General features: G+C 58.8%; 61 protein-coding genes, 1 tRNA gene and 1 pseudogene (2 of these 63 running past the window's edge). 35 read left to right on the forward strand and 28 right to left on the reverse strand.

From position 1 onward, the window contains the following. The 7 genes from V8689_RS25600 to V8689_RS25630 all read left to right on the forward strand — a co-directional run. A protein-coding gene (locus V8689_RS25600; protein ID WP_056791913.1) for a zinc-dependent peptidase crosses the window boundary here: on the forward strand, positions 1 to 5 show its end. It extends 811 nt beyond the left edge of the window; only the last 5 of its 816 coding nucleotides appear in the window; its start codon lies beyond the left edge, outside the window; the stop codon is at positions 3 to 5. A gap of 109 nt (positions 6 to 114) precedes the next feature. Next, positions 115 to 642 carry an inorganic diphosphatase gene (gene ppa / locus V8689_RS25605; RefSeq protein WP_003176323.1) on the forward strand — a complete coding sequence of 176 codons (528 nt, stop codon included), beginning with the start codon at positions 115 to 117 and terminating at the stop codon, positions 640 to 642. Between the two features lie 211 nt (positions 643 to 853). Next, positions 854 to 1,624, forward strand: coding sequence for a LexA family transcriptional regulator (locus V8689_RS25610; RefSeq protein ID WP_056791911.1), 771 nt, complete (start codon positions 854 to 856; stop codon positions 1,622 to 1,624). A gap of 569 nt (positions 1,625 to 2,193) precedes the next feature. Further along, positions 2,194 to 4,716 carry an ATP-binding protein gene (locus V8689_RS25615; protein ID WP_156408307.1) on the forward strand — a complete coding sequence of 841 codons (2,523 nt, stop codon included), beginning with the start codon at positions 2,194 to 2,196 and terminating at the stop codon, positions 4,714 to 4,716. Next, a complete protein-coding gene (locus V8689_RS25620) occupies positions 4,713 to 5,351 on the forward strand; it encodes a response regulator (protein ID WP_056785198.1) in 639 nt (212 codons plus the stop codon). The genes V8689_RS25615 and V8689_RS25620 overlap by 4 nt, the downstream gene beginning before the upstream one ends. Continuing rightward, complete coding sequence (locus V8689_RS25625; RefSeq protein WP_434520646.1) at positions 5,348 to 5,872, forward strand: HNH endonuclease; 525 nt, start codon at positions 5,348 to 5,350, stop codon at positions 5,870 to 5,872. Before V8689_RS25620 ends, V8689_RS25625 begins: the two co-directional genes overlap by 4 nt. 61 nt (positions 5,873 to 5,933) lie before the next feature. Further along, entirely contained in the window at positions 5,934 to 7,364 is a 1,431-nt protein-coding gene (locus tag V8689_RS25630; protein ID WP_162259479.1) for an HsdM family class I SAM-dependent methyltransferase, read from the forward strand. 92 nt (positions 7,365 to 7,456) lie between these two features. Here V8689_RS25630 and V8689_RS25635 read toward each other — a convergent pair whose 3' ends face one another. Beyond that, positions 7,457 to 7,690: a hypothetical protein gene (locus tag V8689_RS25635; protein WP_056785203.1), complete on the reverse strand. Its 234-nt coding sequence runs from the start codon at positions 7,688 to 7,690 to the stop codon at positions 7,457 to 7,459. Positions 7,691 to 8,201: 511 nt separating this feature from the next. Here V8689_RS25635 and ycaC point away from each other — a divergent pair. Beyond that, a complete protein-coding gene (gene ycaC, locus V8689_RS25640; RefSeq protein WP_056785206.1) occupies positions 8,202 to 8,834 on the forward strand; it encodes an isochorismate family cysteine hydrolase YcaC in 633 nt (210 codons plus the stop codon). Between the two features lie 192 nt (positions 8,835 to 9,026). On the opposite strand, the gene V8689_RS25645 is transcribed toward ycaC, so the two are convergent. From V8689_RS25645 to V8689_RS25685, 9 genes are all read right to left on the reverse strand, one after another. After that, the gene (locus tag V8689_RS25645; protein ID WP_056785208.1) at positions 9,027 to 9,791 is read right to left on the reverse strand and encodes a type IV toxin-antitoxin system AbiEi family antitoxin; all 765 of its coding nucleotides are present in this window, start codon (positions 9,789 to 9,791) and stop codon (positions 9,027 to 9,029) included. A gap of 180 nt (positions 9,792 to 9,971) precedes the next feature. Further along, complete coding sequence (locus V8689_RS25650) at positions 9,972 to 11,129, reverse strand: glutathionylspermidine synthase family protein (protein ID WP_056785210.1); 1,158 nt, start codon at positions 11,127 to 11,129, stop codon at positions 9,972 to 9,974. A gap of 11 nt (positions 11,130 to 11,140) precedes the next feature. Beyond that, entirely contained in the window at positions 11,141 to 11,851 is a 711-nt protein-coding gene (locus V8689_RS25655) for a DUF1190 domain-containing protein (protein ID WP_034126869.1), read from the reverse strand. Positions 11,852 to 11,869: 18 nt separating this feature from the next. After that, entirely contained in the window at positions 11,870 to 12,298 is a 429-nt protein-coding gene (locus V8689_RS25660; protein ID WP_003194539.1) for a DUF350 domain-containing protein, read from the reverse strand. Between the two features lie 15 nt (positions 12,299 to 12,313). Then, positions 12,314 to 12,988, reverse strand: coding sequence for a DUF2491 family protein (locus V8689_RS25665; RefSeq protein ID WP_056785213.1), 675 nt, complete (start codon positions 12,986 to 12,988; stop codon positions 12,314 to 12,316). Continuing rightward, the gene (locus V8689_RS25670; RefSeq protein WP_434520647.1) at positions 12,975 to 14,009 is read right to left on the reverse strand and encodes an ion channel; all 1,035 of its coding nucleotides are present in this window, start codon (positions 14,007 to 14,009) and stop codon (positions 12,975 to 12,977) included. The genes V8689_RS25665 and V8689_RS25670 overlap by 14 nt, the downstream gene beginning before the upstream one ends. A gap of 72 nt (positions 14,010 to 14,081) precedes the next feature. Further along, entirely contained in the window at positions 14,082 to 14,642 is a 561-nt protein-coding gene (locus V8689_RS25675; protein WP_056785218.1) for a rhomboid family intramembrane serine protease, read from the reverse strand. Between the two features lie 170 nt (positions 14,643 to 14,812). Then, a complete protein-coding gene (locus V8689_RS25680; RefSeq protein ID WP_014720114.1) occupies positions 14,813 to 15,511 on the reverse strand; it encodes a PspA/IM30 family protein in 699 nt (232 codons plus the stop codon). Between the two features lie 17 nt (positions 15,512 to 15,528). Next, positions 15,529 to 16,110, reverse strand: coding sequence for a YjfI family protein (locus V8689_RS25685; RefSeq protein WP_032895109.1), 582 nt, complete (start codon positions 16,108 to 16,110; stop codon positions 15,529 to 15,531). 555 nt (positions 16,111 to 16,665) lie between these two features. Between V8689_RS25685 and V8689_RS25690 the strand changes: the two genes are divergently transcribed. The 6 genes from V8689_RS25690 to V8689_RS25715 all read left to right on the forward strand — a co-directional run bounded on the left by V8689_RS25690 (position 16,666) and on the right by V8689_RS25715 (position 22,930). After that, positions 16,666 to 17,310, forward strand: a complete 645-nt coding sequence (locus V8689_RS25690; protein WP_056785221.1) for an NAD(P)H-dependent oxidoreductase — start codon at positions 16,666 to 16,668, stop codon at positions 17,308 to 17,310. Beyond that, positions 17,249 to 17,626, forward strand: a complete 378-nt coding sequence (locus V8689_RS25695) for a MerR family transcriptional regulator (RefSeq protein WP_078467689.1) — start codon at positions 17,249 to 17,251, stop codon at positions 17,624 to 17,626. Before V8689_RS25690 ends, V8689_RS25695 begins: the two co-directional genes overlap by 62 nt. A gap of 156 nt (positions 17,627 to 17,782) precedes the next feature. Then, the gene (locus V8689_RS25700; RefSeq protein ID WP_003194556.1) at positions 17,783 to 18,025 is read left to right on the forward strand and encodes an exodeoxyribonuclease VII small subunit; all 243 of its coding nucleotides are present in this window, start codon (positions 17,783 to 17,785) and stop codon (positions 18,023 to 18,025) included. Beyond that, positions 18,022 to 18,909 (forward strand): (2E,6E)-farnesyl diphosphate synthase, encoded by an 888-nt coding sequence (gene ispA, locus V8689_RS25705; RefSeq protein WP_056785226.1) that lies wholly within the window; start codon positions 18,022 to 18,024, stop codon positions 18,907 to 18,909. The genes V8689_RS25700 and ispA overlap by 4 nt, the downstream gene beginning before the upstream one ends. A gap of 110 nt (positions 18,910 to 19,019) precedes the next feature. Then, positions 19,020 to 20,918 (forward strand): 1-deoxy-D-xylulose-5-phosphate synthase, encoded by a 1,899-nt coding sequence (gene dxs / locus V8689_RS25710; protein WP_056785229.1) that lies wholly within the window; start codon positions 19,020 to 19,022, stop codon positions 20,916 to 20,918. Positions 20,919 to 21,055: 137 nt separating this feature from the next. Further along, the gene (locus V8689_RS25715) at positions 21,056 to 22,930 is read left to right on the forward strand and encodes a TonB-dependent receptor domain-containing protein (RefSeq protein ID WP_056785231.1); all 1,875 of its coding nucleotides are present in this window, start codon (positions 21,056 to 21,058) and stop codon (positions 22,928 to 22,930) included. A 90-nt stretch (positions 22,931 to 23,020) separates the two neighbouring features. Here V8689_RS25715 and V8689_RS25720 read toward each other — a convergent pair whose 3' ends face one another. The 11 genes from V8689_RS25720 to nrdR all read right to left on the reverse strand — a co-directional run bounded on the left by V8689_RS25720 (position 23,021) and on the right by nrdR (position 31,284). After that, a complete protein-coding gene (locus V8689_RS25720) occupies positions 23,021 to 23,806 on the reverse strand; it encodes a cobalamin-binding protein (RefSeq protein WP_056785235.1) in 786 nt (261 codons plus the stop codon). Next, the gene (locus tag V8689_RS25725) at positions 23,803 to 24,222 is read right to left on the reverse strand and encodes a hypothetical protein (RefSeq protein ID WP_056785238.1); all 420 of its coding nucleotides are present in this window, start codon (positions 24,220 to 24,222) and stop codon (positions 23,803 to 23,805) included. Before V8689_RS25725 ends, V8689_RS25720 begins: the two co-directional genes overlap by 4 nt. Then, positions 24,219 to 24,836 carry a GTP cyclohydrolase II gene (ribA, locus tag V8689_RS25730; RefSeq protein WP_003194569.1) on the reverse strand — a complete coding sequence of 206 codons (618 nt, stop codon included), beginning with the start codon at positions 24,834 to 24,836 and terminating at the stop codon, positions 24,219 to 24,221. Before ribA ends, V8689_RS25725 begins: the two co-directional genes overlap by 4 nt. A gap of 217 nt (positions 24,837 to 25,053) precedes the next feature. Beyond that, on the reverse strand, positions 25,054 to 25,776 hold the full coding sequence (locus V8689_RS25735) for a substrate-binding periplasmic protein (protein WP_056785241.1): 723 nt from the start codon (positions 25,774 to 25,776) through the stop codon (positions 25,054 to 25,056). A 54-nt stretch (positions 25,777 to 25,830) separates the two neighbouring features. After that, positions 25,831 to 26,796 carry a thiamine-phosphate kinase gene (thiL, locus tag V8689_RS25740; RefSeq protein ID WP_056785244.1) on the reverse strand — a complete coding sequence of 322 codons (966 nt, stop codon included), beginning with the start codon at positions 26,794 to 26,796 and terminating at the stop codon, positions 25,831 to 25,833. 18 nt (positions 26,797 to 26,814) lie between these two features. Further along, positions 26,815 to 27,315, reverse strand: coding sequence for a transcription antitermination factor NusB (nusB, locus tag V8689_RS25745; protein ID WP_014720126.1), 501 nt, complete (start codon positions 27,313 to 27,315; stop codon positions 26,815 to 26,817). Beyond that, entirely contained in the window at positions 27,312 to 27,788 is a 477-nt protein-coding gene (ribH, locus tag V8689_RS25750) for a 6,7-dimethyl-8-ribityllumazine synthase (RefSeq protein WP_003194576.1), read from the reverse strand. Before ribH ends, nusB begins: the two co-directional genes overlap by 4 nt. Positions 27,789 to 27,876: 88 nt before the next feature. Further along, complete coding sequence (gene ribBA / locus V8689_RS25755) at positions 27,877 to 28,968, reverse strand: bifunctional 3,4-dihydroxy-2-butanone-4-phosphate synthase/GTP cyclohydrolase II (protein ID WP_003194579.1); 1,092 nt, start codon at positions 28,966 to 28,968, stop codon at positions 27,877 to 27,879. Positions 28,969 to 28,983: 15 nt separating this feature from the next. After that, a complete protein-coding gene (locus V8689_RS25760) occupies positions 28,984 to 29,646 on the reverse strand; it encodes a riboflavin synthase (RefSeq protein WP_003194580.1) in 663 nt (220 codons plus the stop codon). Between the two features lie 49 nt (positions 29,647 to 29,695). Beyond that, a complete protein-coding gene (gene ribD / locus V8689_RS25765) occupies positions 29,696 to 30,823 on the reverse strand; it encodes a bifunctional diaminohydroxyphosphoribosylaminopyrimidine deaminase/5-amino-6-(5-phosphoribosylamino)uracil reductase RibD (protein WP_056785247.1) in 1,128 nt (375 codons plus the stop codon). Continuing rightward, a complete protein-coding gene (gene nrdR, locus V8689_RS25770) occupies positions 30,820 to 31,284 on the reverse strand; it encodes a transcriptional regulator NrdR (protein WP_019818855.1) in 465 nt (154 codons plus the stop codon). The genes ribD and nrdR overlap by 4 nt, the downstream gene beginning before the upstream one ends. Positions 31,285 to 31,423: 139 nt before the next feature. Between nrdR and V8689_RS25775 the strand changes: the two genes are divergently transcribed. The 3 genes from V8689_RS25775 to trxA all read left to right on the forward strand — a co-directional run bounded on the left by V8689_RS25775 (position 31,424) and on the right by trxA (position 34,052). Next, a complete protein-coding gene (locus V8689_RS25775) occupies positions 31,424 to 31,879 on the forward strand; it encodes a YbaY family lipoprotein (RefSeq protein WP_056785249.1) in 456 nt (151 codons plus the stop codon). Next, positions 31,876 to 32,532 carry a class I SAM-dependent methyltransferase gene (locus V8689_RS25780; RefSeq protein ID WP_044269058.1) on the forward strand — a complete coding sequence of 219 codons (657 nt, stop codon included), beginning with the start codon at positions 31,876 to 31,878 and terminating at the stop codon, positions 32,530 to 32,532. The genes V8689_RS25775 and V8689_RS25780 overlap by 4 nt, the downstream gene beginning before the upstream one ends. 647 nt (positions 32,533 to 33,179) lie before the next feature. Then, on the forward strand, positions 33,180 to 34,052 hold the full coding sequence (trxA, locus tag V8689_RS25785) for a thioredoxin (RefSeq protein WP_056785251.1): 873 nt from the start codon (positions 33,180 to 33,182) through the stop codon (positions 34,050 to 34,052). Positions 34,053 to 34,141: 89 nt separating this feature from the next. Here trxA and V8689_RS25790 read toward each other — a convergent pair whose 3' ends face one another. Further along, positions 34,142 to 34,486, reverse strand: coding sequence for a hypothetical protein (locus tag V8689_RS25790; RefSeq protein WP_056785253.1), 345 nt, complete (start codon positions 34,484 to 34,486; stop codon positions 34,142 to 34,144). Between the two features lie 130 nt (positions 34,487 to 34,616). On the opposite strand from V8689_RS25790, the gene V8689_RS25795 reads away from it, so the two are divergent. From V8689_RS25795 to V8689_RS25855, 13 genes and pseudogenes are all read left to right on the forward strand, one after another. Further along, positions 34,617 to 35,216 (forward strand): DUF2796 domain-containing protein, encoded by a 600-nt coding sequence (locus V8689_RS25795; RefSeq protein WP_056785257.1) that lies wholly within the window; start codon positions 34,617 to 34,619, stop codon positions 35,214 to 35,216. Positions 35,217 to 35,364: 148 nt separating this feature from the next. Continuing rightward, a complete protein-coding gene (locus V8689_RS25800; protein ID WP_044269070.1) occupies positions 35,365 to 36,075 on the forward strand; it encodes an ABC transporter ATP-binding protein in 711 nt (236 codons plus the stop codon). 1 nt (position 36,076) lies between these two features. Continuing rightward, on the forward strand, positions 36,077 to 37,342 hold the full coding sequence (locus V8689_RS25805; RefSeq protein WP_056785259.1) for an ABC transporter permease: 1,266 nt from the start codon (positions 36,077 to 36,079) through the stop codon (positions 37,340 to 37,342). An 11-nt stretch (positions 37,343 to 37,353) separates the two neighbouring features. Beyond that, positions 37,354 to 37,764, forward strand: a pseudogene (locus tag V8689_RS25810) (DUF3299 domain-containing protein); the annotation flags it as partial. Then, on the forward strand, positions 37,751 to 38,674 hold the full coding sequence (locus tag V8689_RS25815; protein WP_434520648.1) for a MerR family transcriptional regulator: 924 nt from the start codon (positions 37,751 to 37,753) through the stop codon (positions 38,672 to 38,674). The pseudogene V8689_RS25810 and the gene V8689_RS25815, both read left to right, overlap by 14 nt. Next, positions 38,675 to 40,117, forward strand: coding sequence for a deoxyribodipyrimidine photo-lyase (gene phrB / locus V8689_RS25820; RefSeq protein WP_056785356.1), 1,443 nt, complete (start codon positions 38,675 to 38,677; stop codon positions 40,115 to 40,117). It abuts the gene before it with no gap. Continuing rightward, on the forward strand, positions 40,110 to 40,532 hold the full coding sequence (locus tag V8689_RS25825) for a nuclear transport factor 2 family protein (RefSeq protein WP_056785357.1): 423 nt from the start codon (positions 40,110 to 40,112) through the stop codon (positions 40,530 to 40,532). The genes phrB and V8689_RS25825 overlap by 8 nt, the downstream gene beginning before the upstream one ends. After that, positions 40,529 to 41,311: an SDR family NAD(P)-dependent oxidoreductase gene (locus V8689_RS25830; protein ID WP_056785359.1), complete on the forward strand. Its 783-nt coding sequence runs from the start codon at positions 40,529 to 40,531 to the stop codon at positions 41,309 to 41,311. The genes V8689_RS25825 and V8689_RS25830 overlap by 4 nt, the downstream gene beginning before the upstream one ends. Beyond that, positions 41,308 to 42,555, forward strand: coding sequence for an NAD(P)/FAD-dependent oxidoreductase (locus V8689_RS25835; RefSeq protein WP_056785361.1), 1,248 nt, complete (start codon positions 41,308 to 41,310; stop codon positions 42,553 to 42,555). Before V8689_RS25830 ends, V8689_RS25835 begins: the two co-directional genes overlap by 4 nt. After that, on the forward strand, positions 42,552 to 43,361 hold the full coding sequence (locus V8689_RS25840) for a DUF1365 domain-containing protein (protein ID WP_056785364.1): 810 nt from the start codon (positions 42,552 to 42,554) through the stop codon (positions 43,359 to 43,361). The genes V8689_RS25835 and V8689_RS25840 overlap by 4 nt, the downstream gene beginning before the upstream one ends. Beyond that, positions 43,348 to 44,619, forward strand: coding sequence for an SAM-dependent methyltransferase (locus V8689_RS25845; RefSeq protein WP_056785367.1), 1,272 nt, complete (start codon positions 43,348 to 43,350; stop codon positions 44,617 to 44,619). The genes V8689_RS25840 and V8689_RS25845 overlap by 14 nt, the downstream gene beginning before the upstream one ends. Beyond that, positions 44,612 to 45,103, forward strand: a complete 492-nt coding sequence (locus tag V8689_RS25850) for a DUF2878 domain-containing protein (protein ID WP_056785371.1) — start codon at positions 44,612 to 44,614, stop codon at positions 45,101 to 45,103. The genes V8689_RS25845 and V8689_RS25850 overlap by 8 nt, the downstream gene beginning before the upstream one ends. 54 nt (positions 45,104 to 45,157) lie before the next feature. Further along, a complete protein-coding gene (locus V8689_RS25855; RefSeq protein WP_003188364.1) occupies positions 45,158 to 45,460 on the forward strand; it encodes a YkgJ family cysteine cluster protein in 303 nt (100 codons plus the stop codon). Between the two features lie 108 nt (positions 45,461 to 45,568). On the opposite strand, the gene V8689_RS25860 is transcribed toward V8689_RS25855, so the two are convergent. From V8689_RS25860 to hemA, 6 genes are all read right to left on the reverse strand, one after another. Continuing rightward, positions 45,569 to 46,087: an acyloxyacyl hydrolase gene (locus tag V8689_RS25860; RefSeq protein WP_014716838.1), complete on the reverse strand. Its 519-nt coding sequence runs from the start codon at positions 46,085 to 46,087 to the stop codon at positions 45,569 to 45,571. Between the two features lie 111 nt (positions 46,088 to 46,198). Continuing rightward, positions 46,199 to 46,993 (reverse strand): glutamate racemase, encoded by a 795-nt coding sequence (gene murI, locus V8689_RS25865; RefSeq protein WP_056785374.1) that lies wholly within the window; start codon positions 46,991 to 46,993, stop codon positions 46,199 to 46,201. Continuing rightward, positions 46,986 to 47,741: a molybdopterin-synthase adenylyltransferase MoeB gene (locus V8689_RS25870; RefSeq protein ID WP_056785378.1), complete on the reverse strand. Its 756-nt coding sequence runs from the start codon at positions 47,739 to 47,741 to the stop codon at positions 46,986 to 46,988. The genes murI and V8689_RS25870 overlap by 8 nt, the downstream gene beginning before the upstream one ends. Further along, positions 47,735 to 48,565: a peptide chain release factor N(5)-glutamine methyltransferase gene (gene prmC / locus V8689_RS25875; protein ID WP_003188360.1), complete on the reverse strand. Its 831-nt coding sequence runs from the start codon at positions 48,563 to 48,565 to the stop codon at positions 47,735 to 47,737. The genes V8689_RS25870 and prmC overlap by 7 nt, the downstream gene beginning before the upstream one ends. Further along, positions 48,566 to 49,648 (reverse strand): peptide chain release factor 1, encoded by a 1,083-nt coding sequence (gene prfA, locus V8689_RS25880; protein ID WP_003188358.1) that lies wholly within the window; start codon positions 49,646 to 49,648, stop codon positions 48,566 to 48,568. Then, entirely contained in the window at positions 49,645 to 50,934 is a 1,290-nt protein-coding gene (hemA, locus tag V8689_RS25885) for a glutamyl-tRNA reductase (protein WP_056785381.1), read from the reverse strand. Before hemA ends, prfA begins: the two co-directional genes overlap by 4 nt. A 316-nt stretch (positions 50,935 to 51,250) precedes the next feature. On the opposite strand from hemA, the gene V8689_RS25890 reads away from it, so the two are divergent. The 5 genes from V8689_RS25890 to V8689_RS25910 form a co-directional block, all read left to right on the forward strand. Continuing rightward, positions 51,251 to 52,975: a tetratricopeptide repeat protein gene (locus tag V8689_RS25890; protein WP_003188355.1), complete on the forward strand. Its 1,725-nt coding sequence runs from the start codon at positions 51,251 to 51,253 to the stop codon at positions 52,973 to 52,975. 4 nt (positions 52,976 to 52,979) lie between these two features. Further along, positions 52,980 to 53,597 (forward strand): lipoprotein insertase outer membrane protein LolB, encoded by a 618-nt coding sequence (gene lolB / locus V8689_RS25895; RefSeq protein WP_032893661.1) that lies wholly within the window; start codon positions 52,980 to 52,982, stop codon positions 53,595 to 53,597. A gap of 49 nt (positions 53,598 to 53,646) precedes the next feature. Further along, positions 53,647 to 54,450, forward strand: a complete 804-nt coding sequence (gene ispE, locus V8689_RS25900; RefSeq protein WP_153475606.1) for a 4-(cytidine 5'-diphospho)-2-C-methyl-D-erythritol kinase — start codon at positions 53,647 to 53,649, stop codon at positions 54,448 to 54,450. A 37-nt stretch (positions 54,451 to 54,487) separates the two neighbouring features. Continuing rightward, positions 54,488 to 54,562, forward strand: a tRNA-Gln gene (locus tag V8689_RS25905). 46 nt (positions 54,563 to 54,608) lie between these two features. Beyond that, positions 54,609 to 55,517, forward strand: partial view of a ribose-phosphate pyrophosphokinase gene (locus V8689_RS25910; RefSeq protein WP_003171603.1) — the 5' portion only. Its footprint extends 33 nt past the window's final position; only the first 909 of its 942 coding nucleotides appear in the window; its start codon is at positions 54,609 to 54,611; the stop codon falls past the right edge of the window.

Genomic DNA, 55,517 nt, shown 5'->3' on the forward strand with positions numbered 1-55,517 from the left:
AATGACCGTACGACGCTTGGCGCATGGCATCGGCGTCAGAATATGCCTATAATCGCCGCCACTTTTAGGCCAATCCGGCCATGTCATATGGCCAACTAACGGGGGCAACGCCCAATGAGCTACAGCAAGATTCCGGCTGGCAAAGACCTGCCGAACGACATCTACGTCGCCATCGAAATTCCGGCCAACCACGCGCCGATCAAATACGAAATCGACAAAGACAGCGACTGCCTGTTCGTTGACCGTTTCATGGCCACCCCGATGTTTTACCCGGCCAACTACGGTTTTATCCCCAACACCCTGGCTGACGACGGTGACCCCCTCGACGTGCTGGTGGTGACCCCTTACCCGGTCACCCCAGGCTCGGTTATCCGCGCGCGCCCAGTCGGCATCCTGAACATGACCGACGACGGCGGCGGCGATGCCAAAGTCATCGCAGTACCACACGACAAGCTGTCCCAGCTGTACGTGGACGTGAAGGAATACACCGACCTGCCGCCACTGCTGCTGGAACAGATCAAGCACTTCTTCGAGAACTACAAAGACCTCGAAAAAGGCAAATGGGTGAAGATCGACGGTTGGGGCAACGCAGACGCCGCCCGCGCCGAGATCATGAAGTCGGTTGCCGCCTACAAAGGCTGATACCCGCGCCTCATTGCCACGGCAATTAAAAAGCCCCGTTAATTCGGGGCTTTTTTATGGGCCGGATTAAACATCAAGTTCAATGTTTATTTGCAGCGTTTAACTAAGTTGCACACCTGAAAGATCCAGCCACAACTAAGCCAAATCCTACAACAGCAAATCAACGCATGGTTTATTTGATTAGACTTTCCGGCCAGTAAACTCTGCGTTTATGAATACATCAGGTGATCGTTTAAAAGCGCTACTACGGGAAGTTCATCTTTCCGCCTCCGACTTCGCCAAGAACCGCGGCGTCACGCCTCAGCACGTGAACAACTGGTTCAAACGCGGCGTCCCCATGGGCCGACTCAACGAGATCGCAGAGTTGCTGTGCGTCTCAAGTCGCTGGTTAAGCGACGGCAAAGGCCCCAAACACCCGCCCGCCAACTACCTGTTGGAAGGCCCCACCGCAAGGATTGCAACCGCCCGCGAAGACACAGGCAAATACCTCACAGGCCCCGCCTGCCGCCCGGAAAAAACCGACGTGGAGATCCCCCTCCACCCCACCTTCACCTCAACCGAACGCATCCGCGTCTCCCTGCACAGCCTGGAAACACTCAACGTCAACCCCGAGCGCGCCGTAGGCGCCTACATGGTCGACAACAGCATGATCGACATCATCCAACAAGGCGCCACCCTCGCCATCGACCGAGGCCGCACCCAAATCATCGACGGCGAAATCTACGCCGTCGAACACGACGGCATGCTGCGCATCAAATACCTCTACAACCGCCCTGGCGGCGGCCTGCGCATGCGCAGCCACAACGCCAGCGAACACCCGGACGAATACCTCAACCACGAGGAACGCTTCGAACAAAGCTTCAAAATCGTCGGCTGGGTATTCTGGTGGTCCACCCTAAACAACCGCCGCCCACCGGTGCCCCTGGATGAACACCTACTGGGCTGGGAAGGCTCTAAATCGGAACCGGAGGTGGGCAACTGAAGTGAATGTGGGTATCATGCGCCGCACATTTGGCAGGGGTCGCTTTTAGCTGATTCCCTGCCGGCGAAGCGGAGGAGTTCCCGCGGATGCCCCTACTATTCAGCCTGACGCAATGTGGGCTGAGCGATTTGAAGGCTGGTGAGGTTTGTCAAAAACAAGCTGAGGCAGTCCCCGAGAAGCCGGCCACAAGCCGGCTTTTTAATGACCGCAGTAAGTGTCAGCAATCCCTACGCTAAGCTAAGGATTAAATGTATGGGCTGCCTTAGCAAATTCAGGCTTAGCCAGTTAGGCCGCACCAAAAGGCCTTTGAGAAAGGGCAAGCAACAAAATTTGACTTCAAACGACCAATGGATGGTCGCTAAAAATCCCGCAGAAACTCTCTTTCATGACAGATCCGTAGCTGCTAAATTACGTGCTAATGTTTCATAGCCAATAGCCAATAGCCAGTACCTAGCTAACGATCTACGATCCCCATTTGCTGGTGCGGAGACGAGGATTTTCATCGTAATTCCTCTTCAAAGCGCCTAATTTCGTATCGTAGCCAATGGATTTTTCATTAGGAGGGATCCGTGAAAAAGGTTCCGTTTAACGTATCCGCCAGAACCGCACGACTTATAGGTCGAGAGAACGTCTCCTCAGCTGAAGGAGCATTAATAGAGTTAGTAAAAAATAGCTATGATGCTGATGCGAAAATTTGCGTTGTATATTTCGATGACTCTTTTGCCGAACTACCTAAATCAGCTAGTCAACATCAAATAGATAGCCTCGTTAAAATTACAGGCGCTAAAAGCATATTCCAATGTTATGAAAAAAATCTATTCGATGATAAATGGGCTTTCTCCGACCGCCTGTACAACACACACTTTAACAGAGAGCAACGCCATGCTATCGAAGCTTGCTTGCTAAAGACAGTAGGTCTTCATATATTTGATGACGGTCATGGAATGCTTGAGGAGGTGATTGAAAGCTCTTGGATGACTATTGGCACGGACAACAAACATCAAAATTTTTTATCTGAAAAAACCGGACGAATCAAATCTGGGGCAAAAGGAATAGGACGCTTTGCGCTTGATCGATTAGGAGAAAAATGCCAACTTTTAACAAAAACAGCTGATTCAGATACAACATTAGCATGGCGTGTTGACTGGAGCGACTTCGACAAGCAAGGGGCAACAATTGATAAGATCAATGCAGAGCTTGGAGCATCTCCTGTATCTCTCTGCGAAAACCTGTTAAGTATTGAGAGCCCAAGCTTGAGCGCTCTAGATATATCACAGAGTCGAAAAGGAACTCATATCTTTGTTTCTTCCCTACGAGATGCGTGGACGAAGGATAGTATTGAAAGAATTTATAAGGAGCTTGAGACATTAGTTCCTCCAACTGAAGGTGGCAGCTTTTCTATACATCTCTTTAGCAAGGCACATCCAGAATCATTTGGGATAGTAGAACCCACAATCTGCGACGACTACGACTGCAAAGTTCATGTAGAACTCAACGAAGATGGAGTTATCTCCTTTACCTTCAATCGTCATGAAGCAGACCCAAACAAACTTACTCCGGAACTATTAAGTAGGAGTTACTTCCAAGAAAACGATATATCCAAAGAGTATTTATGCAATAAGCCACACACTTACTCAAAGTACTTAACGGAACTGATCCCTGGAATAACTGAACACCGTGAAAATGTTCATAAAACCATTGGTACATTTGAATTTACATTTTACTTTCTAAAAAGACAGAGTGAAAAGAACGATATAGCCACTTTCCTGCATAGAAACTATGATTCTAGTGCAAGAAAAAAGTGGCTCGACAATAATAGCGGAATTCGTATATATCGCGACAACTTTAGAGTTCGCCCGTATGGCGAGGTAGGAAAGCCGTCATGGGATTGGGTTGGTCTTTCTGCTCGACAAGCAGGCGATCCATCCGCACTTAGAACAGGACGCTGGCGGGTCAGTCCAAATAATATATCTGGTTCAATTAATATTTCAAGAGTTAAGAACCTCGAACTTGAAGATAAATCAAGTCGGGAAGGTATGCGGGAGAACGATAGCTTTGCTATCTTTACAAATATTATCGAGTCGATAATCAAAGAATTTGAACAAGATCGCAGCAATATTTACAGTGAAATCTTCAAGTATTCTGACTCACTAAAAGACACACCTACAGACGAACATCTGAATTTAGCCCAAGAAGCCGATGCAGAAACATTGGCTCAAAAAATATTTGCAAATATAAAAACTGAACCTCTAAAAGTAAAAAATGATTCGGATAAATTAGCTGTAGCTTTACTGAAAGCAAAAGCTCGTTCTAGAGAAGCAGATGAGCGACTCGATGAAATGAAACGAGAAAACTCATTACTCCGAGTATTTGCATCAAGCGGCCTAACAATCGCAGCATTTACACACGAACTGGATGGCTTGAATGCAAAGCTAGGCGGTCGCTTTGACCAGCTACGAGAGCTTTTAAACTCATACTTAGAATTATCAATTTCAGAACGCCTTCACGTTCAAAACTACCAAGATCCATTTAAGCGTATAGAGACGCTGCGTCGTGATGACGAAAAAATAAAAAACTGGATCAAATACTCTCTTAGAACCATTAGAAAAGATAAGAGAAGCCGAAAAAAGATTCTTCTTCTTGACTATTTTGAGAATTTGCGCGACGAATGGAATAGCACACTAATAGACCGTCAAATAGATATTAAAATCACTGTAAATGATAATGACGCCTCTCTTAAAGCCTACGAAATAGACCTAGACTGTATATTTAACAATTTAATTATAAACTCGACTGAAGCTTTTAAAAGAAGTGGATTTAGCGGAGAACGCCAAATCACCATAGAGATTAGAGATCACGAAAACACAATCTTATTTATTTATAAAGATAGTGGGCCCGGCTTGTCCCCAGACATCAAAGATCCTGATGAAATATTCATCGCAAACTATTCAACTAAAATAAACAAACAAGGCCAGCAAGTGGGCACAGGCCTTGGAATGTGGTTAGTTAAAAAAACAATTGAAGAATACTCCGGCAGCGTAAAAATCAAAAAGACCCAAGGATTTGTTCTGGAAATGGAGATAAAAAAATGAGCAAAGGACGATTAATCTACGTAGATGAAGACTCTGATGACATCGAACTTTTTCAGCAATTTATTAACGAAAAATTTGACCTAAAAATTATTAAAATTGAAAATGACGATGACCTCGAAGCTATAGTTGATGAAATTTTAGGATCGCAAACGGATGCTCTAATCACTGACTACCTGCTTACAGAAAAGGCAAGGGTTAAATTTGATGGGCAAGCTCTAATTGAAGCCATACAGGAGCGAAATAAACACCTGCCGTGTTTTCTACTAACTTCTCACGCTCCAGATGCTTTGAACGCAACGCACGATGCTCGATTGGTTCAATCGAAAAGTATTCCATTTGGCGGCAATGATCTAAATGAATACAAATCTCTTTTCATCACTCAGATTGAAAAAGTCATAAAAACCTTCAGAGACACACATCAAAAATTAGTTAGTGAATTTGAAAATCTCAGTGCGTTGGATGTTGAGAAGCTTACAGCTCCTCAAAAACAGCGTCTACTTGAACTTGATGACTCTCTTGACTCGTACGGTTTTACATCGAGCCCGATCCCAACGAAATTAAAAGAAGATACCCATATAGCGCTACTATCTAAACTAGTTGAAGATATAGATACGCTCATAGGCATGAAAAAATGAATCTCCTTATCCCTATTCATGCGACGCAACCTGTTCGCCGTACAGATATTTCTATAAAAAGCAAATACACCGCGTACAAAGTTGACTTGCGGACGGATTTTTTAAAAAAATGTGGCTACTGTGGAACCGCTGACTACTACTCCGGAGGACAACGCGGGTTTCACATAGACCACTTTGCACCTAAAATAAAATTTGCACACTTAATCAATGAATATAAAAACTTAGTTTACTGCTGCCCCATTTGTAACCTTGGGAAAAGCGACGACTGGCCCGGAGATGATCCTAAAACATCATTTTTAAATGATATCGGCTACGTCGATCCTTGCCTGCCTTTATATCTCGATCATATTGCCAGGGATAAATCTGGTCAAATTGTCGCACTAACAAACCTGGGGAAATATATACACACAAAATTGAAGCTAAATCTCAAACGTAGACAAATTTGCTGGCTTCTAGATAAAATGGAAAGTCAGCTACAGATTTTAGATAAAATCATTGCAGAAGATGAGGAAAATCTGTAGCTGCTAAAGGCTTTCCGCTTAGTCACAAAACAATATCTTGAACACATTGGAATACTTAAGAGTGAGTGATGATTTATTATCGATTGTCGAGAAGTCTAGGGTTTTTGCTCGCGATCAAATCTCTGAAAAAATAAAAAAACTAGAAGAACAATATTTCACTCCTCCCCGCATTGCGCAAATCATGACCAATCTTTTTACAGCTGGCCCTGAAAAAAGCATGACTGTACTGGATCCTTGTGCGGGAGTAGGTAACTTAGCTGCTGCGCTCTATGAGTTCGGACTGAAAAATAAAGAACTTCAGCACCTTACTCTAATCGAGCGAGATCCATTTCTATATAACTCATGCGTAAAAAATTTTTCTGCTGTAAAAGCGGCACAAATATTCAACGCCGATTTCTTTCAATCTTTATCGACTTTGAAAAAGTTCGACAGAATCATACTAAACCCTCCATATGCGAAATTAAATTCAGCATCAGATATCTCAAAGCAGTGCGTAAAGACACTTGGATATGCCGAGTCAAACTTATACTCCGCATTTATCTCACACTGCTTAAAGTTACTTGCTCCTGAAGGAGAGCTTGTAGCCATTGTTCCACGTAGCTTTTGCAATGGAGCAATGTTTAAAAATTTTAGAAAGAACTTAAACAACAATTTTCATCTTCAAGCTTTTTACTTATTTGAGTCTCGTAAGATTTTTTCTGACTCGAAGATACTCCAAGAAGTAATAATTATCAAAGTGGGTACAAGAAAACCACGAACCGTCAAGATCTATCACGAAAACAATGCAGGCGATTCCAGTTCAGCAAGTTTTTCTGCTAAGACTATAGTATTCCCTACCGACCCAGCAAAAGTCATTCATATACCAATGGCAGAGGGAGACAGAGAGTTATTATCTAAGATTTCAAAATTTTCTAGCACATTAAAAAGCCAAGGATTTAGAGCATCAACAGGGAAGGTTGTCGATTTTCGCTGTGTTAGCCTTCTTAGCATCAAGAGCGGACCGTCTACTGTAAACTTAATCTATCAGGACAGTGTAAGCTATGGTGCAGAAGCAAACCTTCTCACAACAGGCAACAAGCCCCGCCACATAATCAATAACACGAAGAGCAAAGCTTTACTTATAACCAAAAATAATTATATTCTAATTCGCAGAATCTCATTCAAAGAGGCTCCTACGCGAATTATCGCATCTCCATTATTAGAACGGCACTTTATCAAAGATTCAATTGGTGTAGAAAACCATTTAAATTACATATGGGGAGAGCGCGCTGAAATTACAGAAGAAATATGCCTAGCGTTATCAGCTTATCTATCTTGCCAAACAGTAGATCGATATGTTCGTCGTTTTTCAGGGCACACCCAAATTAACGCAACAGATTTAAATTCGCTACCTATCCCCGACGCCGATGAATTAGCACGCTTTTCCAAGCTTAATAAAAATCTAACACTTCCCCAGCTAATAACTTCTGCAGATAAGTACTTCTTCAATTAATATTTAAAGCGCTAAAATCACCAAAAATTGAATTAATTTTTCTACACTATCCATAGCTGCCCACTCCGAAAGTAGAGTAGGCAGCTAAATTTCTACTGGTTCAAGCACTCCACAGCCCGATCCGCCACCATCTTCGCCATCTCCACCAAATGCATCACCGCTCTCTGCGGCGCAGCCACTGACTCGCCGATCACCTGCGACGTAGCCAGCGCACAATGCAGCAACTCAGCCACCTGCACCCAGGCATCCTCGAAGCTCAGTTCTTCATTGACCTTAAATGGGTTAGTCGCGTGTGACGACAGCGTATCTGAACGAACGTTATCCATAGCAAAACTCCTAGCAGTAAGTGACTACCACCGTCCTTTCGCGACTAAACGAGCAGAGGTGGCGGCTGTACGCAGGTTAGTCGACCGGCCGCTAGGCACCGGCGCACCCGAGGGTGCCCTGCGCACAGCCACCATAAAGTGCAGGCGAGAAGACACCTGTCTTTGGGATGGCGCGTGCGCCTAGCGAGGTCCGGGCGACTAAACCCGATCACTGAATTAGCAGTGACGGTCAGCAGCCTAGTCACCCAATTCCGCTGGCGCAAGCGGTTGGGATTCTCTAGGAAACGTCGTGCAAATGAAAGGGATTGGACCTGCTGGCTAATCAAAATCAGGTAATTCATTTCTGTTCTGCACAGCAACCCGGAGGCCTGAAATCGGGCGCCAAGCATTGTCCACTTTAAGTTGACAGTAAGACTCCTCCCACCCGATTTATCCCTCATCACCCACCCATTAATCTGTGCCCATGTTGAACGCAACGCCCAACCAACCTAAACAAAAAAAGGATTCAACCATGAGCGCTCCAACCTACAACCGCTTGAACAAAGACGACGCCATTGTTCTGCTGGTCGACCACCAGACCGGCCTGATCTCCCTGGTGCAGGACTTCTCCCCCAACGAGTTCAAGAACAACGTGCTGGCCCTGGCTGACCTGGCCAAGTTCTTCAACTTGCCGACCATCCTCACCACCAGTTTCGAGCAAGGCCCTAACGGCCCGCTGGTTCCAGAACTGAAGGAGATGTTTCCGGACGCGCCGTATATCGCTCGCCCTGGTCAGATCAACGCCTGGGACAACGAGGATTTCGTCAAGGCGATCAAGGCCACCGGGCGTAAGCAGATCATCATTGCCGGTGTGGTGACGGATGTGTGTGTGGCGTTCCCGACCTTGTCGGCGCTGGCGGAAGGCTTTGAGGTGTTTGTGGTGACGGATGCGTCGGGCACGTTCAACACCACGGTGCAGCAGGCGGCGTGGAGCCGGATGACGCAGGCCGGTGCGCAGTTGATGAACTGGTTCTCGGTGGCGTGTGAGTTGCACCGCGACTGGCGCAACGATATCGAAGGGCTGGGGAATCTGTTGTCCCAGCGGATTCCTAACTATCGCAATTTGATGAATGGGTATGCAGCGCTGACTGCCCAGCCTAAGTAAGTCACCACGCTGTATGAAAGGCCTGCTTTGAAAAGCAGGCTTTCTCATTTCACGGCTTACCCGGCCAGCAATTGCCCAACCTCCGCCTTGAATTTGGTCAGAGCGCCTATCTCCTTAACAACAGATATCTACCTGATGGTATGCAGCTTCCATCGCACGGCATATAAACAAGCCTGAGCGGCATAACGTGGATCAAGTGGCATTGGCAAAACGCTCCGGAACGGTAATGAGGAACTCTTTATCGAGTCGACCGCCCCGGATGATTTGCCGCTTGCCCTTACCCATGTCGATGCTGGAACGATCTATTCGCCCATACCACGCATGGTTCGCGTTACGTGCCAGCAACAGGAACACGCGTTTGACGCGGATCGAGTTGCACGCTTCAAGCAGTTTTTGCAGGCGTTTGGGGCTGAGTGTGGCCAGACCGCTCAATACATCAGCCACACCGCTGAACAGCATTTCATCGTCGCTTTGATGGATAAGCTCAAGCACCGCACGCTCCGGGGTGGAGATTTTTAGCGCAAATTGGCGGTACGGCACTTGGAAAAGTTGTAACGCCATATCTTCCAGTTCCGCAAAGAGCGCGCCTCGGTAGAAATTTACCTGGGCCTTCCATTCGTGCTTGCGAAACCAGCCTGGCAGAAGAGCTTCGGATGTGCCGAATAGATCGACTGCCTGCGTTCCGAAGGCCAGATAGTGGCTGTAACCGGCCAGGCTCAACGCCGTCGCACCTCCCGGCCAAATCTGCACCGTTGCGTCTTGTTGCAGTGCGACGACACCGCCGTGCCAGTCAAGATCGTCGCCGCTGCGTTTCCACGCACCATGCCCCACACGCTCTACCCAGCCCGTGTGCTGATACTTTTGAATGAGGCTCGGCCCAACGCCGTGCTCGTGCAGCCACGCTTGAGTGGCTATAGAGCCCGGTGGCCATTTAGCGAGAAGATGGTTTATTTTCATGACAGATATCACCCTATAAGGGTATTTATATGAAAAATATTAAACCATGAGAATACTGGGCATGACTATTCTTTCGAAGCTTTGATGGCAGCCGTGAATGGGTACGTCAATACCAGGGCGCGGTGACGCGGAGCGTCACTGGATGCGTTACCACGCGGAGCGTGGGAACGATCAACTTCCTTAATCCAGGATCAAGTGCGGCAGAAACCGGCTTGAGTCCTTGGTGATCAAGCTATTGTCCTCGCGCACGCCGATGCCGGCGGCCTGGTCGCCAATGACCCAAGAGCCGATCAGCGTGTAGCTGTCACCAAATTTTGGCAGCGGTGCGAACTCTTGAAGGATGAATGGCGCATCCGTGTAGGGGCCGTCTTCTTTTACGATGAGGCCGTCGGCGGTTTGCAGTTCGATGTTGGCGCCTTCCCGGGAGAAGAACGGTTTGCGCACCCAGCCTTTTGGCACGGCTTTGCCTGGGTCGGTGTCCAGATGGGACGCGAGCAGGTTGGGGTGGCCTTGGTTGAATTCCCACAGCAGCGGCAGGATGCCTTTGTTGGAAATAATGGATTTCCACGCGGGCTCGAAGAACTGTGTGTCGCTCTGGGCAATCGCGGTACCAAAGGGTTCGTGGAAGATGAACTCCCAGGCGTGCAGTTTGAACAGGTGGGGGATCCAGCGATCTTCAAGGTCGACGAAGCGGCCCTCGCTGGTCAGGCCGATGTCTTCGATGTCGATGTGGCGCGATTCGATGCCGACCTTTTCGGCGACAAGGCGCAGGTAGTCGGTGGTGCCTTTGTCTTCGACCGAGTCTTTCATCGAGGCGAAGTAGAACGGCTGGTTGACCTGCAGTTGCGCGAAGGCCTGGTGCAGTTTGGTGTCGATGCTGTTGAACTGGTCGGCGTGCTTGGGCAGCAGGCCGCGTTCGATGCATTGTTCCAGCCAGCCCCACTGAAATGCCGCGGCTTCGTAGAGGCTGGTGGGGGTGTCGTAGTTGAGTTCCAGCAACTTGGCGGGCCCAGTGCCGTTGTAGGAGAAGTCCATGCGCCCGTACAGGTGCGGGTGACCTTCGAGCCATGAGGTGCGGATCATGTCGTAGAAGGGCGCGGGGATGCTCAGGCGTTCAAGCAATTCTTCGCTGTGGACCACGCGGGCGACGAGGTCCATGCACATGTCATGGAGCTCAGTGGTCGGGTCTTCGAGGTCGTGCTCGATTTGCTTGAGCGTGAACTGGTAGTACGCGCTTTCGTCCCAGTAGGGTTCGCCGTCGATGGTATGGAACAGGAAGCCGAGACTCTCGGCGGTGTGTTTCCAGTCATGACGTTCTGCGCACTGGATCTTCTTCATGGCCGGTTTCCTTAGCTGCTCGACCCGCCGCCCCAGCCGCTGCGTGCGCTGGCTTTGCTGCCGAAGCCCCCGCGGGAGGTGGCCGATGACACCGAGCTCGACTTAGGCGACGAGCGCAGCGTGTTGGTGTAATTGCTGCTGCCGTATCGGGCCTGGTTCGAGCGGCCAAAGGTCGCGCCATTGGACACGCGTTGGTTGAGCGTCGAGTTGCCGTAATTGCCGCGATCATCACGATAGCGGTACACCGGTTCCGAGCGGTAGCTGTTGCGGTTGTTGCTCAGCATGTTGCCGATCAGCAGGCCGGTCAGCAGGCTGCTGGTAGAGAAGCCTGAGCCGCCGCCGCTGGCCTGAGCGTTGGCCGCTTGCGCATTGGCAGCGTCGACCTGGGATTGGGTCACCTGGCCTTCGGCGGTCAGTTCGAAGCCGCCCAGGCGCGGGATGAATTTGCCGGTGGAGTCTTGCTGGCACCAGTCGGCAACAAAGTCGGCGTCGCAATCGGCCTGGCTGTCGTACACCGGCGCTATGCGGCGATGCTCGGCCATGGCGGTCATGTAGGCGTCCGAGCAGACGTCCACCGGAAGTTTTTCATCGGCGCATTGCTGTACCGATTGGAAGTTGTATTTCTTTTGCAGGTCGTAGGTTTTTTCCGTTGGGCCGCAGCCGGATATCGCCATGGCGACCGACGCTGCCAGCGAAAGCTGGACGTACTTGCTTCGTTTCATCGGGAGCTCCGTGGGCAATCAGTTCGAGGTGGGCGTCATGCACGCGGCATTCAGCATGCCGACGCTGATGGCCACCGCGGCCACGTAGATACCGGCTGCCAGTTCGCCCTTCTTGATGCGCTCGGACGTGCCTTTGAGCACCAGGCTGGTCAGCAGGAACGCCAGCAGTTGGACGACGGCGGCGATCACGGCCCAGACGATGAAGTCGAGAACGTTGATCGAGTAGGCGATCACGTTGCTGGCCGGAATGGCGAAACCGACGATGGCACCGCCCAGGGCGACCGCTGCGGAGGTGTTGCCCGCACGGATCAGTTCGAATTCCTTGTGCGGGGTGATGCGGGTGTAGATGAACTGGAACAGCGCGAACAGTACCGCAGCCCCCAGGATGTAGAGGACAAAGCCGAGCACCGCAGCTTTGTTGAGGGAGATGGAGAGTGCTTCTAGCATGGACGGCTTCCTTTTTTAGAGCGTAGTCAGGTCGGTGGTGTACAGCGAAATGCCCAGGGATGTGCTCAGGCTGATGGTGCCTTCGGCATCTTCTTCGACGGAGAACAGCAAAAACTCTCGACGGTCGGTCAGGCCGGTGTCGCGGGCGTATAGCATCGAACGGTGCTCGACGTTGTAGGTGGCTTCTGGGCTGGTGACCTGCTCGCTCATCGCCACCAATTCGGTCTGGCCGTCCTCGCTGCCCCACTCCCGAAAGAACTCGACGCCGTCGTGGGTGTAGGTCGGCAGCCCGATCAGGCTCTGTGGGCCCGCCAGCCTGCGCAGTTCCGCTTCGCTGCTGATGGTGACGTAACTGAGGTAGTTGAACAGAATCACCGACTCGACCTGGCCTGCGATCTGGCCGGTGGTGTGCACCTGCAGCCAATAATCTTCGTCGTTCATGTAATAGCGCGACAGCCAGGTGGACTGGCCGAGGTCGATGGTGCCGTTGCTCCAGATTTCCTGGGAGCCAGGGATCACCACGTTGGTTTTTTCATCGAGCAGCAATTTCAGGGTGGTGTCGAACATCACCCCCTTGCCCGGTGCCAGGCCCAGCGGGCCGGTGGCTGGCAGGCTTGGGCTGACGGTCCGGTTCGAGTCGGTAGTGGCTTTTGGGGCCTCAAGCCCCATCAACTGTTTAAGCCATCCCATGGGAGATTTCCTTAAGTCGAGTGGAAGCGATGTAGAAGAGTTCGCCGCCTTTGACCTGTGTGGCATTCGGCGGGTTGATCGACGCCTGCTGAACACCTTGGGCGCGATAGCCGATGAGGGTGGCGTTGTGGCGCTCCTTCATCTGCGTGTACAGCTCGCCGAAGGTTGCCTCAAAGGCATCAGGCAATTTCATCAGATACTGGGTGGCGCCCTGCCCCACGCATAACAGGTCATTGGTGACCACGGACGAACCCGGATCCTGAGAGGCGCGCACCAGCATTTCGATCGCCATGCTGGACGTGCACTCCAGGCGCGGCGCGTAGGAGCTGGCGAGTGCGGCGATTTCACTTTCGTTGAAGTGGGCGACCACATGCCCGACGGGGCTCAGTTGGTTCACCGCCAGCACGGTGGCCAGGGTCAGGTCGTCAGACGGGGTTCGCACCAGCACACGCTCGGCACCGGGCACACCGGCACGCAGCAACAGCGCGGTGGAAGACAAGCTTTCGCCGCGGATGAACGCTGCTTTGCCCGGCATCGGGTTTTCTTCAAGGCTGCAATCGCAGATCACGATCAGGTTGTCGTTCGAGGTTTCGTCTTGCAGCAACAACTCAATCACCCGCTCGCTGGACGCGCCCTCCCAGCCGATCAGCACGGTATGGCCGACCTTGCCGGTGAAATCACCTTTGCCCTTCATGCCTTTTCTCCATGCATCGATAACACTGCTGGTGGTTTTGCCGATGGCTGCCGTGAGCAGCGCAATGCCCCCGAGCATGACCCAGGCCGCCACGAAAATTCGCCCCGCCGAGGTCTGCGGTGCGAGGTCGCCATAGCCGACGGTAAGTGTGGTGGTGAGATAGAAGTAGATAAACGTGGCGGGAGCGGTGAGGTGTTGTTCGCCCAGCAACACCAGGCCCAGGTAAGCCGTGCTCAGGTGCACACCCAAGGCAACGATCAGCCCTGCCCAACCGAAGCGGTGAAAGAGCGACGAGGCGTACATGCGTAACAAAAGGAAAATCGACATTTAGCCCCTGGCTCCCTGGGTACTTGAATCCTGACGACAGCATCGCCTCGGCGTCTGGATGCTCAAGTGCGTTCACCCGGCATTAAACCTGCTGCGCGGCGTGGATAGAAGTACCTTGGCTGCAATAAATCCGGCGAGCGCACCAAAGAGGTGACCTTCGAAGGAAATGCCCTGCCGGGGAAGGAAGCCCACGATCAGCCCGCCATAGAGCAAAGCCACCACAGCGGCGGTTAGCAGGTTGCCCCAGCTTCTGTGAAACCAGGCGCGAGACAACAGGTAGGCCCATAGCCCGAACACCCAACCGCTGGCGCCGACGTGTACGCCTGAAAAACCAAACAGCCAGACCAACAAGCCGCCCAGCAGAATGACGATGGCACTGACAGCAATGAACCGGTTGACCCCTTCGATCATGACCAGAGAGCCCAAGACCAAAAAGGCAATCAGGTTGGCGCTCAGATGGGCGAAGGAGGCGTGCAAAAACGGTGAGGTGAGGATGCCGAACAGGCCTTGCACCGTTCTGGGGATTAGCCCGAACGACATGAGGCTGTAACCGGTGGCCACATTGAGCAGTTGCAGCACGACCATGAAGAGGGCCAGGCCTGCGATTGTCTTGAAACCGTTCAAGGCGTTCATCCCGACCTCAACATACAAAGAAGTGCCCAATGCCGCCCAGTGAAACACCGCCCCCCTGTGGGAGCGGGCTTGCTCGCGAAGGCGCCAGCTCAGTCAACATTGACAGCGACTGCCCCACCGCTTTCGCGAGCAAGCCCCACTTTGGTCTGCGCTGCTTGGACTTGCCTTTATTACTCAGCCGACTTTTGCTTCAAACGCTCCAGAATCGCATTGGCACTGCCTTCGTTCGGCGTAATGCCGGCATCGCGCAGTTTGCGTTCCAGGTCTGTCCCCGTCGACGCTTCAGCCAGTTCATCCTGGGCTTGCAGCTCAGCGGCACGTTGCTGCTGCTTGGCCTGCAAGCGATTGAGCGTACCAACCGCGGTTTCCAGCTTGCCGTTGGCACCGCCGCTGGCAATGGAGGCGCTGACCTGGGCCTTTTGCACGCTGTCGCGAGCCTTGGCCATGTCCACTTGCTGACGCAGGCTTTTGATGCGGCTCTCGGCCTTGGTGATGTCTTTGCGCATGCTCTCAGCGTACCCACCGAACTCGGTGGTCTGCTTTTGCTCCACGTCCCGCTCGTTGGTCAGGGTCGAAATGGCTTCGGCCACTTCCAGGGCGAGGTCTTCACGGTTGGCCTGGATAGCGGCCATTGCCTTGGATTCCAGGTCTTTGATCTTGGCGTCGTACTCGCCAACACGATCAGCCGCCAGTTTGTGCTTGGCCATGATGCTCACCAGCTCACGCTTGGCGTTGGCCAAGGCGCTGTCTGCATCGCGAATTTCCTGGTCAAGGATGCGCAGGGCCTGTTGGTCGACGATCGATTCGCCGACTTCGCTGGCACCGCCACGCAGCGCGGTGAACAATTTGCTCCAGATGGACTGAGTCATTGGATTTTCCCGAATAATTAAATGAAGAAACGTTCGAAGGCTTCGCTGGCGCGCTGCACGTTATCAACCAGGGTTTTCACCTCGGTCACGATGTTGGTCAGGCTGGAGTCGGAGCTGAGCGCACCGAACATGTTGTAAACCACCTGCCCGTTCGGCATGGACTCGATGCCGATGGACGACAACGGGAACATCTCCCGGCTGCGCAGCACGGCGTCGTTGAAGGCCGGCACGTCGTTGATCGACTCAGCGTCGACCAGGACGGTATCCACGATAATTTGCTCGCCCACCACCGCGATATAAATCGGCAAGCCACCAAAGTCGTTCATCTCAAGCTTGATGCTGGACTCGGAGCCTTGGACGAGAGAAAGCGTAATGTCATTGGACGTCACGTCATCCAGGGCCTGAAGAGCACTGAAGAGGCGATCGATATTCCAGTTGGTACCTGCGCTCATGAAATTCTCCGACATGAATGAGCCAGCCAGGATCGGTTGGCGTAGCTGTTTCTCCATTTGCTTGAGCAGGCTTCGGTTTTCGGGAAGCACCCAAGTCTCGTGTTTCACATAACCGGCCGCCGCCAGCCCCGCACGCATCTGCTTCATGTAAAAGCTCGACGGCTTTTTTGCGGACGGCTTCAAGCGCTCTCCCTTGAGGCTTGCTGAATCGGTATCGGGCCCTGCTGATGGGCTCGATGGAGAGCTGCTGTTCATGGTACTGACCTCGCTGCGAAAAACTCACGCGTGAGAAAATCTACAGGCAATCGGCAAGGGACTCAATAGCTCACGCGTGAGATTTTTCCTTACGTTTTTCAGCCACCGAAAAGACCCAGCCTACCCCGCCAACTCTCGCTCGATTTGCTCGTCTGCCGGGAAGTTTGTCCAAAAGCGCGACTTGATGGCGCCAAAACAATTGTGCAGCAGCCTGTTGCACAATTTTCCGAATCCGGAGCCTTAGCAAAAGCACGCCTGTACTTGAAATCGCGCGGCGAAGAACCCTGATGTCAGGGAAGGCAGGCTAGCCAGCCCACAGTACCGTCACAAGCGTTCATGAGCACTTCAGGAAGGGTCCTGCGCACCTCACAGAAAGGTCCTGCTGGCCCTTGACTCTCCCCTATACGGCAACCCCTAGCCTGAATGCCCTTTTCAGGACCTATCACCATGAGTCAGCGCATCCTGGTCATTCTCGGCCACCCGTCCGCCGATAGTTTTTGTTCCGCTCTCGCGCACACTTATATCCACGCCGCTAAAACGGCCGGCCACGAAGTCCGCGTCCTGCGCCTGGGTGATCTCAGCTTCGACCCGATTCTTCATCATGCTTACACTCAGGTTCAAGCGCTGGAACCCGACTTGCTCAACGCCCAAGCCGACATCCTTTGGGCCGAGCACCTGGCGTGGGTTTTCCCTGTTTGGTGGGGCGGTGTCCCGGCTCTGATGAAGGGCTTTATCGAGCGCGTTTTCCTCCCCGGCTTTGCCTTCAAATATCGCGCAGGCAAGGCATTCCCAGACAAGCTGTTAAAGGGCAGAACCGCGCACTTGTTAGTGACCCTCGACACGCCGCCGTGGTATTACCGCTGGGTTTATCGCATGCCGGCTATCCACCAGATGCGTCGTACCACACTGGCGCTTTGTGGCATCACGACGAGCAAGACGCTGCTGTTGGGGCCGGTGCTGGGCTCTACGCTGACGCAGCGGGCCAAGTGGCTGAAACAGACCGGCGCACTATTTGAAAAAGGGAGTTTTCATGTACATCGGCAAAGCCGCGCAGTTGTCCGGCACGACCATCAAGGCAATTCGTCACTATGAGGCGATCGGGCTGATGCCCGCGCCTGCGCGTCAGGGCGGTTATCGCGTTTATACCGAGCAGAGTGTCGAGCGGCTGATGTTTATAAAGTGCGCGCAACAGCTGGGGTTCAAGCTCAAGGAATTGCAGGAGATTTTGCTGGGGTACGAGGGTAATGCGCTTCCTTGGGACAAGGCTGATCAAGCCATCGCCAATAAGAAGCAAGCGTTAGCCATGCAAATTGTGGCATTGCAGAATATGCATCGGGGTTTGTTGGCCTTCGAGGCCCAATTGAAAGCGGCGCAGGGGGAGTGCTCGGTCGCCATGAAAGCAAGCTGAGACTCGGTGAGCCGAATAAGGTCGCTAATCGGCTCATTGGGTGAGCCGAATAAACCCATCAATCGGCTCACATCCCCTTGTGTGCGCCACTCATTTGCCCCAATCCCCCATGTCTGCTAGTGTCGCGCCGGTTTACCGTCTACCGGAATTGCCGCCATGGCCCGCAAAAAAGTTGCACTCGATTTCGAACAATCCCTCGCCGACCTGCAAGCTTTGGTCGAGCGTCTGGAGAACGGCGAGTTGTCGCTGGAAGACTCGTTGACGGCGTTTGAGCAAGGCATCGGCCTGACCCGCGACTGTCAGAGCGCGTTGGCGCAGGCGGAGCAGAAGGTCCAGGTGTTGCTCGAGCGTGACGGGGAGTTGGCCGAAGAGCCTTTCGATGCGGAACAGCCGGAATGATCAGCGCGTATCAGGCCAGTAGCCAAGCCCGGGTGAATGCGGCGCTGGAGCCCCTGTTTGTTGCGCCAAGCCCGGAAATGACGCGCCTCTATGCAGCCATGCGCTACAGCGTGATGAATGGTGGCAAGCGTGTGCGCCCGTTGCTGGCCTATGCGGCCTGCGAAGCCCTGGGTGCGCCGGCGGCCGAGGCCAATGGTGCGGCGTGCGCGGTGGAGTTGATCCACGCTTACTCCCTGGTGCATGACGATTTGCCAGCCATGGACGACGACGACTTGCGCCGCGGCCAGCCCACCACCCACAAAGCCTTCGACGAGGCTTACGCGATCCTGGCGGGCGATGGTTTGCAGAGCCTAGCGTTCAGCGCATTGCTGGACCCGCGCTTGAGCAGCGTCAACGCCGAGATCCGCCTGCGCATGGTCACCGCCTTGGCCCACGCCGCAGGCCCGGCCGGCATGGTCGGCGGGCAAGCCATCGACATGGGCTCGGTCAGCCTCAAGCTGGATCAAAAAGCCCTGGAACACATGCATCGCCACAAGACCGGCGCGCTGATTGAGGCGGCCGTGCAGTTGGGCGCCCTGGCCAGTGGCCGCGCCGACGCCGAGCACTTGGCGGCCCTGCAGACCTACTCCCGCGCTATCGGCCTGGCCTTCCAAGTGCAGGACGATATTCTCGACGTGGAAAGTGATACCGCCACCCTGGGCAAACGCCAAGGCGCCGATATCGCACGGGACAAGCCGACTTATCCTGCATTGCTCGGGCTGCAAGCCGCCAAGGCGTATGCCATCGAGCTGCGCGACCAGGCCCTGGACGCCCTGCGACGTTTCGACGCGGCGGCCGAGCCACTGCGTGACCTGGCGCGGTATATCGTCGAACGTCGCCACTGACAGCCGCGGCCATTTGCGCCGCATATCGGCCAAGTTCGGCGCTCTGCGTGGGCAGTTTGCACGGCTTGAGGTAAACTGCCGCCTCTTCTATACCTATAACGATTCGCCTGATGCCCACGACGTTTCAAGAGATTCCCCGCAAACGCCCGTCCACGCCCCTGCTCGACCGTGCTGCCACGCCGGACGGCCTGCGTCGACTGGGTGAAGCCGAGCTGGAAACCCTGGCCGATGAGCTGCGCCTGGAATTGCTCTACACGGTCGGCCAGACCGGTGGGCATTTTGGCGCCGGGCTGGGCGTGATCGAGCTGACCATCGCCTTGCATTACGTGTTCGACACCCCGGACGACCGGCTGGTGTGGGACGTGGGCCACCAGGCGTATCCGCATAAAATCCTCACCGGCCGTCGCGAGCGCATGGCCAGCCTGCGCCAGAAGGACGGCCTGGCCGCCTTCCCGCGCCGTGCCGAGAGCGAGTACGACACCTTTGGCGTCGGCCACTCCAGCACCTCCATCAGTGCAGCGCTGGGCATGGCGATTGCCGCCCGCCTGCAAGGCAGTGAGCGCAAGGCGATTGCGGTGATTGGTGATGGCGCGCTGACCGCCGGCATGGCCTTCGAAGCGCTGAACCATGCGCCGGAAGTGGACGCCAACATGTTGGTGATCCTCAACGACAACGACATGTCGATTTCGCGCAACGTGGGTGGCCTGTCCAATTACCTGGCGAAGATCCTCTCCAGCCGTACCTACGCCAGCATGCGCGAAGGCAGCAAGAAAGTGCTGTCGCGTCTGCCTGGCGCTTGGGAAATTGCGCGTCGCACCGAAGAATATGCCAAGGGCATGCTGGTACCCGGCACGCTGTTCGAAGAGCTGGGCTGGAACTACATCGGCCCTATCGACGGCCACGACCTGCCCACCCTGATCGCCACGTTGCGCAACATGCGCGACCTCAAGGGCCCGCAGTTCCTGCATATCGTCACCAAAAAAGGCAAAGGCTTCGCTCCGGCGGAAGTCGACCCGATTGGTTACCACGCGATCACCAAACTCGAACCCCTCGATGCCCCCGCCGCCGCGCCGAAAAAGGCCAGCGGGCCGAAGTATTCCGGGGTGTTTGGCGAATGGCTGTGCGACATGGCCGCCGCCGACCCGCGCCTGGTGGGTGTTACCCCGGCGATGAAGGAAGGCTCCGACCTGGTGGCGTTCAGCGAGCGTTTCCCGCTGCGTTACTTCGATGTGGCGATTGCCGAGCAACACGCCGTGACCTTCGCGGCCGGCATGGCCTGCGAAGGCGCCAAGCCGGTGGTGGCGATCTACTCCACCTTCCTGCAACGCGGTTATGACCAGCTGGTTCACGATGTGGCGGTGCAGAACCTCGATGTGCTGTTCGCCATCGATCGCGCCGGCCTGGTAGGCGAAGACGGCCCGACCCATGCCGGCAGTTTCGACCTGTCGTACCTGCGTTGCATCCCCGGCATGCTGGTGATGACACCGAGCGACGAAAACGAACTGCGCAAGATGCTCAGCACCGGCCATCTGTACAACGGCCCGGCCGCCGTGCGGTACCCACGCGGCACCGGCCCCAACGCCGTGATCGAAAAAGACCTGGAGCCGATTGAAATCGGTAAAGGCATTGTGCGTCGCCAAGGCAGCAAAACCGCGTTCCTGGTGTTTGGCGTGCAACTGGCCGAAGCCTTGAAAGTCGCTGAGAAGATCGACGCCACCGTGGTCGACATGCGGTTCGTCAAGCCACTGGACGAAGCACTGGTACGCGAAATTGCCGCCAGCCATGAGCTGCTGGTGACCGTCGAAGAAAACGCCATCATGGGCGGCGCCGGTGCGGCGGTCAGCGAGTTCCTGGCGCGGGAGAACATCCTCAAGTCAGTGCTGCACCTGGGCTTGCCGGATGTATACGTCGAACACGCCAAGCCGGCGCAGATGCTGGCTGAATGCGGGCTGGATGAGGCGGGTATCGAGGCGTCCGTTCGCGAGCGTCTGGCGCTACTGACTCTGTAATCAGCCCCAACTGTGGGAGCTGGCTTGCCTGCGATGACGGCGGCACATTCGCTAACAATGTGTCAGATACACCGTTATCGCAGGCAAGCCAGCTCCCACAGTGGTTTTGCATGATCTTAAAATGCCATGGACAGCCCATGAAACGCCTGTGCCTTGCCCTGCTACTGCTTCCCTGCGCCGACCTGCTCGCCGACACCCGCGACCAGGCCCTGAAGCTCTCCGACGTGGTTATCAGCGCCAACCGCCAAGTCCAGGCGCGTAATGACAGCAGCGCCGCCAACACTGTATTCACCCGCGCCGACATCGACCGCCTGCAACCCACCAGCGTCACCGACCTGCTCAGCCGCGTGCCCGGCGTGCAAGTTGCGCCAACCGGTGGGCGTGGCAGTTTGCCGGGGGTTTTCATTCGTGGCACCAAGTCGGCGCAGAGCCTGGTGCTGGTGGACGGCCAACGCATCGCCAACACCACCTCCGGCGACAGCGGCTTGCAATACCTCAACGTCGATCAGATTGAACGGGTGGAAGTGCTGCGCGGTTCACGTTCGGTGATTTACGGCAGCGATGCGATTGGCGGGGTGATTCAGGTGTTCACCCGGCGCAATGCCGAGCAAGGCTTGCAGCCACGCTTGAAACTGGGGTTTGGCAGCAACCAGACCTGGGAGCGCAGCCTGGGCCTGTCGGGCGGCGATGAACACACGCGTTTCAACCTGGGCGCGAGCCTGGATGAAACTGCCGGTATCAACGCAAGCCACGCGTCGTTCCCAAGTGACGGCGACCATGATGCCTACCGCAACCAGTCGATCAGCCTGAACCTCAGCCATTCGTTCAGCGATGAGCTGGAGGCGGGGTTCAACCTGTTGGATAACCGTGGCAAGTCGGAGTACGACAACAGTTATGGCCGCTACGACGGCGCCACCGGGCAGAGCTTCGGTCAGAAACCCTACACGGACTACACCGTGAGCAGCGCTAGCGGCTATGTCGATGCCAAGCTCAATGACCACTGGCAGTCGCGCCTGGAACTGGGCCACAGTGAAAACCGCGACACCAAGCACGATACCCTCAGCAATGATTACAGTGCATTCAACACCTACCGCGACTCGGTCAATTGGCAGAACGACCTGACCCTGGATGAGCAAAACAGCCTGATTGTCGGCGGCGACTGGTACGAAGATCGTTTCCACGGTTCCACCACCTTTACCGAGAACAGCCGCTGGAACCGGGCGGCCTTTGTGCAGCACCGCTTCAAGAGCCAGTGGTTTTCCACCGAGCTGGGCGTGCGCCGCGACCAGAACCAGCAGTTCGGCGGCCAGAACAGTTGGAGCGGCACCCTGACCGTGCCGGTCAACCCTGACAATGACCTGCTCCTGAGCTACAGCGAAGGCTTCCGCGCGCCGACCTTCAACGACCTCTATTACCCCGACACGCAGTACAGCAACCCCAACCTGCAACCCGAGACCTCAAAGAGCTACGAGCTGCAATGGCGCAGCCAACTGACCGACAGCGCACGCCTGGAAGCCTCGCTGTATCGCACCGACCTGAGCGACGCGATCATCCTTGACGCCGGCAAGCCGCAAAACGTGGCGTCGGCGCGGATCAACGGCTTTGAAGCGGCGCTCAAGCAGGAATTGTTTGGCTGGCAGGGCAACCTGGGCCTGTCGCTTATCGACCCGCGTGACCGTGACAGCGGCCACACCCTGGCACGTCGCGCACGGCGCACGGTGAACCTGGATCTGGACCGACAATTTGATCAGCTCGGTCTCGGCGCCAGCTGGCAGGCGATCAGCAGCAGCTACGACGATGAAGCCAACCGCAACCGTCTGGGCGGTTATGCCTTGTTGGGGCTGCGCGGTAGCTGGGCGTTGAACCGGGAGGTGTCGTTGTCGCTGAAAGTGGATAACGTGCTGGACAAGTCTTATGCACGGGCGAAGTACAGCTACCTCGGGGAAGCTCAGAATTATCGTGAGGAAGGTCGGGTGTGGATGTTCGGGGTGACGTGGACGCCTGAGATCTAAGTAACCTGAACCGGCGTCATCGCAGGCAAGCCAGCTCCCACAATTGAAATGCATTCCCCTGTGGGAGCTGGCTTGCCTGCGATAGCGGTGTCACAGGTTCGGCGCAATCACCTGACACAACCGCGCTACCGCCTCAAGCATCTGCCCACTCGGCCGTTCCAGGCCCTTGTCCGGCACCAACCGCACCCGCGGCGCCATCATTGGCCATGCCTTCCAGGCTTCCTTCTGAGCCTGATCCCCCACCAGGATCACCTCGGGATCACGCGCCAGCACCGACTCGATATTCACCTGCGGCGCCGGCAACTTCAGGTCATCAAACACATTGCGCGCCCCGCACACGCTGAGGGCATCGCTGATGATCTGCCCGCCGCCCACGGTGTACAGCGGTTGGTTCCACACCTGGTAGAACACCCGCAGCGGCTCGGCCCGCCGGTAGCGCTGGCGCAACTCGGCCAAGCGCTGGTGCAATTGTGCGGCACGCTCACGCCCCGCCTCAGCGCGGCCCAATTGCTCGGCAATGGCCTGCACCTGGGTGGTCAGTTGTTCAAGGCTGTGGGGTTCGGCGACGTACACCGGGATGTTCAACCGCTGGAGCTGCTCGCGCTGGGCCGGGCCGACGCTGCCAGGCCACAGCAGGATCAGGTCGGGCTTGAGGCTGAGCAGGCGCTCCATGTCCAACTGGCCGTAATGCCCGACCGAGGGCACCTTCGCCAACGCCGCCGGGCGATCGCCACCGTCAAGCACGCCGACCAGCAAGTCGTCGGCCCCCAGTTCAAGCACGATTTCAGACAGTGATGGCGCCAGGCTGACGACGCGTTCGACCGCCAACGCCTGGGCACTGAATACCAGCAGCAGCGCCAGCCAGTAGCGCTTCATCCCAACTGACGCGGTATGCGATAGAGGTAGAACAGCACCAGCGTCGACAGCGCCAACAGAAACAGCGGCACCGCCTCCAGGCCGACGAACACCGCCAGCGCGCCGATCCAGGCAGGCAGCGCGGCCACCAGCAAGGCCGTGCGCCGACGCGCCGCCAGGGTGATCCAGGCTGCGGGTTCTTCAGCAGTATCAAGGGCTTTGGAGGTGGCGATCAGCGCGTGTTTATAGGCATGAAAATAACGCAGGCTGAGAAACATCGAGGCCACGCCAGCGATGAAGAACGGCATGGCCAAGACGGGCAACAAGGATTCAGCGCGGCCAAACAGCAGGTTGATCACGAACAAGGGCAGCAATGCCAGGGCCAGGTACTGCCACCAACTGAAGGACAGTCGCCGTTTCACCTGGCCACGGGTCACGCGCGGTCGACCTCGCCCTGATGCTCGTTGCCCATCATGTGGTCGAGCTTGCTGGCTTTGGTGGCCAGGTAGAGTTTGTTGTGCGGGTTGTGCCCGGTGTGCAGCGGCACACGCTCGGCCACGGTGATGCCCATCTCGGTCAAGGCTTTGACCTTGCGGGGGTTGTTGGTCATCAGGCGCAGGGATTTGACCCCCAGGTGCTCGAGCATCGGCAGGCAGATGGCGTAGTCGCGCTGGTCGGCGGCGAAGCCCAGGCGCTCGTTGGCCTCCACGGTATCGGCACCGCCGTCTTGCAGCTCGTAGGCGCGGATCTTGTTCAACAGGCCAATGCCGCGGCCTTCCTGACGCAAGTACAGCAACACGCCACGGCCTTCACGGGCGATGGCCTGCAGTGCGGCCTCCAGTTGCGAGCCGCAGTCACAGCGCTGGCTGAACAGCGCATCGCCGGTCAGGCACTCGGAATGCACACGCCCCAGCACCGGCTCACCATCGGTGATGTCGCCGAGGCTGAGCACAACGTGCTCGCGCCCGGTGGCTTCTTCAAGAAAGCCGTTCATGGTGAACGTGGCAAAAGGGGTAGGCAGCTTGGAAGCGGCGACGAAAACGACGGGCACCGTGTGCTCCTGATTTCAGATTTCACAGAGGCGGGCATTGTAACAGCACGTTCCTACAGACGCTTAAGCTGAATTATCGCTGATAAAGATCAATAGGTTCGATTGGCCTTTGGATTGATTCTATGTAGGCGCGAGCTTGCTCGCGAAAGTGGTCAACGATGACGGGGTATCCTGGGTGAACGTGGCGTTTATGAGTTTTTCGCGAGCAAGCTCGCTCCTACAGGGGGTAGGGTTGTTTCCAGCGGTCGAAAATTGCTTTCAGTTCACCGGTCTTGACCAGGCTGGCCAAGCGCTGGTCATACACGGCCATCAATGCCCTGCCGCGCTCGGTGTCGGCGAAGGCTACGTAGAGCGGTAGTTCAGCGATATGGGTGAGTTTGAATAGCGCCGGGTCTTGCGCCTGGCTGAGCACGTATTTGGCTTCGGTAAGGGCATCGATATAAAAATCGGCACGACCGTGTTGCAGCATTGGCAGAATGCCGCTGCGTCGCTCGATCTGGTTGAAGCGCTGCACATTGGGCAGGTAACCCTCGTACTTGTAACCACGCACCCAGGCCAGGCGGTACTTGCCCAGGGTTGCCAACGTCGGCGTGGGTGCAGTGGCCAGCCCGAGGGCGTAGACGTGATCGGCGTCGAAGTTCCAGCGCGGGTACAGCACACCACTGGCCTCCTCGCGATAGGTGCCGACACACCCATCCACCTCACCACGCTGGGCCAGGCCGATCGAGCGGGTGTAGGGCACGCTGCGGGTGTGCACGGTGATGCCAGCCGGTTCAAAGACTTGGCGCAACACGTCCCAGGCCAAGCCGCTGCCATCTTTGTTGGTGTAGTCGTTCCATTCCTCACTGGCCAGCACGATTTTGCCGGGCACGGGAGTGCTCGCCTGGGCCAGGGAAGCGAAGGTACACAGCACGATCAGCAGCCAGCGGCATGCAGCCATGGTCACGGCCTCTTACTCGGGATAATCGTATAAAGGGTAGCGCAGAGCGCCGGCTTAGGGCGTCTGGCGAAAATGCTGGTAGCCGCGCACAGCCGGGGTGATGTCCTGGCCGTTGCCGTCGAGCAGCGTCACGCCCTGCCCCGCTTCGACTCGGCCGATCACGTGCACTGGCCAGCCAGCGGCCTGCAACGGTGCCAACTGGGACGGTGGCAAGGTGAACGCCAGCACGTAGTCGTCGCCTCCGCTCAACGCCGCCACTTGAGCCTGGTCTTCACCGACAAACGCCAGCAAGGGCGCAGACAACGGCAACCGGTGGCGCTCAACCACCAGGCGCACCGCTGACGCCTTGGCGATATGTCCGCAATCGGCCAGCAGCCCATCGGAGATATCCATGGCCGCAGTCGCTTTGCCCCGCAACGCCAGCCCCAGGGCCAGCTGCGGTTGCGGCGACCAGTAATGCGCCAGCAGCGGCTCGGCAATGACCGCGTCAGCCGTGCGTTGCCCCAATACCAGCGGCAAGGCGCCCGCGGCATTGCCCAGCTCGCCGCCGACACACAGCAAATCACCCGGCTGAGCACCGCTGCGCGTCAAGGCCTGGCCAGCCGGCACACGGCCGAACACGGTCAAGGTGAGGCTCAGCGGCCCACGGGTGGTATCGCCGCCCACCAAGCCTACGCCGCAGCTTTGCGCCATGGCGTTCAAGCCTTGGGCATAGCGTTGCAGCCAATCGGCTTCGACGCTCGGCGTGGTCAGGGCAAGGGTAAACGCGAGGGGCTGGGCGCCCATGGCGGCCAGGTCGCTCACCGCCACGGCCAGCGAGCGCTGGCCGAGCAGGAACGGGTCACAGGGGTCGGCAAAATGCACGCCCGCCACCAGCGTATCGGTGGAAACTGCCAGTTGCTCCCCAGCGGGAAGCGCCAGCAAGGCGCAGTCGTCGCCGATCCCCAGGGCAATGCCTTCGCCGCCTTGCGCACAAGGCGCGGCGGCGAAGTAGGTGCGGATCAGCTCAAACTCACCCATTGAAGACTCAAGCGCAGATTAGCGCTTGTGTTCCTTCACTTCGGCTTCACGCAGGCGCGGGGCCAGTTTGTCGAGCACGCCGTTGACGAACTTGTGGCCGTCGGTCGAACCGTAGACTTTCGCCAGTTCGATGCCTTCGTTGATCACCACGCGGTACGGCACGTCAACGCGCTTGAGCAGTTCCCAGGTGGACAAGCGCATCACGCACAGCTCAACCGGGTCGAGTTCTTCGATGGTCAGGTCCAGGCAAGGCGCCAGGGCTGTGTCGATCTCGGTCAGGTTGGCGTGCACGCCGTGCAGGATGTCGTGGAAGTAGCTCTGGTCGGCGAAGGTGAAATCGTTATCGACGCGAAACTGTGCCTCGATTTCGTTCAGCGAAGCGCCCGCCAGGTGACGCTGGTACAGCGCCTGGGTCGCAAGTTGACGCGCCTTGCGGCGCTTCTCGCTCTTGGACGGTTTGCCGGCATCGGCAGGACGCGGGTCCTGAGGGTTGAACTGATCGCTCTCGTCGGAAATCACTTGGCCTCCAACTGCGACAGCAGGCTGACCATTTCCAGGGCGGACAAGGCAGCTTCGGCGCCTTTGTTACCGGCCTTGGTGCCGGAACGCTCGATGGCTTGTTCGATGGAATCCACGGTCAGTACGCCGAAAGCGACTGGCACGCCGAACTCCATGGACACCTGGGCCAGGCCCTTGGTGCATTCGCCGGCCACGTATTCGAAGTGCGGGGTGCCGCCACGAATCACTGCGCCCAAGGCGATGATCGCCGCGTATTCACCCTGCTGAGCAACTTTTTGCGCAACCAGTGGAATTTCGAAGGCGCCAGGCGCGCGGATAAGGGTGATATCGCTCTCGCTCACGCCGTGGCGAACCAGGGCGTCAACCGCACCGCTTACCAGGCTTTCAACCACGAAGCTGTTGAAGCGGCCAACCACTAGGGCATAGCGGCCTTTGGGGGCGATGAAGGTACCTTCGATGGTCTTCAGGGTCATTCGACAAATCTCTTAAAGAGCCGGGACGCGAAAAGTGCGTCCCTCAGTGATGATTTAACCGCGAACAAGGGGCAAGAATCGCCGGCCTTTATTCGGAGGGCACGTATTCTACAACTTCCAGGTCGAATCCGGATATCGCATTAAATTTCATCGGTGCGCTCATCAGGCGCATTTTGCGCACACCGAGGTCGCGCAGGATCTGCGAACCGGCACCAACGATGCTGTAGGTGGTCGGCTTTTTAACCGGCACGGCATCAGCGGTTTCGCGGATATGCGCCAGCAATACATCGCCGTCCAGCGGGTGACCAAGCAACAGCACCACACCGCTGCCAGCCTCGGAAACCGCGGCCATGGCGGCGCGCAGGCTCCAGCGGCCTGGCTGCTTGACCATCAGCAGGTCACGCAGAGGGTCCATATTGTGCACGCGCACCAGGGTCGGCTCTTCGGCGCAAATGTTGCCCAGGGTCAGGGCCATGTGCACGTCGCCTTCCACTGAATCACGGTAGGTCACCAAATTGAATTGGCCCAGTTCGCTGTCCAGTGGCTGCTCGGCAATCCGCTGAACGGTACGTTCGTGGATCATGCGGTAGTGAATCAGGTCGGCGATGGTACCGATCTTGAGGTTGTGCTCGGCGGCAAAGGCTTCGAGTTCAGTACGACGGGCCATGGTGCCATCGTCGTTCATCACTTCGCAGATCACCCCGCTTGGCTCGAAACCGGCCATGCGCGCCAGGTCGCAGGCGGCTTCGGTGTGGCCGGCGCGGGCCAGCGTACCGCCCGGTTGGGCCATCAGCGGGAAGATGTGGCCCGGGCTGACGATGTCTTCGGCCTTGGCGTCTTTCGCAGCGGCGGCTTGCACGGTGCGGGCGCGGTCAGCGGCGGAAATGCCGGTGGTGACGCCCGTGGTGGCTTCAATGGACACGGTGAACTTGGTGCCGAAACCCGAGCCATTGCGCGGCGCCATCAAGGGCAGCTTGAGCAATTCGCAGCGTTCGCGGCTCATGGGCATGCAGATCAGCCCACGGGCGTGCTTGGCCATGAAGTTGATGTGCTCGGGCTTGCACGCCTCGGCGGCCATGATGATATCGCCTTCGTTCTCGCGATCTTCGTCATCCATGAGGATGACCATCTTGCCTTGGCGGATGTCTTCAACCAGTTCTTCGATGCTATTGAGCGCCACGCGGCACCCCCTTGGTCAGGATTTCAGGTAGCCGTTAGCGGCCAGAAAACTTTCGGTGATGTTACCGGTTGCAGGCTCTGCGGCCTTTTCGCCCAACAACAGGCGCTCCAGGTAACGGGCAAGCAAGTCCACTTCCAGGTTCACCCGGCGGCCCGGCTGGTACGAGGCCATGATGGTTTCGCTGAGGGTGTGGGGAATGATGGTCAGTTCGAATTCGGCGCCATTCACGGCGTTCACGGTCAGGCTGGTGCCATCGACGGTGATCGAGCCTTTGTGGGCGATGTACTTGGCCAGCTCTTTGGGCGCGCGGATACGGAATTCCACCGCGCGGGCGTTTTCGCTGCGGGCGACCACTTCGCCGACGCCGTCGACATGGCCGCTGACCAGGTGACCGCCCAGGCGGGTGGTCGGCGTCAGGGCTTTTTCCAGATTGACCGGGCTGCCGGCCGCAAGATCATTCATCGCGGTGCAGTCCAGGGTTTCCCGGCTGACATCGGCAGCAAAGCCGTTGCCCGGCAGCTCGATGACGGTCAGGCATACGCCACTGACGGCGATGCTGTCGCCCAGCTTGACGTCGCCGAGGTCCAGCTTGCCGGTTTCAACCAGCAGGCGGACATCGCCGCCTTTGGGGGTCATTGCACGGATGCTGCCGATGGATTCGATAATGCCGGTGAACATTTCGTTCTCCTGAAAACGAGAGGGCTGCCGCTTAAGCGCAGGCCGGGAATTATACGCTCGCTGCTGGCATAGGGATGGCAGTGACTCGCCAGTCGTCGCCCACAGCGCGCATTTCGGTAATCTTGAGTTGGGGGGCATCGGCCAACTTCTCAAGCGGCCAGTCCAGCAACGGGCGGGCAGCGGAGCCGAGGAACTTGCCGGCGATGAATATCACGTACTCATCCACCAGGCCTTGTTGGGCAAACGCGCCAGCCAGGCTTGGGCCGGCTTCCACCAACACATCGTTGACGCCACGGGCAGCCAGGGCGACCAATGCCGAGCGCAGGTCAACCTGGCCTTCCACGCCCGGCACCACCAGGCACTCGGGGCCACGGGGGAACTGGTTCTCCGGGGTGACGCAGGTGATGACCAATGCCGGGCCGGCCTTGAAGAACGGTGCGTTGAGCGGCACCCGCAGGCGGCCATCGATCAGCACGCGCAACGGCGGGCGCGACATGGCCAGGGCGGTGGTTGCTTCGTCCAGGCCCAGTTCGGCGGCGCGTACGGTCAAGCGGGCACCGTCGGCCAGTACCGTGTCGGCACCGGTCAGCACCACACTGGCCTCGGCACGCAAGCGCTGTACCGCAGCACGGGCAGCGGGGCCGGTGATCCATTGGCTTTCGCCGCTGGCCATCGCCGTGCGGCCGTCCAGGCTCATCGCCAGCTTGACCCGCACGAACGGCAGGCCGTGTTCCATGCGTTTGAGGAAGCCGGGGTTAAGCGCCCGCGCTTGGGCTTCGAGCACACCGCTGCGCACCTCGATACCGGCCTGGGCTAGGCGCTGCATGCCCCGCCCGGCCACTTCCGGGTTCGGGTCCTGCATGCCGGCCACCACCCGGGCGACGCCGGCGGTCACCAGCGCATCGGCGCAGGGCGGCGTACGGCCATGATGGCTGCACGGTTCAAGAGTCACGTACACCGTCGCGCCACGGGCCTTGTCGCCCGCGGCGCGCAGGGCATTGGGCTCGGCATGGGGTTCGCCGGTGCGCTCATGCCAGCCTTCGCCGACAATCTGCCCGTCACGCACAATCACGCAGCCAACCCGCGGGTTGGGATGGGTGGTGTACAGGCCCTTGCGCGCCAATTCGAGGGCGCGGGCCATGTAGTGGGCGTCGAGCACAGCCTGTTCAGAGGTCATTGTTTGGAGGGCTCACGGGCCAGGCGGTCGATCTCTTCGCGGAACTCATTGAGGTCCTGGAAGCGTCGATACACCGAGGCAAAACGGATATAGGCGACTTCGTCGAGCTTTTGCAGCTCGCCCATCACCAGCTCACCGACCACCAGGCTCTTGACCTCGCGCTCGCCGGTCGCCCGCAGCTTGTGCTTGATGTGCACCAGCGCCGCTTCCAGGCGCTCGACACTCACGGGGCGTTTTTCCAGGGCGCGCTGCATACCGGCGCGCAGTTTTTCTTCGTCGAAAGGCTGGCGGCTGCCGTCGGACTTGATCAGACGCGGCAACACCAGTTCGGCGGTTTCGAAGGTGGTGAAACGCTCACCACAGGCCAGGCATTCGCGCCGGCGACGCACTTGGTCGCCCTCGGCGACCAGACGCGAGTCGATGACCTTGGTGTCGTTGGCACCGCAGAAGGGACAGTGCATGGTTGGCAGGCAACAAAAAATGGGAGGGCCATGGTAGCGCATCCCTGTGGCAAGACAAGCCATAGCCTTTACGGTATATAGGCAGGCTTATATGTTTCATATTTTTAAGCCACGGATTTTGTCCTTTCTGGAGCCGTACATGCAGTTACGACCACTCGTTCTACTCAGCCTGTTCAGTTTTCTGGTCGCCTGCAGCAGCGAAGCCCCCAAGCCGGCCGCGCCTCAACCCACCCCGGCGCAAGAGAAAAAAGTCCCAGGCATTGAAGACCTCGGCCCCCTGCCCGCCTATCAGCGCGAAATCAGCGGCAGCCTGACCAACGTGCCGGCTGGCGCCGAAGTCGAGATGGCGCTCTTGGTGATCGACGACCGTTCGCGCCCCCAGCAACTGCTCGCCAGCAGCGTACTGAGCGGCAACGGCAAGCCCCTAGCCTTCCGCCTGCGCTTCAACCCTGAAGCCTTCCCGGCCGGTGCCCGCGTGGAATTGCGCGGCCGCGCCAGCCAGTCCGGCCAGTTGATCCTGCATCTGCCTGCTGTGCGCGTCACCCAGGCGATCACCCAGACCACCGGCCCCCTGCAACTCGTCAAGGCGCCATGACGCCACCGCTGGGCCTGCAACACGCCTTGAGCGCGTTGATTGGCGATGCGCAATTGGTGCCCTGCCCGTTACCGGGCACCGCGTTGTCGTTGTGGCTGCTGGATGCCGACAACATGGACCGTGCCTTCAGCCAGGAAGAAACCCGGCGCATCCTGCATGAGCCGCCCTACTGGAGCTTTTGCTGGGCCAGCGGCCTGGCGTTGGCGCGTTACCTGGCGGCGCATCCCGAGTGGGTCGCCGGCAAACGCGTGCTGGATTTCGGCGCAGGTTCGGGCGTGGCCGGGATCGCCGCCGTCAAGGCTGGCGCCCTGGAGGTGGTGGCCTGCGACCTGGACCCACTGGCCTTGGCCGCTTGCCGCGCGAATGCCGAGCTCAACCAGGTGGCGCTGAGTTATTCGGCAGACTTTTTTGCCGAAGCCGACCGCTTCGACCTGATCCTGGTGGCCGACGTGCTCTACGACCGCGCCAACCTGCCGTTGCTGGATCAGTTCCTCACCCGTGGCCGCGAAGCGCTGGTGGCGGATTCGCGGGTACGGGATTTCCAGCATCCGGATTACCGGCGGCTGGAGATCCTCGAGGCCTTGACCCTGCCGGACCTGGCTGAGCCTTGGGAGTTTCGTAAGGTGAGCCTGTACCATTCGCGGCGTGCTTGAGGCCATCGCGGCATAGGTATCTACACAACTCTGTAGCAGTCGACGGCAACCACGATGCGAAGCGAGCCGCTGTTGATCTTGCTCTTGATCTGCTTTTGATCTCAGGCGCCCCGTTAAACCACGCTGGCCGAACGCAGGCTTGAATCCGTGGGTAACCCGGCAGGACGCCGGGTTAGCCGCCCCGCGCCATGGATGGCGCGTGGCGGCGGCCCACGGATTCAAGTCTGCGTTCGGGCACACCGAGCCTAAGCGAGGTGCCGAGTGGTGGGGCAAGAGCGTTTTGCTTACTTTTGCGCTTTTCAAAAGTGAGCCGCTGTCAGAGCGGAACCCCGAGTGGCCGTTACCTAAATAACGGATATGTACCCGGTCCAACTGTGTTGACTGTCAGGCCGCCATCGCAGGCAAGCCAGCTCCCACATTTGGATCGCGGGGCGTCAGATGGATATGCGCCGGCTGTCCGGTCGTCACGGGAGCAAGCTCCTTCACCACAGGTTAGCGTCGTACCGAAGTTGTGTAGATACCTATGGCCTTCGCGGGCAAGCCCGCACAGGGGGATGCATTTCAAGGTGGGAGCCACCAGGATGCTTTCAGCCAACCTCGTCAGCCCTTATAGTTGCCCCCATTCCCGCTTTATTCGAGACGCCCCCATGAGTGAGCCCACGCCGTACATCTTCGACGTCACCACCGCCAACTTCGACCAGGCCGTTATCCAGAACTCCTTCGAAAAGCCCGTACTGGTCGATTTCTGGGCCGAGTGGTGCGCTCCCTGCAAAGCGCTGATGCCGATGCTGGCGAAGATTGCCGAGAGTTATCAGGGCGAGTTGCTGCTGGCCAAAGTCGACTGCGAAGCCGAACAGGACATCGTGGCGCGTTTTGGCATTCAAAGCCTGCCGACGGTGGTGCTGTTCAAGGATGGCCAACCGGTGGACGGTTTTGCCGGGGCACAGCCGGAGTCGGCAGTACGGGCAATGCTGGAGCCCCATGTGCAAATGCCACCACCGGCTGCGGCGGACCCGCTGGAGCAGGCTCAGGCGCTGTTCAGCGAAGGGCGCATCAGCGAGGCTGAAGCGCTGCTTGTTCAGTTGTTGGGCGAGGACAACACCAACGCCGCCGCGCTGATCCTGTATGCACGTTGCCTGGCTGAGCGCGGTGAGTTGGGTGAAGCCCAGGCCGTGCTCGACGCGGTCAAGAGCGACGACCACAAGGCCGCGCTGGCCGGGGCCAAGGCGCAAATCACCTTCCTGCGCCAGGCTGCGGACTTGCCGGACGCTGCCGAGCTGAAAAGCCGTCTGGCGCAAAACCCGCAGGATGACGAAGCGGCCTATCAGTTGGCGGTCCAGCAACTGGCGCGCCAGCAATACGACGCGGCGCTGGAAGGCTTGCTCAAGTTGTTTATCCGCAACCGCAGCTACAGCGAAGGCCTGCCCCACAAGACCTTGCTGCAGGTGTTCGAATTGCTGGGCAATGATCACCCGCTGGTCACGGTGTACCGCCGCAAGTTGTTTGCCGCGCTGTACTAACCCAACCTTGCTCGCGAAAAACCCATAGGCGCCGCGTTCATTCAGGGTGACCGCGTTACCGTTGACGTTTTTCGCGAGCGAGCTCGCTCCTACAAAGGGCCGACCCAGGTGTAGAGCGGGGTGTCGCCGCCGCTGGCCACCTTCACGTTCGTGCTGTGGCGCAGGCGCACCAGCAGGCGCTTGCCCGCCCCTGCATCGCCGGCCAAGCCCTCGAGTTGGTCGAGCAACTCCAGGCCATTGAGTTGCCCGGCCTTGCGCAGTAAATCCTGGGCGTTCTGCCACAAGTCTTCGTTCTGTTTGACCGGTGCCGCAGTGGGCGCGCTGGGCGTTGGGGCAGCCTGCAGTTGGGCGCCTAATCGCGCCCAATCGCCGTCGTCCAGCTCCAAGGTCAAGTCCACCGGCAGGTCGCCGATGGTTCCACGAATTCGCAACATTGTCCTTACTCCTGCATTTTTTCTGACGGGCATGCTCCCATGCAGCTTGCGCAACACCAAGCAGGCGGTCAAACTCTCGGCTCAATTGTTATAAGATCACATAACAAAACCTTCATCCTGGAGCCCTCTCATGCGCCGTTTGCTGCTCGCTTTGCCGTTTGCCCTGCTGCCACTGGCTGTCGCTCATGCCCATGAAGACCATGACCACGAGCACGGCAGCCTTGGCGCCCATGAACATGGCGTCGGGCGCCTGAATGCCGTGCTGGACGGCCAGGCCCTGGAGCTGGAACTGGACAGCCCGGCCATGAACCTGGTGGGTTTCGAGCATGTGGCAACCAGCGCCGCCGACAAAGCCAAGGTCGCTGCCGTGCGCAAACAGCTGGAAAATCCATCGGCCCTGTTCAACCTGCCCAAGGCCGCAGGTTGTGTGGTCAGCAGCCAGGAACTCAACAGCCCGTTGTTCGGTGACAAACCAGAAGCCGAGCATGACGACGATGACCACGCCACCGACGGCAAAGGCGCCGCCGCCCACGAGCATGATCACGACCACAGTGAAATCCACGCCCATTACCAGTTCACCTGCGCCACGCCGGCAGCCCTGGGCAACCTGGACTTGAGCCAGGTATTCAAGACCTTCCCCGCCACCCAGAAAATTCAGGTACAACTGATCGGCCCGAGCGGTCAGCAAGGTGTTGACGCAACGGCCACCGCCGCCACCCTGAAGTTCTGATGTGAAAACAATGCCCATGTGGGAGCTGGCTTGCCTGCGATACAGGCGACGCGGTGCAGCAGGCACACTGCAGCGATGCCATCGCAGGCAAGCCAGCTCCCACAGTGGATCGGCGCCATCTTCGACTACCAGGCGACACTGACTTCCCATGACTCAAGCGTTAATCGAACTGTCCGACCTGGGCTTCAACTGGCCCGGTCACCCGCAGTTGCTGGACATCCCCGCGTTCCGCCTGGAGCCCGGGGAAACCTTGTTCCTCAAGGGCCCGAGCGGCAGTGGCAAGACCACATTGCTCGGGCTGTTGGGCGGTGTGCAGAAGCCCAGCCAGGGCAGCATCCGCCTGCTCGGCCAGGAGTTGACCGAACTCTCGGCCGGCGCCCGTGACCGTTTCCGTGTGGACCACACCGGCTATATCTTCCAGCAGTTCAACCTGTTGCCGTTTCTGTCAGTGCGTGAAAACGTCGAGCTGCCTTGCCACTTTTCCAAGCTGCGCGCGCAACGGGCCAAACAGCGTCACGGCAGTGTCGACCAGGCCGCGGCCACCCTGCTCGCACACCTGGGTTTGAAGGACCCAAGCCTGCTGGAACGCCGTGCCGATTCGCTGTCCATCGGCCAACAACAACGGGTGGCCGCTGCCCGTGCGTTGATCGGCCAGCCAGAACTGGTGATCGCCGACGAACCCACCTCGGCCTTGGACTACGACGCCCGCGAAGCCTTCCTGCAGTTGCTGTTCGCTGAATGCCGCGAAGCGGGTGCCAGCCTGTTGTTTGTCAGCCATGACCAGAGCCTGGCGTCGCTGTTCGACCGCAACCTGTCGCTGGCCGAACTCAATCGCGCCGCCATGCCCGCAGAGGTTTGAGATGTATCTGTTCCGTCTAGCCATGGCCAGCCTGGCTAACCGCCGCTTTACCGCGATCCTCACCGCGTTTGCCATCGCACTGTCCGTCTGCTTGCTGCTCGCGGTGGAGCGTGTGCGCGTAGAGGCGCGCAACAGTTTCGCCAGCACCATCAGCGGCACCGACTTGATCGTCGGCGCCCGTTCCGGCTCGGTCAACCTGCTGCTGTATTCGGTGTTCCGCATCGGCAACGCCACCAACAACATCCGTTGGGACAGCTACGAGCACTTCGCCGCCAGCCCACAAGTGAAATGGGCGATCCCGATTTCCCTCGGCGACTCCCATCGCGGCTACCGGGTGATGGGCACCAACGAGTCCTACTTCGAGCACTACCAGTACGGGCGCAAGCAAAACCTCGAGCTGGCCAGCGGCCGCGCCTTCGCCACCGACCCATTCGAGGTAGTGCTCGGCGCCGAAGTGGCCGACGCCCTGCATTACAAACTCGGCGACAAGCTGGTGCTGGCCCACGGCGTGGCGGTGGTCAGCCTGGTCAAGCACGACGACAAGCCGTTCACGGTGGTCGGCATTCTCAAGCGCACCGGCACGCCGGTGGACCGCACGCTGCATATCAGCCTCGGCGGCATGGAAGCGATTCATATCGACTGGCACAACGGCGTGCCGGCCCAGGGCAAAGGCCGCATCAGTGCCGACCAGGCGCGCAATATGGACCTGACGCCGCAAGCCATCACCGCGTTCATGCTCGGCCTGAACAACAAGATTTCCACCTTTGCCTTGCAACGGCAGATCAATGAATTCCGTGGCGAGCCGATGCTGGCGATCCTGCCCGGCGTGGCGTTGCAAGAACTGTGGAGCATGATGGGCACTGCCGAAAAAGCCTTGTTTGTGATCTCGCTGTTCGTGGTGCTGACCGGTTTGATCGGCATGCTCACGGCGATCCTCACCAGCCTTAACGAGCGCCGCCGCGAGATGGCGATCCTGCGGTCGGTGGGCGCGCGGCCTTGGCACATCGCAACGCTGCTGATCTTCGAAGCCTTCGCCCTGGCCTTGTCCGGCGTGGTGGCGGGCCTGGGGTTGCTGTACCTGTGCATCGCCGCCTCGCGGGGTTATTTGCAGGCCAATTACGGCCTGGACCTGCCGATGTCGTGGCCGAGCGAATATGAATGGACGCTGCTCGCCGGTATCCTGGCAGCCGCCCTGTTGATGGGCAGCGTGCCCGCGTGGCGCGCCTACCGCCAATCTTTGGCCGATGGCCTGTCCATCCGTTTATGAGGAAGGCTTCGATGCGTCGTGCCCTGTTTGCCCTGTTGTTGTTGATGGCCGTGCCTGCCTGGGCGCAGGAGCAGCCCAAGGATTTGTCCTGGCAGGAGATGATCCCGCCGGATGCGCCACCTGAAGTGCCCAATATGAAGCCGCTGCACGACCTGTCGAACATGGCCGATGCCTTGTCCGCCGAAGCCGCGCCGGCGGCCAAGCAGGACATGCCCAACGCGCCGGTGGTGCAGAGCCTGGATGGCCAGCATATTCGCCTGCCGGGGTATATCGTGCCGTTGGAAGTCAGCGAAGAAGGCCGCACTACGGAGTTTCTGCTGGTGCCGTATTTCGGCGCCTGCATCCATGTGCCGCCACCGCCGTCGAACCAGATCGTGCATGTGAAAAGCGAGGTGGGGGTGAAGCTCGATGAGCTGTATCAACGAACCCGGCGAAGACCTCGCCCTGGCCCTGGAAAACGGCTGGCTGCCGATCCGCGAGGTGGCGCGCCAGACCGGCGTGAATGCGGTGACGCTGCGCGCATGGGAGCGCCGCTATGGCCTTATCGTGCCCCAGCGCACGCCCAAAGGGCATCGGTTGTTCAGCGACGAACATGTGCAACGCATCCAGGCCATCCTCACCTGGCTCAATCGCGGTGTGCCGGTCAGCCAGGTCAAAGGGCTGATCGACTCCGCCCAAGGCAGCCCGGAACCGATGGAAAACGAGTGGCAGAGCCTGCGCCAGCACTTGGTGAGTGCCATCAGTGAACTGGCCGAGCGCCGGGTCGATGACGCGTTCAACCAGGCCATGGCGCTGTACCCGCCACGCACTTTGTGCGAGCAACTGATGCTGCCGCTGCTCAACGAGCTGGAACAGCGCTGGCAGGGCCAGTTCGGCGCGCAGATGGAGCGGGTGTTCTTCCTGTCGTGGTTGCGCAGCAAGCTCGGCGCACGTATCTATCACAACAATCGTCAACTCCACGGCGCGCCGCTGTTACTGGTCAATCATTCCGACCTGCCCCTGGAACCCCACCTGTGGCTAAGCGCTTGGCTAGCCAGCAGTGCTGATTGCCCGGTGGAAGTGTTCGATTGGCCGTTGCCGGTCGGCGAACTGGCCCTGGCGGTGGAACACCTGCAACCGCGTGCGGTGCTGCTGTATTCGAGCAAGGCCCTGCAGGTGCCGGCACTCAGCAAACTGTTGGGCGGAATAAGTTGCCCAACCGTGATTGCCGGACCAACGGTGTGCATCCACCACGCCGAGTTGGGCGTATTAACCCAAGACATCCCTGAGTTGTCCGTGGCCGAGGACCTGTTGTCGGCCCATCAATTATTGATCCAGCGTGGAATTGTCTAAATGCATCTGATCTGGCTGCGCACCGACTTGCGCCTGCACGACAACACTGCCCTGGCTGCCGCGAGCCAGCGTGGCCCCGTCGTGGCTGTTTACCTGATCACGCCCGAGCAATGGCTGGCCCACGATGACGCGCCGTGCAAAGTCGATTTCTGGCTGCGCAACCTGCAGCACCTGAGCCAGGCACTGGGCAACCTCAACATCCCGCTGTTAATCCGCCATGCCGCGACCTGGGACCAGGCGCCGACGGTGCTGAGCCAACTGTGCAGCGAGCTGTCGGTGGAGTCGGTACACGTCAACGAGGAATACGGCATTCACGAGAGCCGCCGCGACAGCGCCGTGGCCCAGGCCCTGGAAGCTGACGGTGTGACCTTCCACAGCTACCTGGACCAACTGTTTTTCAAACCGGGTAGCGTGCTGACCAAGACCGGCACCTACTTCCAGGTGTTCAGCCAGTTCCGCAAGGTCTGCTACAGCCGCCTGCACAGCGCCCTGCCCCGCGTGGTGCCGACGCCAAAGGCCCAGGCCGAACTTGGCGTGAAGAGCGACCCTGTGCCGACGGCTGTCGAAGGGTTCCAGACACCCAGCGAAACCTTGCGTGCGCTCTGGCCCGCAGGCGAAGACGAAGCGCGCCGTCGCCTCGATGCCTTCGCCGATCAGCAGATCAGCTATTACAAGGACGAACGCGACTTCCCGGCCAAGCCCGGCACCAGTCAGCTTTCTGCCTACCTGGCCGCCGGTGTGGTTTCGCCGCGCCAGTGCTTGCACGCCGCGCTGCAAACCAACCAGGGCGAGTTCGAAAGCGGCGACATCGGCGCCATCACCTGGATCAACGAGCTGCTGTGGCGCGAGTTCTACAAACACATCCTGGTCGGCTACCCACGGGTTTCCCGCCACCGCGCGTTCCGCCCGGAAACCGAAGCGCTGGCCTGGCGCAAGGCGCCCGAAGACCTGGCCGCCTGGCAACAGGCGCGCACCGGCTTGCCGATCATCGACGCGGCCATGCGCCAACTGCTGGAAACCGGCTGGATGCATAATCGCCTGCGCATGGTGGTGGCAATGTTCCTGACCAAGAACCTGCTGATCGACTGGCGCGAAGGCGAGCGCTTCTTTATGCGCCACCTGATCGACGGCGACCTGGCGGCCAACAACGGCGGCTGGCAGTGGAGCTCGTCCACCGGCACCGACTCGGCGCCGTATTTCCGGATATTCAGCCCACTGAGCCAATCGGAAAAATTCGACGGCGACGGCGTGTTCATCAAACGCTGGCTCCCGGAGCTGGCCGCGCTGAATAAAAAACAAGTGCACAACCCCGAAACGGCCGGCGGCCAGTTCGGCGTGGCAGATTACCCGCGTGCCATTGTCGATTTGAAACAGTCCCGCGAGCGCGCCTTGGCTGCCTTTCGCCGGCTGCCTTCGCGCCAGGAGATGGCCGAACATGAGTGACTTCCTGCGCCAGTTCGCCCACACCTTCGCCACGCTGGACAAGCACAACCTGCACCTGCTCGGCAGCCTGTACAGCGAGGACATCGCCTTTGCCGACCCCCTGCATGAAGTTCAGGGCCTGCCAGCGTTGCGGCGCTACTTTGCCGACTTGTACAACAACGTCAGCCAGCTGGATTTTGACTTCCACGGCTTCGATACCGTGGCCGAAGGCGAGGGCTACCTGCGCTGGACTATGCGTTTTCGCCACCCACGCCTGGCCGGCGGCCAGATGATCGAGGTGCCAGGCTGTTCCCATTTGATGTGGCACGACAAGATTTACCGCCATCGCGACTATTTCGATGCCGGCGCCCTGCTCTATGAACATGTCCCCCTACTGGGTCGCGTTATTCGTTGGCTGAAAAGGAGAATGGGATGAGCCTTACACCGCCCCGTCGTTACTGGCTGACCGGCGCCAGCAGTGGTATCGGTGCCGCGCTGGCCGTGGAGTTGCTCGACAGCGGCGCCCACGTGGCCCTCAGTTCCCGCACCCAAGGCCCGCTGGATGCCCTCGCCCTTCGTTATCCAGGCCAGGTGCTGGTGGTGGCCGGCGACCTGACCAACAGCCAGACCGTGCGCGAGATCGGTGAGCGTATCCGCGAGGTCTGGGGTTCACTGGACACGGTGATCCTCAACGCCGGCACCTGCGAATACGTGGACGCCCGGCAATTTGATGCCTCGATCATCGAACACGTGGTGCGCACCAACCTGCTGGCCAGCAGTTATTGCATCGAGGCCGGGCTGCCGCTGTTGCGCGCCGGGCGTACCCCGCACCTGGTGGGCGTGGCCAGCGCCGTGACCTACCTGCCCATGCCCCGCGCCGAAGCCTACGGCGCATCCAAGGCCGGCCTGCGTTACTTGTTCGAATCCCTGCGTATCGGCCTGTCGCCGGAAAACATCGACGTCACCGTGATCAGCCCGGGCTTTGTCGACACGCCGCTGACCGAGCGCAATGATTTCCCCATGCCCTTGAGCTGGCCGGCCGACAAAGCCGCGAAACACATCTTCGCCAAGCTGGAAAAACGCCCGCTGGAAATCGCCTTTCCGGCCATGTTCATTGCCACTTTGTGGCCGCTGTCGAAGCTGCCCAACCGCGCGCAATTGATCATCGGCAAACGCATGCTGCGCAGCCCGCCACCGAAGAAGGACGACCTGTGAAGATCGCCATTATCGGCAGCGGCATCGCCGGGTTGACCAGCGCCTACCTGCTCAGCCGTCGCCACGACATTACGCTGTTCGAAGCCAGTGACTGCATTGGCGGGCATACCCATACGGCCAACGTGACGGTCGACGGCAAAAGCTATGCGGTGGACACGGGCTTCATTGTGTTCAACGACTGGACCTACCCGAATTTCATCCGCTTGCTGGAGCAAATCGGGGTCAGGTTCAAACCCACCGAGATGAGCTTTTCGGTGTGCGACCAAAGCATCGGCTTTGAGTACAACGGCAACAACCTCAACAGCCTGTTTGCCCAGCGCCGCAATATTCTGTCGCCGGGGTTCTGGGGCATGTTGCGCGATATCCTGCGCTTCAATCGCCAGGCGCCGCTGGACTTGCAGGAGCAGCGCATCAGCGCCGACATGACCCTGGGCGATTACCTCACCGCTGGCGGTTATGGCCCCAGGTTTATCCGGCATTACATCGTGCCGATGGGCGCGGCCATCTGGTCGATGTCCCTGGCCGATATGCTCAAGTTCCCCCTGCAATTTTTTGTGCGCTTCTTCAAGAACCACGGCTTGCTCTCGGTGAGCAACCGCCCGCAATGGTGCGTGATCGAAGGCGGTTCCAGCCGTTATATCGAGCCGCTGACCCGCAGCTTTCGCGAACAGATACGGCTCAACTGCCCTGTGCATAAGGTGCAACGCAGCGACGAAGGTGTAGTTATCCACAGCCCGGCCGGCAGTGAAACCTTTGACCGCGTGGTATTCGCCTGCCACAGCGATCAGGCCCTGGCCTTGCTCGACGACCCCAGCCAGGCCGAACAACAGATCCTCGGTGCCCTGCCCTACGCCAACAACGACGTGGTGCTGCACACCGACACACGCCTGTTGCCCGACCGCAAACTGGCCTGGGCCAGCTGGAACTACCGGCTGACGGGCAACACGCAACAACAGGCCGCCGTCACCTATGACATGAACATTCTGCAAGGCATCGACAGCGCCACCACCTTTTGCGTCAGCCTCAACCAGACGCCGATGATCAACCCGCTGAAGATCCTGGCGCGCTACACCTACGCGCATCCGCAATACAGCTTGGCCGCAGTGGCGGCGCAGGCACGCTGGGAAGAATTGAACGGCGTGCGCAATACCTTTTACTGCGGTGCCTACTGGGCCAACGGTTTTCACGAAGACGGCGTGGTCAGCGCCCTGCGTGTGGCCCAGGCCTTTGGGGAAACCCTGTGAACAGCGCCTTGTACAGCGGCTGGATCGCCCATCGCCGGTTTACGCCCAAGGCCCACGCCTTTCGCTACCGCATCGGCCTGCTGTACCTGGACCTCAGCGAAGAGGACGAAGTACTGGGGCTCTCGCCGCTGGCCGGCACGGGTCGCCTGGCGCCTTTCGGTTTCCGCCAGCAGGATTACCTGCGTGAATTCACCCGCCACGGCATCAGCCTGAGCGATGCCGTGCGCCACGAAGTCGGCAAGGCTCTGGGGCAAACACCCCAGGGCGCTATCTGCCTGCTGACCCAGGCCCGCAGTTGGGGCCTGGCTTTTAACCCGGTGAGTTTCTTCTACTGCTTCGAGGCTGACGGGCAACTGGCCGCGATCCTGTGTGAAGTGACCAACACCCCATGGCGCGAGCGCTATCACTACGTGCTGCCCGCCCAGGCACTGGGCGCCGATGAGCATCAGCATTTCGCCGTGGCCAAGGCCTTCCATGTGTCGCCGTTTTTACCTCGCGACCTGGAATACCGCATGAGTTTCAGCCCTCCCGCCGCCCGGCTCGGCGTGCACATGGCCGATTGGCAGGGCACGCAAAAAGTCTTCGACGCCACCTTGAGCCTGGAAAAACAGGCACTGAGCCGCGCCAGCCTGCATCGCTATTTATGGCGCTTTCCCTGGATGACCGCCAAGACCGGCCTTGCAATTTATTGGCAAGCCTTGCGCCTGCTGCTCAAACGCACTCCGATTTTTTCCCATCAGGCCGCCGATGGCGCCTCTCGCACCGCAGTCGGGTATACCAAGGATCGCCACCATGAAATCCCCTAGCTTATCGGTCAAGGCTAACCGCCTGAACGTCAACGGCATGACTGCTGCGCTATTGCGCAAAGGCGTGTTGCGCCAGCTCAACCAATTGCGCCATGGCCAGTTGGTGATCATCGAGGATGGCGAGCGGCAAGTCTTCGGCGCACGGGAAGCGCACCTGCTGGGCGAGATCCAGATTCTCGACGCGGCGGTTTGGGGCCTGGTGGCCGCCAATGGCTCGATCGGCGCCGGCGAAGCGTTTATCCATGGTTATTGGACCAGCCCCGACCTCACCGCCGTGGTGCGGGTGATGGTCAGCAACCTGGAGGTGCTCGACGCCATGGAGGGCGGCCTGGCTCGCCTGGCCCGGCCGTTCACCCAGGGCCTGCACTGGCTCAACCGCAACACACGCAAAGGCTCGCAAAAAAATATCGCCGCCCATTACGACCTGGGCAACGACCTGTTCGAAGAATTTCTCGACCCCACCATGATGTACTCGGCGGCGCAATTCCTCACGCCTGATGACACCCTGGAGCAGGCACAGCTGAACAAGCTGGCGCGCATCTGCCAGAAACTGGCGCTCAAGCCCAGCGACCATCTGCTGGAAATCGGCACCGGCTGGGGCAGCATGGCGTTGTATGCGGCGCAGCATTACGGTTGCCGGGTCACCACCACGACCTTGTCCAAGGAACAGTTCACCTACACCGCGCAGCGTATTGAGGCGCTGGGCCTGCAAGATCAAGTGACGGTGTTGCTGAGCGATTATCGCGACCTCACCGGTGAGTACGACAAACTGGTGTCGATCGAAATGATTGAAGCGGTGGGCCATCGTTTCCTGCCCACCTATTTCAAACAGTGCGCACAGTTGCTCAAGCCCGACGGCCTGATGCTGCTGCAAGCCATCACCATTCGTGAACAGCGTTTTGAACAGGCCAAGCGCAGCGTTGACTTTATCCAGCGCTACATCTTCCCCGGCGGCGCGCTGCCCTGTGTACAAAACATGCTGCAGATCGTCAGCCGCGACACCGACATGAACCTGCTGCACATGGAAGACTTCGGCCTGCACTACGCCCGTACCCTACGCCTGTGGCACGAAAATTTTCGCCGCGCCCATGGCCGTCTTGCGGAATTGGGTTATGACGAATACTTCCTGCGCCTGTGGGAGTTTTACCTGTGCTACTGCGAAGGCGGCTTTATGGAGCGCACCATCGGCACCGCACAGTTGCTGCTGGCCAAACCGGCGGCCATCAATCCGCCGTTGCTCGGGCGTTTCAGTGCTTAAATCCTTGGCCAATGCCGTGCTGTTTCAGTGCGGCTGGTTTGCCTGCGTGCTCGGTGGCGATAGCGGTTGGCTGATGATCGGCATCGCGGCGCTGGGCGCGCACCTGCTGTGGATAAGTTCATGGACCAGGGAGGGGCGAGTGATTCTGGCCGTGACGGTGCTGGGTACACTGGTCGATACCGCACTGCGCGGGCTCGGCGTGTTTGAGTTCAATACGCCGGGGCCGCTGATTCCGCTGTGGCTGATACTGTTATGGGCCTTGCTGGCCACCACCTTGCGGCATTGCCTGGCCTGGAGCGCACAGCCCTGGTGGCTGGCCAGCCTGCTAGGCGCGGTGGGCGGGCCGTTGTCTTATTACGCCGGCAGCCAATTGGCAGGCGTGAGTTTTGCGTACGGCACCACCCCAACACTGATCGGCCTGGCGCTGTTATGGGCCATGCTCTTTCCGCTGTTGCACGGGGTTGCGCAGAGGCTGGAGCACTGACGCCCGTCCGAGCATTCATACGCGTCTAGCGCACTTGCCTTACACTGCGCGCCTATGACCAACATCCCTCACATTCAAATCACCGAACCCGTCACCTGCTCGACGTGCGCGGCCTGTTGCTGCCAGCTGGAAGTCATGCTGATCACCGACACTGGCGTGCCGCAACGCTTTATCGATACCGACGATTGGGGGGGTGAGGTGATGTTGCGCCTGGACGACGGCTGGTGCGCAGCGTTGGACCGCGACACGATGATGTGCACGATCTATGAGCTGCGGCCGTTGATTTGCCGGGAGTTCGAGATGGGGGCACCGGAATGCCTTGAAGAACGTGAAGGCATTACCACGGCTTACCGCTGATTCTGTAGGAGCGAGCTTGCTCGCGAAAAACCTGAGAACGCCGCGTTAAACCTGATTCGCTGCGTTATCGTTGAGGTTCTTCGCGAGCAAGCTCGCTCCTACAGTGCATTACAGCGGCATGGTGTAGTGCAGCGAGTAGCTCTCTACCCCATCGTTATTGCTGCTGATACCGGCGTTGGAATAATGGGTGGCACGAATGCCCACTTCATGCCCGCCGTTGAACCGCAGGCCGAAACCCAGGCGGTCTTCGAACTGGAAGGACTGGCCAATGTTGTTGTCTTCCAGCCGAGTGCGGGAGAACAACGCCACGCCGATACCGGCTTCGATGTAGGGCTTGACCGACTCGCCGGCAAACTCATACACAAATACCGGCGAGAACGACAGGCTGCTGGCGCCCGCACGGTCATCCCCTTCCCAATAGGTATAGGCGCCGCTCCAGTAGCCGGTCAGTCGGCCGACATTGCTCTGCATCCAGCTTTTGTCCCAATCGGAGGTCAGGCCCAGGCGGTAGGTCAGCGTCGAATCGCTGGTGCTACCCAAGCCGAACTCCAGGCCGGCGGCCTGGGCTGAAACAGAGTGTCCCAACATAGCGGCCGCAATCGCAGCCAAACAGAACAAGCGCTTCATGTGAAACGTCCTTTGCAAACGGAATAATTGGGTTATGTACAGGCTAACGAGCTATAGAAGCCGACGCATAGCCAGAAGTTCAGCTTTTTTCAGTGTTATTTCACGAAATTTTCACGAGCCAAAGCTTCGCACAACTCCAGGATGTTTCCAAAGTGTCGGTAGGATATTTCTTAGGTGGGGCAGGTCGCCGCTGGTCCAGAACTGTGCAGGTTCAGGTTCGCCAGCGGCCAGCAGGTCGCGCTCACCCAGCAAGCGCTTGAGCTGGCGCGCCACGGCGGCGCCAGTATCAATGAGGATGATGCTGGGGGGCAGCATCTGCGCCAGGAGTGGCTTGAGGAAGGGATAGTGGGTGCAACCCAGGATGATGGTGTCGCAACCGGCGCTGAGCAGCGGTTCGATATAGCCTTGCAACAGGGTGTGCAAGGCGGGGCTATTCAGGTCGCCAGCTTCAATCAACTCCACCAGACCTGGGCATGGCTGGGTAATCACTCGCACATCGGTGGCAAAGCGGTCGAGCAAGGCGGCGAACTTGGCGCTTTGCAGGGTGCCGGTGGTGGCCAGCACACCCACCACACCACTGCGCGTGGCTGCGGCCGCAGGTTTCACCGCAGGCTCCATGCCCACCAACGGCCAATCGGGGTAGTCCTGGCGCAAATCGGCGACGGCGGCGACGGTTGCCGTGTTACAGGCAATCACGAACGCCTTGGCGCCACGCTCGCGGAAAAACTCAGCGACCGAGCGAGAACGTTCAAGAATGAACGCCGGCGTTTTCTCGCCATAGGGAATGTGCCCGCAGTCCGCCACGTACAGCAGTGACTCGTGGGGCAACAACTGCTGGATTTCTTCCAGCACCGTCAGGCCGCCGATGCCGGAATCGAACACACCGATAGGCGCGCCCTTAACCATGTTGTGTTCCGCAGACGCTGCAGCCAGGGTCGCGCTTGACGCGCAACTCACGAAAACGCGTGGTCAGCGCATCGATCAACAACAGGCGTCCCACCAACGGCTCACCAAAACCGGCCAGCAGCTTCAAGGCTTCCAGCGCTTGCAGGCTGCCAACCACCCCCACCAACGGCCCGACGACGCCGGCTTCGCTGCAGGTCAGTTCGGTGTCGCTGCCGTGCCCATACAAACAGTGGTAACAGGGGCTGTCGGCGCGACGGGAATCGAATACCGACAATTGCCCCTCAAGGCGAATGGCCGCGCCACTGATCAACGGCTTGGCGGCGGCGACGCAGGCCACGTTGACCGCCTCGCGGGTAGAGAAGTTGTCGCTGCAATCGAGCACCAGGTCCACTGCGTTGACCGCAGCGGCCAGCGAGTCGCCATCCAGCGCAGCACGATGGGCGACCAGGGTGACTTCAGGGTTGATCGCCTTCAGGCGCCCCATGGCCGACTCGACCTTGGTCTGCCCCACGCTGTCAGTGTCATGGATGATCTGGCGTTGCAGGTTGGTTAAATCGACCGTATCGAAATCCGCCAAGTGCAACTCGCCCACCCCAGCAGCGGCCAGGTAAAGCGCCACCGGTGCGCCCAGCCCCCCCAGACCGACGATCAACGCGCGGCTCTGTTTCAGGCGTAATTGGCCATCGATGTCGACATGCTGCAACAGAATCTGCCGGCTATAGCGCAACAGCTCCTGGTCGGTCAGCACGGGCGGCGCCCCAAGGTGATGCGTTCGTGACCGCCGAGGTCGATGCGGCTGTGTACGCCTTCAAAGCCCTGGTTCAGCAACAAATCGCGCACGGCCTGGGCCTGGTCGTAACCGTGTTCGAGCAACAGCCAGCCGCCGTCGTTCAGGTGGGCAGGAGACTCTGCAATGATCAGGCGCAAATCGTCCAAACCATCGTGCCCCGCCACCAGCGCACTGGCCGGTTCGAAGCGCACATCGCCGGCCACCAGGTGCGGGTCATTGTCGGCAATGTAGGGCGGGTTACTGATGATCAGGTCGAAGCGGTGGCCTTGCAGGGCGCTGAACCAATGGCTGCTCAGCACCGTGGCGTTATGAAGGTGCAGGCGTTGGCGATTGCGCTCGGCCAGGGCCACGGCTTCCAGCACACGGTCGACCGCAGTGACCTGCCAGGCCGGACGTTCGCTGGCCAAGGCCAAGGCGATGGCGCCGCTGCCGGTGCCCAGGTCCAGGACCTGGGCGGGCGTGGCGGGCAGCAACTCCAGGGCGGCCTCCACCAGCAGCTCGGTTTCCGGGCGCGGGATCAGCGTGTGCGGAGCCACTTCAAGGTCGAGTTTCCAGAAACCTTGCTGGCCGAGGATATACGCCACCGGCTCGCCGCTGCGGCGGCGCTGCAGGTAGCTGGCAAACGTCAGGGCGTCTTCGCTGCTGACGATTTTTTCCGGCCAGGTATGCAGGTAGCTGCGCGATTTGCCCAGGGCAGCGGCCAGCAGCAACTCCACGTCCAGGCGCGCTGTCGGCGAGTCGGGCAGGTCAGCGGCGCGCAGCAGGCTGGCAATGATGGTCATTTAGTCACCTATCGCCGCCAGTTGATCGGCCTGGTATTCGGCGAGCAACGGCTCGATCACCGCATCCACGCCACCGGCAAGGATTTCGTCGAGGGAGTACAGGGTGAGGTTGACCCGATGGTCGGTAACCCGGCCCTGGGCAAAGTTGTAGGTACGAATACGCTCGGAGCGGTCGCCGGAGCCCACCAGCAGCTTGCGTTCGCTGGCAATTGCGTTGGCTGCGGCGCTGGTCTGCTGGTCGTTCAACTTGGCCGACAACCAGGACATGGCCCGCGCACGGTTCTTGTGCTGGGAACGTTCTTCCTGGCACTCCACCACAATGCCCGACGGCAAGTGTGTGATACGGATCGCCGAGTCGGTCTTGTTAACGTGCTGACCACCCGCGCCGGATGAGCGGTAAGTGTCGACACGCAAATCCGCCGGGTTGATCTCGATGGCTTCCTGTTCGTCCGGCTCAGGCAACACGGCGACGGTGCACGCCGAGGTGTGGATACGGCCTTGGGACTCGGTGGCCGGCACTCGCTGCACGCGGTGCGCACCGGACTCGAACTTCAGCTTGCCGTAGACGTTGTCGCCTTCGACCCGGGCGATGACTTCTTTATAGCCGCCGTGCTCGCCCTCGTTCTCGGAAAGGATCTCCACGCGCCAGCCGCGCCGCTCGGCATAGCGCGAGTACATGCGGAACAGGTCGCCGGAAAAAATCGCCGCCTCGTCGCCACCGGTACCGGCGCGGATTTCGAGGAACACGTTGCGCCCGTCGTTAGGGTCCTTGGGCAGCAACATGCGTTGCAAGTCACCCTCAAGCTCGGCGAGTTTTTCCTTGGCTTCGCGGACTTCTTCCACGGCCATTTCGCGCATGTCCGGGTCGCTGTCCTTGAGCAGGGCCTGGGCGCCTTCGAGGTCGGCCTGGACTTTCAGCAGGTTTTTATAAGTGGCCACAATGGGCTCAACTTCGGCGTATTCCTTGGAATAAGCACGAAATTTGGTTTGATCGGAAATGACCTCGCCATCGCCGAGCAAGGCGGTCAGTTCTTCGAAACGGTCCTGGAGCACGTCCAGTTTATTGAGCAGTGACGCTTTCATTGCGGTTTTTTATCCGAAGAGCTGTCTGACGCGCCCTCACCGAGGGCAAAGAGTTCCTGGGCCATGGCCAGCGCATCGAGGCGGCCTTCGGCGGTAAGCTTTTTCAACTGGACGCTAGGGGCGTGAAGCAGTTTGTTGGTCAGGCCACGGGCCAATTGCATCAGCACCTCTTCGGCGCCGCTGCCGTTAGCCAGCATGCGCTGGGCCTTGAGCAACTCTTCATCACGCAGGCGTTCCCCCTGCTGACGATACGCCTTGAGCACATCCACTGCCGCCAGTTCACGCAGGCGCACCATGAAATCTTCGGCGCCGGTGCTGACCATTTCCTCGGCGGCCTGGGCGGCACCCTGGCGGCTCTTGAGGTTTTCGGCGACGACTTCATGCAGATCATCGACGCTGTAGAGGTAAACGTCGTCTAACTCGCCGACTTCGGGCTCGATATCCCGGGGAACGGCGATATCTACCATGAAGATCGGCTTGTGCTTGCGCAGCTTCAATGCGCTTTCGACCGCACCCTTGCCAAGAATCGGCAACTGGCTGGCGGTGGAGCTGATGACGATATCACTGCGTACCAGCTCAGCGGGAATGTCCGACAGCAGCACCGCATGGGCACCGAACTGCTCGGCCAGAATGCTGGCGCGCTCCAGGGTGCGGTTGGCGACCACAATACGCTTCACGCCAAGGTCATGCAGGTGACGGGCCACCAGGGTGATGGTTTCCCCGGCGCCGATCAGCAGGGCCTGGCTGCGCTGCAAGTCGCTGAAGATCTGCCTGGCCAGGCTCACGGCGGCAAAGGCCACGGACACCGGGTTTTCGCCGATGGCCGTGTCGGTGCGTACCTGTTTGGCAGAATTGAAGGTGGCCTGGAACAGACGGCCCAGCAACGGGCCGACGGTGCCGGCCTCACGCGCCACGGCGTAAGCGGATTTCATCTGGCCGAGGATCTGCGGTTCGCCCAACACCAGTGAGTCGAGACCGGCCGCCACGCGCATCATGTGACGAACTGCCGCATCCTCTTCATGCACATAAGCGCTGGCGCGCAGGTCATCGAGGCTCAAATGGTGATAATCGGCCAGCCAGCGCAGCACCACATCGGCTGAAAGATGTTCCTGCTCTATATAGAGCTCGCTGCGATTGCAGGTCGAAAGGATCGCAGCTTCGCGGCTGTCGGTGAGCCGGCAGAGCTGCTGCAGGGCCTCAACCAACTGCTCTGGCGTAAACGCCACGCGCTCGCGCACGTCTACGGAGGCAGTCTTGTGGTTAATACCGAGTGCGAGGAAGGCCATTCAATATCGCTGATGATGTCGGGAAGCCGACAATTGTCCTACTTCGAAAGATCCAGAACAACCACCGTCGTCTATTGTCCCTATACCTTGTGCCTATCAATGCACTTTTGTAGGAGCGAGCTTGCTCGCGAAAATCGTCAACGATAACGCGGCAAGCCTGGCGCTCAGCGACGCTCTCGGGTTTTTCGCGAGCAAGCTCGCTCCTACAAAGGGAAGGCAAAAGGCAGCAATAGTCGTATTCCGAGTGCCCCGGTTATGTTTGGCCGAAGGCTTGTGTCATGATGATCCGACCGCAGGTTAGTCGTCCTCTTCCTATATGAATAGATCTTCCGCGTTGCTCCTCGCTTTTGTCTTCCTCAGCGGCTGCCAGGCCATGGCACCCGTGTCGCCGGACGCTACGTCGCCGGTGGAAGACAGCACTCCCGCCCCTGAAAAGCCCAAGGTTTATTCCTCGTTCAGTGAAGAAACGATCTACAGCCTGCTGACCGCTGAACTGGCCGGCCAGCGCAATCGCTTCGATATTGCGCTGGATAATTACGTGACCCAGGCCATCAACACCCAGGACCCGGGGATTTCCGAGCGAGCGTTTCGCATCGCCGAATACCTGGGCGCCGACCAGGCAGCGCTGGACACCTCGCTGATCTGGGCCAAAAACGCCCCGGATGACCTGGAAGCCCAACGCGCCGCGGCGGTGCAACTGGCGCGTGCCGGGCGCTACGACGACTCCATGGTCTATATGGAGAAGGTTTTGCAGGGCAAGGGCGACACGCATTTTGACTTTCTTGCGCTGTCGGCCGCTGACACCGACCAGGACACGCGCAACGGCCTGATGAAGAGCTTTGATCGGCTGCTGCAAAAGCATCCGAAGAACAGCCAGTTGATTTTCGGCAAGGCCCTGCTGCTGCAACAGGACGATGAGGCCGACGCCGCGCTCAAGCTGCTGGAGCAGAACCCGCCGGAAGAAGGCGAAATTGCGCCGATCCTGTTGCGTGCACGCCTGCTGCAAAGCCTTAACCGCGGCAAGGAAGCGATTCCGCTGCTGGAAAAAAGTATCAAGAAATACCCCGGCGACAAGCGCCTGCTCCTGACCTATGCGCGCATGCTGGTGGAGCAGGACCGGATGGAAGACGCCAAAGTGCAGTTCGCCAACCTGGTCCAGCAATACCCGGACGACGACGAGCTGCGTTATTCCCTGGCACTGGTGTGCCTGGAAGCCAAGGCCTGGGACGAGGCCAAGGGCTACCTGCAAGAGCTGATCGAACGTGACAGCCATGTGGACTCGGCGCATCTGAACCTGGGCCGCATCGCTGAAGAGCGTAACGACCCGCAAGCGGCCCTGCTTGAATATGCTCAGGTTGGCCCCGGTAATGACTACCTGCCAGCGCAGTTGCGCCAGGCCGATATTCTGATGAGCAATGGCCGCACCGACGAAGCGGAAAAACGCCTGGCCGCGGCCCGCGATGCCGAGCCGGACTATGCGATCCAGCTGTACCTGATCCAGGCCGAGACCTTATCGGCCAACAAACAGGGCGAACGTGCCTGGAAACTGCTGCAACAAGCGTTGCTGCAATACCCCGACGATTTGAACCTGCTGTACACCCGCGCCATGCAGGCGGAAAAACGCAATGACCTGGCACAGCTGGAAAAAGACCTGCGCCTGATCATCAAGCGTGACCCGGACAACGCCATGGCCCTTAACGCCCTGGGCTATACCTTGTCCGACCGCACCACACGCTACGCCGAAGCCAAGGTGCTGATTGAACAGGCTCATGCGCTCAACCCTGAAGACCCTGCCGTGCTCGACAGCCTGGGCTGGGTGAATTACCGCCTGGGCAACCTCGACGAAGCCGAGCGCTTGCTGCGCCAGGCACTGGAGCGCTTCCCGGACCAGGAAGTTGCCGCACACCTAGGCGAAGTGCTCTGGGCCAATGGCAAGCAGCGCGAAGCCCGACAAATCTGGGAAAAATTCCTCAAGGAACAACCCGACAGCCCCATCCTGCGCAGCACCATCAAGCGCCTGACCGGATCCGAGACCCTTTAAATTTATGTTCTTGCGCCACGTTATTGTTTTCAGCTTCATCGCCCTGCTCGCCGGTTGCGCGGGCATCGGCAGCCGTGAATCCGTTGAAGGCCAGGGCAACCCGGCCCAATGGAAACAACACAAGGACCAGCTCAGCAGCATCGATGGCTGGCAGATCGAGGGCAAGGTCGGGGTGCGCGCGCCGAAAGACTCCGGCAGCGGCACCCTGTTCTGGCTGCAACGCCAGGACTACTACGACATTCGCCTCTCGGGCCCCCTGGGCCGTGGCGCAGCCCGCCTGACTGGCCGGCCGGGGCAAGTGAGCCTGGAAGTGGCCAACCAGGGCCGCTACGAGGCAACCTCCCCGGAAGAACTGCTGGAGCAGCAGATTGGCTGGAAGCTGCCCGTCTCGCATTTGGTCTGGTGGGTGCGCGGCTTGCCGGCGCCGGACAGCAAGAGCCGTCTGAGCCTCAATGGCGACAGCCGCCTCGCCACCCTGGAGCAGGATGGCTGGCAGGTCGAATATTTGAGCTACGTGGAACAAAGCGGCTATTGGCTCCCGGAACGGATCAAGCTGCATGGCACCGACCTGGATGTCACGTTGGTGATCAAGGACTGGCAACCGCGCAAGCTGGGGCAATAACGTGTCCGCACAAAAATTGACCCTGCCCTCCCCGGCCAAGCTCAACCTGATGCTGCACATCCTTGGTCGCCGCGAAGACGGCTACCACGAGTTGCAGACGCTGTTTCAATTTCTCGACTACGGCGATGAGCTGACCTTTGCAGTACGTGACGATGGCGTGATCCAGCTGCACACCGAATTCGACGGCGTGCCCCACGACAGCAATCTGATTGTGCGGGCGGCAAAAAAACTTCAGGAACACTCTGGCTGCACACTCGGCATCGATATCTGGATCGACAAAATCCTGCCCATGGGCGGAGGTATCGGTGGCGGCAGCTCAAATGCCGCGACCACTTTGTTAGGCCTCAATCACTTATGGCAACTGGGCTGGGACCACGACCGCCTTGCTGCGCTGGGCCTTACGCTGGGCGCCGACGTCCCGGTTTTCGTGCGGGGGCACGCCGCATTTGCTGAAGGCGTTGGGGAGAAACTCACCCCTGTAGAGCCCGAAGAACCCTGGTACGTGGTGCTGGTGCCGCAAGTATCTGTAAGTACAGCAGAAATTTTTTCAGATCCGTTGTTGACACGTAACTCTTCTCCCATTAAAGTGCGCCCCGTTCCCAAGGGAAACAGTCGAAATGACTGCTTACCGGTTGTAGCAAGGCGTTATCCAGAGGTACGTAACGCTTTGAATTTGTTAGGTAAATTTACCGAAGCAAAATTAACCGGAACTGGAAGTTGTGTGTTTGGGGGCTTCCCAAGCAAAGCTGAAGCTGATAAAGTCTCGGCCCTTCTTACAGAGACCCTTACAGGGTTTGTAGCAAAGGGAAGCAACGTTTCGATGTTGCATCGCAAGCTGCAAAGTCTGCTCTAAAAGGAACCGAGTGTTAGGCACTCGTTGCAACAGATACAGGGGCGTCGCCAAGCGGTAAGGCAGCAGGTTTTGATCCTGCCATGCGTTGGTTCGAATCCAGCCGCCCCTGCCATTTTCTAATACTCATCCAGGTTACCCTCAGCCTCTAGGTACTGCGCGTGTCCAAGATGATGGTCTTTACGGGGAATGCCAACCCCGATCTGGCTCGGCGTGTCGTACGTCAGCTGCATATCCCTCTCGGTGACATCTCTGTCGGTAAATTCTCCGACGGCGAAATTACCGCCGAGATCAATGAAAATGTCCGCGGTAAAGACGTCTTCATTATTCAGCCGACCTGCGCTCCGACCAACGATAACCTGATGGAACTCGTCGTGATGGCTGATGCCTTCCGCCGCTCCTCAGCGACTCGAATCACAGCTGTAATCCCTTACTTTGGTTATGCCCGTCAGGATCGCCGTCCGCGCTCCGCACGTGTGGCTATCAGCGCGAAAGTCGTTGCTGACATGCTGACCGTGGTAGGTATCGACCGTGTGCTCACGGTTGACCTGCACGCTGACCAAATCCAGGGGTTCTTCGATATTCCGGTAGATAACATCTACGGCTCCCCCGTTCTGGTGGATGACATCGAAGACCAGCGCTTTGAAAACCTGATGATCGTGTCCCCGGACATTGGTGGCGTCGTGCGTGCACGGGCTGTTGCCAAATCCCTGGGCGTGGACCTCGGGATCATCGACAAACGCCGTGAGAAAGCCAATCACTCTGAAGTGATGCATATCATCGGTGATGTCGAAGGGCGTACCTGTATTCTGGTTGATGACATGGTCGACACCGCCGGCACCCTGTGCCACGCGGCGAAAGCCTTGAAAGAGCACGGTGCAGCAAAAGTCTTCGCCTACTGCACACACCCTGTGCTGTCGGGCCGAGCGATCGAGAACATCGAGAACTCCGTGCTGGACGAACTGGTGGTGACCAACACCATCCCGTTGTCCGCCGCAGCTCAAGCCTGTGCACGTATCCGCCAACTGGATATTGCACCGGTCGTTGCCGAAGCGGTTCGCCGCATCAGC

The sequence above is a fragment of the Pseudomonas sp. AK181 genome (assembly GCF_051122975.1).
GTDB lineage: Bacteria > Pseudomonadota > Gammaproteobacteria > Pseudomonadales > Pseudomonadaceae > Aquipseudomonas > Aquipseudomonas lactis.

Bases quoted from the DNA above. Each gene is read 5' to 3' on its own strand.
- ppa (WP_003176323.1), top strand. From the start codon at position 115: ATGAGCTACAGCAAGATTCCGGCTGGCAAAGACCTGCCGAACGACATC.
- V8689_RS25610 (WP_056791911.1), top strand. From the start codon at position 854: ATGAATACATCAGGTGATCGTTTAAAAGCGCTACTACGGGAAGTTCAT.
- V8689_RS25620 (WP_056785198.1), top strand. From the start codon at position 4,713: ATGAGCAAAGGACGATTAATCTACGTAGATGAAGACTCTGATGACATC.
- V8689_RS25625 (WP_434520646.1), top strand. From the start codon at position 5,348: ATGAATCTCCTTATCCCTATTCATGCGACGCAACCTGTTCGCCGTACA.
- V8689_RS25635 (WP_056785203.1), bottom strand. From the start codon at position 7,690: ATGGATAACGTTCGTTCAGATACGCTGTCGTCACACGCGACTAACCCA.
- ycaC (WP_056785206.1), top strand. From the start codon at position 8,202: ATGAGCGCTCCAACCTACAACCGCTTGAACAAAGACGACGCCATTGTT.
- V8689_RS25645 (WP_056785208.1), bottom strand. From the start codon at position 9,791: ATGAAAATAAACCATCTTCTCGCTAAATGGCCACCGGGCTCTATAGCC.
- V8689_RS25650 (WP_056785210.1), bottom strand. From the start codon at position 11,129: ATGAAGAAGATCCAGTGCGCAGAACGTCATGACTGGAAACACACCGCC.
- V8689_RS25655 (WP_034126869.1), bottom strand. From the start codon at position 11,851: ATGAAACGAAGCAAGTACGTCCAGCTTTCGCTGGCAGCGTCGGTCGCC.
- V8689_RS25660 (WP_003194539.1), bottom strand. From the start codon at position 12,298: ATGCTAGAAGCACTCTCCATCTCCCTCAACAAAGCTGCGGTGCTCGGC.
- V8689_RS25665 (WP_056785213.1), bottom strand. From the start codon at position 12,988: ATGGGATGGCTTAAACAGTTGATGGGGCTTGAGGCCCCAAAAGCCACT.
- V8689_RS25670 (WP_434520647.1), bottom strand. From the start codon at position 14,009: ATGTCGATTTTCCTTTTGTTACGCATGTACGCCTCGTCGCTCTTTCAC.
- V8689_RS25675 (WP_056785218.1), bottom strand. From the start codon at position 14,642: ATGAACGCCTTGAACGGTTTCAAGACAATCGCAGGCCTGGCCCTCTTC.
- V8689_RS25680 (WP_014720114.1), bottom strand. From the start codon at position 15,511: ATGACTCAGTCCATCTGGAGCAAATTGTTCACCGCGCTGCGTGGCGGT.
- V8689_RS25685 (WP_032895109.1), bottom strand. From the start codon at position 16,110: ATGAAGCAGATGCGTGCGGGGCTGGCGGCGGCCGGTTATGTGAAACAC.
- V8689_RS25690 (WP_056785221.1), top strand. From the start codon at position 16,666: ATGAGTCAGCGCATCCTGGTCATTCTCGGCCACCCGTCCGCCGATAGT.
- V8689_RS25695 (WP_078467689.1), top strand. From the start codon at position 17,249: ATGTACATCGGCAAAGCCGCGCAGTTGTCCGGCACGACCATCAAGGCA.
- V8689_RS25700 (WP_003194556.1), top strand. From the start codon at position 17,783: ATGGCCCGCAAAAAAGTTGCACTCGATTTCGAACAATCCCTCGCCGAC.
- ispA (WP_056785226.1), top strand. From the start codon at position 18,022: ATGATCAGCGCGTATCAGGCCAGTAGCCAAGCCCGGGTGAATGCGGCG.
- dxs (WP_056785229.1), top strand. From the start codon at position 19,020: ATGCCCACGACGTTTCAAGAGATTCCCCGCAAACGCCCGTCCACGCCC.
- V8689_RS25715 (WP_056785231.1), top strand. From the start codon at position 21,056: ATGAAACGCCTGTGCCTTGCCCTGCTACTGCTTCCCTGCGCCGACCTG.
- V8689_RS25720 (WP_056785235.1), bottom strand. From the start codon at position 23,806: ATGAAGCGCTACTGGCTGGCGCTGCTGCTGGTATTCAGTGCCCAGGCG.
- V8689_RS25735 (WP_056785241.1), bottom strand. From the start codon at position 25,776: ATGGCTGCATGCCGCTGGCTGCTGATCGTGCTGTGTACCTTCGCTTCC.
- thiL (WP_056785244.1), bottom strand. From the start codon at position 26,796: ATGGGTGAGTTTGAGCTGATCCGCACCTACTTCGCCGCCGCGCCTTGT.
- ribH (WP_003194576.1), bottom strand. From the start codon at position 27,788: ATGACCCTGAAGACCATCGAAGGTACCTTCATCGCCCCCAAAGGCCGC.
- V8689_RS25760 (WP_003194580.1), bottom strand. From the start codon at position 29,646: ATGTTCACCGGCATTATCGAATCCATCGGCAGCATCCGTGCAATGACC.
- ribD (WP_056785247.1), bottom strand. From the start codon at position 30,823: ATGACCTCTGAACAGGCTGTGCTCGACGCCCACTACATGGCCCGCGCC.
- nrdR (WP_019818855.1), bottom strand. From the start codon at position 31,284: ATGCACTGTCCCTTCTGCGGTGCCAACGACACCAAGGTCATCGACTCG.
- V8689_RS25775 (WP_056785249.1), top strand. From the start codon at position 31,424: ATGCAGTTACGACCACTCGTTCTACTCAGCCTGTTCAGTTTTCTGGTC.
- V8689_RS25780 (WP_044269058.1), top strand. From the start codon at position 31,876: ATGACGCCACCGCTGGGCCTGCAACACGCCTTGAGCGCGTTGATTGGC.
- trxA (WP_056785251.1), top strand. From the start codon at position 33,180: ATGAGTGAGCCCACGCCGTACATCTTCGACGTCACCACCGCCAACTTC.
- V8689_RS25790 (WP_056785253.1), bottom strand. From the start codon at position 34,486: ATGTTGCGAATTCGTGGAACCATCGGCGACCTGCCGGTGGACTTGACC.
- V8689_RS25795 (WP_056785257.1), top strand. From the start codon at position 34,617: ATGCGCCGTTTGCTGCTCGCTTTGCCGTTTGCCCTGCTGCCACTGGCT.
- V8689_RS25800 (WP_044269070.1), top strand. From the start codon at position 35,365: ATGACTCAAGCGTTAATCGAACTGTCCGACCTGGGCTTCAACTGGCCC.
- V8689_RS25805 (WP_056785259.1), top strand. From the start codon at position 36,077: ATGTATCTGTTCCGTCTAGCCATGGCCAGCCTGGCTAACCGCCGCTTT.
- V8689_RS25815 (WP_434520648.1), top strand. From the start codon at position 37,751: ATGAGCTGTATCAACGAACCCGGCGAAGACCTCGCCCTGGCCCTGGAA.
- phrB (WP_056785356.1), top strand. From the start codon at position 38,675: ATGCATCTGATCTGGCTGCGCACCGACTTGCGCCTGCACGACAACACT.
- V8689_RS25825 (WP_056785357.1), top strand. From the start codon at position 40,110: ATGAGTGACTTCCTGCGCCAGTTCGCCCACACCTTCGCCACGCTGGAC.
- V8689_RS25830 (WP_056785359.1), top strand. From the start codon at position 40,529: ATGAGCCTTACACCGCCCCGTCGTTACTGGCTGACCGGCGCCAGCAGT.
- V8689_RS25845 (WP_056785367.1), top strand. From the start codon at position 43,348: ATGAAATCCCCTAGCTTATCGGTCAAGGCTAACCGCCTGAACGTCAAC.
- V8689_RS25855 (WP_003188364.1), top strand. From the start codon at position 45,158: ATGACCAACATCCCTCACATTCAAATCACCGAACCCGTCACCTGCTCG.
- V8689_RS25860 (WP_014716838.1), bottom strand. From the start codon at position 46,087: ATGAAGCGCTTGTTCTGTTTGGCTGCGATTGCGGCCGCTATGTTGGGA.
- murI (WP_056785374.1), bottom strand. From the start codon at position 46,993: ATGGTTAAGGGCGCGCCTATCGGTGTGTTCGATTCCGGCATCGGCGGC.
- prmC (WP_003188360.1), bottom strand. From the start codon at position 48,565: ATGACCATCATTGCCAGCCTGCTGCGCGCCGCTGACCTGCCCGACTCG.
- prfA (WP_003188358.1), bottom strand. From the start codon at position 49,648: ATGAAAGCGTCACTGCTCAATAAACTGGACGTGCTCCAGGACCGTTTC.
- hemA (WP_056785381.1), bottom strand. From the start codon at position 50,934: ATGGCCTTCCTCGCACTCGGTATTAACCACAAGACTGCCTCCGTAGAC.
- V8689_RS25890 (WP_003188355.1), top strand. From the start codon at position 51,251: ATGAATAGATCTTCCGCGTTGCTCCTCGCTTTTGTCTTCCTCAGCGGC.
- lolB (WP_032893661.1), top strand. From the start codon at position 52,980: ATGTTCTTGCGCCACGTTATTGTTTTCAGCTTCATCGCCCTGCTCGCC.
- ispE (WP_153475606.1), top strand. From the start codon at position 53,647: ATGCTGCACATCCTTGGTCGCCGCGAAGACGGCTACCACGAGTTGCAG.